Annotated in this window: 42 protein-coding genes (2 of these 42 only partly in view); 26 read left to right on the top strand and 16 right to left on the bottom strand. The window is 35.5% G+C overall.

Translation table 11 applies throughout. The features are described 5' to 3' along the window. From IEW94_RS08935 to IEW94_RS08920, 4 genes are all read right to left on the bottom strand, one after another. A protein-coding gene (locus IEW94_RS08935) for a TonB-dependent receptor (protein WP_188652131.1) crosses the window boundary here: on the bottom strand, positions 1 to 783 show its beginning. 2,001 nt of this gene lie to the left of the window's left edge; 783 of the gene's 2,784 nt are visible here — the first part of the coding sequence; the start codon lies at positions 781 to 783; its stop codon lies off the left edge, out of view. Positions 784 to 996: 213 nt separating this feature from the next. Then, on the bottom strand, positions 997 to 2,844 hold the full coding sequence (gene glmS / locus IEW94_RS08930; protein WP_188652129.1) for a glutamine--fructose-6-phosphate transaminase (isomerizing): 1,848 nt from the start codon (positions 2,842 to 2,844) through the stop codon (positions 997 to 999). 162 nt (positions 2,845 to 3,006) lie between these two features. Beyond that, positions 3,007 to 4,692 (bottom strand): BamH family beta-barrel-assembly machinery protein, encoded by a 1,686-nt coding sequence (gene bamH, locus IEW94_RS08925; protein ID WP_188652127.1) that lies wholly within the window; start codon positions 4,690 to 4,692, stop codon positions 3,007 to 3,009. Between the two features lie 24 nt (positions 4,693 to 4,716). Beyond that, the gene (locus IEW94_RS08920) at positions 4,717 to 5,526 is read right to left on the bottom strand and encodes a glycogen/starch synthase (RefSeq protein ID WP_188652125.1); all 810 of its coding nucleotides are present in this window, start codon (positions 5,524 to 5,526) and stop codon (positions 4,717 to 4,719) included. Between the two features lie 197 nt (positions 5,527 to 5,723). On the opposite strand from IEW94_RS08920, the gene panC reads away from it, so the two are divergent. The 10 genes from panC to IEW94_RS08865 all read left to right on the top strand — a co-directional run bounded on the left by panC (position 5,724) and on the right by IEW94_RS08865 (position 25,219). Next, positions 5,724 to 6,572, top strand: coding sequence for a pantoate--beta-alanine ligase (panC, locus tag IEW94_RS08915; protein WP_188652123.1), 849 nt, complete (start codon positions 5,724 to 5,726; stop codon positions 6,570 to 6,572). Between the two features lie 13 nt (positions 6,573 to 6,585). After that, a complete protein-coding gene (gene panD / locus IEW94_RS08910; RefSeq protein WP_188652121.1) occupies positions 6,586 to 6,936 on the top strand; it encodes an aspartate 1-decarboxylase in 351 nt (116 codons plus the stop codon). 4 nt (positions 6,937 to 6,940) lie between these two features. Then, positions 6,941 to 7,909 (top strand): lysylphosphatidylglycerol synthase transmembrane domain-containing protein, encoded by a 969-nt coding sequence (locus IEW94_RS08905; RefSeq protein WP_188652119.1) that lies wholly within the window; start codon positions 6,941 to 6,943, stop codon positions 7,907 to 7,909. Between the two features lie 87 nt (positions 7,910 to 7,996). Continuing rightward, positions 7,997 to 9,148 (top strand): alpha/beta hydrolase, encoded by a 1,152-nt coding sequence (locus IEW94_RS08900; RefSeq protein ID WP_188652117.1) that lies wholly within the window; start codon positions 7,997 to 7,999, stop codon positions 9,146 to 9,148. A 30-nt stretch (positions 9,149 to 9,178) separates the two neighbouring features. Next, positions 9,179 to 10,537, top strand: a complete 1,359-nt coding sequence (gene radA, locus IEW94_RS08895; protein WP_188652115.1) for a DNA repair protein RadA — start codon at positions 9,179 to 9,181, stop codon at positions 10,535 to 10,537. Between the two features lie 454 nt (positions 10,538 to 10,991). After that, positions 10,992 to 15,539, top strand: a complete 4,548-nt coding sequence (locus IEW94_RS08890) for a LamG domain-containing protein (protein WP_188652113.1) — start codon at positions 10,992 to 10,994, stop codon at positions 15,537 to 15,539. 292 nt (positions 15,540 to 15,831) lie between these two features. Further along, positions 15,832 to 20,361 (top strand): LamG domain-containing protein, encoded by a 4,530-nt coding sequence (locus tag IEW94_RS08885; RefSeq protein WP_188652111.1) that lies wholly within the window; start codon positions 15,832 to 15,834, stop codon positions 20,359 to 20,361. 117 nt (positions 20,362 to 20,478) lie between these two features. Continuing rightward, the gene (ileS, locus tag IEW94_RS08875) at positions 20,479 to 24,096 is read left to right on the top strand and encodes an isoleucine--tRNA ligase (protein ID WP_229669491.1); all 3,618 of its coding nucleotides are present in this window, start codon (positions 20,479 to 20,481) and stop codon (positions 24,094 to 24,096) included. 6 nt (positions 24,097 to 24,102) lie between these two features. Further along, the gene (locus IEW94_RS08870; RefSeq protein WP_188652109.1) at positions 24,103 to 24,483 is read left to right on the top strand and encodes a TraR/DksA family transcriptional regulator; all 381 of its coding nucleotides are present in this window, start codon (positions 24,103 to 24,105) and stop codon (positions 24,481 to 24,483) included. 109 nt (positions 24,484 to 24,592) lie between these two features. Continuing rightward, positions 24,593 to 25,219, top strand: a complete 627-nt coding sequence (locus IEW94_RS08865) for a lipoprotein signal peptidase (RefSeq protein WP_188652107.1) — start codon at positions 24,593 to 24,595, stop codon at positions 25,217 to 25,219. A 2-nt stretch (positions 25,220 to 25,221) separates the two neighbouring features. Here the strand turns inward: IEW94_RS08865 and IEW94_RS08860 are convergent, their stop codons facing one another. Genes IEW94_RS08860 through IEW94_RS08845 form a run of 4 tightly spaced genes read right to left on the bottom strand, consistent with a single transcriptional unit; the run spans position 25,222 to position 28,081 of the window. Further along, positions 25,222 to 25,785: a 5-formyltetrahydrofolate cyclo-ligase gene (locus IEW94_RS08860; protein ID WP_188652105.1), complete on the bottom strand. Its 564-nt coding sequence runs from the start codon at positions 25,783 to 25,785 to the stop codon at positions 25,222 to 25,224. Between the two features lie 5 nt (positions 25,786 to 25,790). Beyond that, a complete protein-coding gene (locus tag IEW94_RS08855) occupies positions 25,791 to 26,765 on the bottom strand; it encodes a succinylglutamate desuccinylase/aspartoacylase family protein (protein WP_188652103.1) in 975 nt (324 codons plus the stop codon). Between the two features lie 9 nt (positions 26,766 to 26,774). Beyond that, positions 26,775 to 27,647, bottom strand: a complete 873-nt coding sequence (gene rimK, locus IEW94_RS08850) for a 30S ribosomal protein S6--L-glutamate ligase (protein WP_188652101.1) — start codon at positions 27,645 to 27,647, stop codon at positions 26,775 to 26,777. Continuing rightward, positions 27,647 to 28,081 carry an ATP-dependent zinc protease family protein gene (locus IEW94_RS08845; protein WP_188652099.1) on the bottom strand — a complete coding sequence of 145 codons (435 nt, stop codon included), beginning with the start codon at positions 28,079 to 28,081 and terminating at the stop codon, positions 27,647 to 27,649. The genes rimK and IEW94_RS08845 overlap by 1 nt, the downstream gene beginning before the upstream one ends. A 108-nt stretch (positions 28,082 to 28,189) precedes the next feature. Between IEW94_RS08845 and uvrC the strand changes: the two genes are divergently transcribed. The 13 genes from uvrC (at position 28,190) to IEW94_RS08780 (ending at position 46,074) form a co-directional block, all read left to right on the top strand. After that, positions 28,190 to 29,983 carry an excinuclease ABC subunit UvrC gene (uvrC, locus tag IEW94_RS08840; RefSeq protein ID WP_188652097.1) on the top strand — a complete coding sequence of 598 codons (1,794 nt, stop codon included), beginning with the start codon at positions 28,190 to 28,192 and terminating at the stop codon, positions 29,981 to 29,983. Continuing rightward, positions 29,980 to 32,214: a patatin-like phospholipase family protein gene (locus tag IEW94_RS08835; protein ID WP_188652095.1), complete on the top strand. Its 2,235-nt coding sequence runs from the start codon at positions 29,980 to 29,982 to the stop codon at positions 32,212 to 32,214. Before uvrC ends, IEW94_RS08835 begins: the two co-directional genes overlap by 4 nt. 183 nt (positions 32,215 to 32,397) lie before the next feature. Beyond that, positions 32,398 to 33,444 (top strand): glycosyltransferase family 9 protein, encoded by a 1,047-nt coding sequence (locus IEW94_RS08830; protein ID WP_188652092.1) that lies wholly within the window; start codon positions 32,398 to 32,400, stop codon positions 33,442 to 33,444. A 181-nt stretch (positions 33,445 to 33,625) separates the two neighbouring features. After that, a complete protein-coding gene (locus IEW94_RS08825) occupies positions 33,626 to 34,783 on the top strand; it encodes a homogentisate 1,2-dioxygenase (RefSeq protein WP_188652090.1) in 1,158 nt (385 codons plus the stop codon). A 39-nt stretch (positions 34,784 to 34,822) separates the two neighbouring features. After that, positions 34,823 to 35,182, top strand: a complete 360-nt coding sequence (locus tag IEW94_RS08820; protein ID WP_188652088.1) for a four helix bundle protein — start codon at positions 34,823 to 34,825, stop codon at positions 35,180 to 35,182. Between the two features lie 44 nt (positions 35,183 to 35,226). Continuing rightward, entirely contained in the window at positions 35,227 to 36,387 is a 1,161-nt protein-coding gene (gene hppD / locus IEW94_RS08815; RefSeq protein ID WP_188652086.1) for a 4-hydroxyphenylpyruvate dioxygenase, read from the top strand. 152 nt (positions 36,388 to 36,539) lie between these two features. Next, positions 36,540 to 37,322 carry a DUF3108 domain-containing protein gene (locus IEW94_RS08810; protein WP_188652084.1) on the top strand — a complete coding sequence of 261 codons (783 nt, stop codon included), beginning with the start codon at positions 36,540 to 36,542 and terminating at the stop codon, positions 37,320 to 37,322. A gap of 6 nt (positions 37,323 to 37,328) precedes the next feature. Then, positions 37,329 to 38,246: a tryptophan 2,3-dioxygenase family protein gene (locus IEW94_RS08805; protein ID WP_188652082.1), complete on the top strand. Its 918-nt coding sequence runs from the start codon at positions 37,329 to 37,331 to the stop codon at positions 38,244 to 38,246. After that, the gene (locus IEW94_RS08800) at positions 38,204 to 39,523 is read left to right on the top strand and encodes a peptidoglycan DD-metalloendopeptidase family protein (protein WP_229669490.1); all 1,320 of its coding nucleotides are present in this window, start codon (positions 38,204 to 38,206) and stop codon (positions 39,521 to 39,523) included. The genes IEW94_RS08805 and IEW94_RS08800 overlap by 43 nt, the downstream gene beginning before the upstream one ends. Next, a complete protein-coding gene (gene pgi / locus IEW94_RS08795) occupies positions 39,523 to 41,142 on the top strand; it encodes a glucose-6-phosphate isomerase (RefSeq protein ID WP_188652080.1) in 1,620 nt (539 codons plus the stop codon). The genes IEW94_RS08800 and pgi overlap by 1 nt, the downstream gene beginning before the upstream one ends. Positions 41,143 to 41,322: 180 nt before the next feature. Further along, positions 41,323 to 43,869, top strand: a complete 2,547-nt coding sequence (locus IEW94_RS08790) for a TonB-dependent receptor (RefSeq protein ID WP_188652078.1) — start codon at positions 41,323 to 41,325, stop codon at positions 43,867 to 43,869. Between the two features lie 11 nt (positions 43,870 to 43,880). Continuing rightward, a complete protein-coding gene (locus tag IEW94_RS08785; RefSeq protein ID WP_188652076.1) occupies positions 43,881 to 45,521 on the top strand; it encodes a choice-of-anchor J domain-containing protein in 1,641 nt (546 codons plus the stop codon). Between the two features lie 112 nt (positions 45,522 to 45,633). Then, on the top strand, positions 45,634 to 46,074 hold the full coding sequence (locus tag IEW94_RS08780; RefSeq protein ID WP_188652074.1) for a hypothetical protein: 441 nt from the start codon (positions 45,634 to 45,636) through the stop codon (positions 46,072 to 46,074). Positions 46,075 to 46,123: 49 nt separating this feature from the next. Here the strand turns inward: IEW94_RS08780 and IEW94_RS08775 are convergent, their stop codons facing one another. Beyond that, positions 46,124 to 47,176, bottom strand: coding sequence for an endonuclease/exonuclease/phosphatase family protein (locus IEW94_RS08775; protein WP_188652072.1), 1,053 nt, complete (start codon positions 47,174 to 47,176; stop codon positions 46,124 to 46,126). 137 nt (positions 47,177 to 47,313) lie between these two features. On the opposite strand from IEW94_RS08775, the gene IEW94_RS08770 reads away from it, so the two are divergent. Both IEW94_RS08770 and IEW94_RS08765 read left to right on the top strand, forming a co-directional pair. Continuing rightward, a complete protein-coding gene (locus IEW94_RS08770) occupies positions 47,314 to 50,082 on the top strand; it encodes a carboxypeptidase regulatory-like domain-containing protein (protein WP_188652070.1) in 2,769 nt (922 codons plus the stop codon). Between the two features lie 76 nt (positions 50,083 to 50,158). Beyond that, complete coding sequence (locus IEW94_RS08765) at positions 50,159 to 51,505, top strand: DUF5689 domain-containing protein (RefSeq protein WP_188652068.1); 1,347 nt, start codon at positions 50,159 to 50,161, stop codon at positions 51,503 to 51,505. Between the two features lie 51 nt (positions 51,506 to 51,556). On the opposite strand, the gene IEW94_RS08760 is transcribed toward IEW94_RS08765, so the two are convergent. Beyond that, positions 51,557 to 52,531, bottom strand: a complete 975-nt coding sequence (locus tag IEW94_RS08760; protein WP_188652066.1) for an endonuclease/exonuclease/phosphatase family protein — start codon at positions 52,529 to 52,531, stop codon at positions 51,557 to 51,559. A 74-nt stretch (positions 52,532 to 52,605) separates the two neighbouring features. Between IEW94_RS08760 and hflX the strand changes: the two genes are divergently transcribed. Beyond that, a complete protein-coding gene (hflX, locus tag IEW94_RS08755) occupies positions 52,606 to 53,820 on the top strand; it encodes a GTPase HflX (protein WP_188652064.1) in 1,215 nt (404 codons plus the stop codon). A 51-nt stretch (positions 53,821 to 53,871) separates the two neighbouring features. On the opposite strand, the gene IEW94_RS08750 is transcribed toward hflX, so the two are convergent. From IEW94_RS08750 to IEW94_RS08725, 6 genes are all read right to left on the bottom strand, one after another. Next, positions 53,872 to 54,801, bottom strand: coding sequence for a DUF3078 domain-containing protein (locus IEW94_RS08750; protein WP_188652062.1), 930 nt, complete (start codon positions 54,799 to 54,801; stop codon positions 53,872 to 53,874). Between the two features lie 20 nt (positions 54,802 to 54,821). Then, complete coding sequence (locus IEW94_RS08745) at positions 54,822 to 55,331, bottom strand: DUF2480 family protein (RefSeq protein ID WP_188652060.1); 510 nt, start codon at positions 55,329 to 55,331, stop codon at positions 54,822 to 54,824. Between the two features lie 15 nt (positions 55,332 to 55,346). Continuing rightward, a complete protein-coding gene (locus IEW94_RS08740) occupies positions 55,347 to 55,673 on the bottom strand; it encodes a DUF59 domain-containing protein (RefSeq protein ID WP_188652058.1) in 327 nt (108 codons plus the stop codon). 69 nt (positions 55,674 to 55,742) lie between these two features. Beyond that, positions 55,743 to 56,165 (bottom strand): SufE family protein, encoded by a 423-nt coding sequence (locus IEW94_RS08735; protein WP_188652218.1) that lies wholly within the window; start codon positions 56,163 to 56,165, stop codon positions 55,743 to 55,745. Between the two features lie 38 nt (positions 56,166 to 56,203). Then, on the bottom strand, positions 56,204 to 56,620 hold the full coding sequence (locus IEW94_RS08730) for a hypothetical protein (protein WP_229669489.1): 417 nt from the start codon (positions 56,618 to 56,620) through the stop codon (positions 56,204 to 56,206). 89 nt (positions 56,621 to 56,709) lie between these two features. Then, on the bottom strand, positions 56,710 to 57,671 hold the 3' portion of the coding sequence (locus IEW94_RS08725; RefSeq protein WP_188652056.1) for a zinc metalloprotease. It continues 115 nt past the right edge of the window; 962 of the gene's 1,077 nt are visible here — the last part of the coding sequence; its start codon lies off the right edge, out of view; its stop codon occupies positions 56,710 to 56,712.

Genomic DNA, 57,671 nt, shown 5'->3' with positions numbered 1-57,671 from the left:
TCTTATTCCAAAGTCTGTATACGGATTGTCTCCAGCTGCTTTTTGGGATGTCATTCCTTGCTTATAATAAGCGCTTATACCTGCATGATCAAACGGATTTTTACTTCTCATGAACAAGATACCATTAAAGGCATTGGCACCGTATAGGGCAGAAGATGCTCCTGGCAGTAATTCAACACTTTGCACATCGGTTTCAATCATACCCACTAAATTTCCAATAGGGAAGTTCAAGGCCGGTGTAGAATTGTCCATACCATCTACCAATTGCATAAAACGGTTGTTTGCAAAGGTGGCGAAACCTCTGGTATTAACAGATTTAAAAGTCAAACTATTGGTGTTAACATCAACACCTTTAAGATTTTCCAGCCCGTCATAAAAATCAACAGAAGCTGTATTTTTGATTTCTTTAAGACCGATTCGTTCTACGGTAACAGGTGATTCAAAAATACGTTCTGGTGTTCTGGAAGCCGAAATAACAACTTCATCTAAAGAAGTTCCTTCTTTAAGAATAAAGTTAACAGTTTGATTGTTTGAAGTTATTTCTTGTGTTACCGTTTCAAAACCAACACTACTAGCTTGTAGTGAAAATGGCGGATTTAAATTAGTTTTAAGGCTAAAAGCTCCGTCAAAATCTGAGACAGTTCCAGTAGTAGTTCCAACAACTATAACATTGGCGCCTGGTATAGGTTGACCGCTATCATCAACAACAGATCCAGTAATTGTTGTTTGTGCATTTGCTAATCCACAAAAAAGCATTAATAAAATCGGGAAAATTGTTTTCATTTACGAGAATTAGTTTAGTTATTTTTGTGAGCAATATAAAAAATATTATAAGTTATAATTACATAAATGTAAAAAAAATTATGCGCGCATAGTAAATTTTAGCATAAAATTGCTTTTATATTTGCTGAATTGATAAAATAAGGAAGGTTTATTGTAAATATAGCATATTTGATCTATAGCACAAAATATATATTTTATAAGGTCAATTATAAGTTATTCAACAGTAACGGACTTAGCTAAGTTTCTTGGTTGATCAACATTTTTTCCTAGTAATACAGCTATGTGATAAGACAATAATTGTAATGGAATAGTTGTTAGTAAAGGGGATAGTGATTCCAGTGTTTCTGGGACTTCAATAACATGGTCTGCCAATTCCCTTACATCAACATCGCCTTCGGTTACAATTCCGATAATTTTTCCTTTTCTGGATTTAATCTCTTGAATGTTACTGACCACTTTTTCGTAGTGTCCTTTTTTGGTAGCAATGACTACTACAGGCATGTTTTCATCAATAAGAGCAATTGGGCCGTGTTTCATTTCTGCCGCAGGATAACCTTCTGCATGAATGTATGATATTTCTTTAAGCTTTAAAGCGCCTTCAAGTGCAACGGGGAAATTGTACCCTCTTCCTAAATACAGACAGTTTTTGGAGTCTTTGTAAATGTCTGCTATCATTTTAATGTGAGCATCAGATTCCAATGCTTTTTCCACTTTTTTTGGAATCATTTCAAACTCCAGTAAATGGTGACGGAAGTCTGAACTTGAAATAGTGCCTTTGGCTCTTGCTAGACGTAACGCAATAAGTGATAAAACCGTAATTTGAGTGGTAAATGCTTTGGTAGAAGCCACACCTATTTCTGGGCCAGCATGCGTATAAGCTCCCGTATGGGTTTCTCTGGCAATGGAAGAACCAACCACATTACAAACACCAAAAACAAAAGCACCTTTTGATTTTGCCAATTTAATGGCGGCAAGTGTATCTGCTGTTTCACCAGATTGCGAAATGGCTATTACAACATCTTTTTCAGTTATGATAGGATTCCTATATCTAAATTCTGAAGCGTATTCAACTTCAACTGGAATTCGTGCAAGGTCTTCAAAAATGTATTCAGCTACCAAACCGGCATGCCAAGATGTACCACAGGCTACAATAATGATGCGGTCTGCGGCGAGAAACTTTTTCATGTTATCTTCAACACTTGACATTTTGATAATGGCTTCCTCTCTATTGAGACGACCACGATAGGTGTCGGTAATGGCTTTAGGTTGTTCGTAAATTTCTTTTAGCATGAAATGTTCAAAACCTCCTTTTTCAATCTGGTCCAGATTCATTTGAAGCTTTTGAACATAAGGAGCAACTAAAGAGTCATCTTTTATTTTTCTAACCTTAATGTCTTTATGTAGGCGTATGATAGCCATTTCCTCATCTTCTAAATAAATGGCATTTTGGGTGTATTCAATAAACGGAGATGCATCACTGGCTATAAAAAACTCATTTTTTCCAACGCCAATGGCCAACGGGCTACCTAATCGTGCAATAACTATTTCTTTAGGTTGGGTTTTATCAAAAACAGCAATGGCGTAGGCACCAATAACTTGGTTTAACGCAATTTGAACAGCTTGTCCCAACTTGACATTTTCTTTCTTTTTTACATCTTCAATTAGGTTGACCAAAACTTCGGTATCTGTATCTGATTGAAACGTGTAGCCTCTGGAAATCAGCTCTTTTTTTAAAGAATCATAATTTTCAATAATACCATTATGAATAATGACCAGATTACCAGAATTTGAATAATGTGGATGGGAGTTGATATCATTAGGGACACCATGGGTTGCCCATCTTGTATGTCCAATTCCAATATGTCCGCTTTTGGAAGTATGAGAGTTAAACTTGTTTTCTAAGTCGGCAACTTTCCCTTTGGTTTTGCAAACGCCAAGGTTTGTGCCATCAAAAAGCGCAATACCGGCACTATCATAGCCTCTGTATTCTAAGCGTTTAAGTCCTTCAATGATGATTGGGTAAGCTTCTCGGGGTCCTATGTATCCAACAATTCCACACATAATTAATTTGATTTGGGTTTATAATAGCAGAGCAAATATTAAAAAATAAAAGCCAATATGCGACAATTATTATATGAAGTCATTAATTTATACGACGAACTTCATTTTCAACAGTATATAGATATAGAATTAAAAAGACTTTTTGAAAAATCACTTAAGCATCTAATTATTTGATTTTGTATCAGGTACGGTAGAAAATATTTCTAAAACCATTCTTTTGTCTTCTGCCACGTTTTGATTACTGCCATATAAAACAGTGCCTCTAGGAGTTAGCAAAGACATGGATGGTACACCGCTCACATCATCATAACTATCTAAAAGAGCTGAACCGGAAGTTTGGTTAACGTTTGTAGACAGAACAAGACCTATTTTGGTGTTGGTTGAATCTTTGAGTAAAATATTATTTAATTGTTCAGTAATACGTATCTTATATTTAGTAACGCCATTGTCATCGGTCATTCGCTGCCCTAAATGAATGTATCTTGAATTAAACGGATCTGTTGTATTGCCTGTTGGATCATAATCATAATCGGCCAAGGGGATATTATTTTTAATGTCATAAGCATACAACCTGTCATATTTATGATAATCATCTGTAGGTTCTGCCATGGTTTCATCTTCATGAACTACCAATTGAGCCTCATTGATAAGTCTTTTTAACACAAAGTCACCATTTTTAATAATGTAGTCACCGTTATCATCAACCGCTCTGTAGGTTTTTTTAAAAGCCTCTAAAGCTGGGATTTGTGTAGTAACTTCATTTTCATCTGTATAATCTACTAATCCAGTGAATAAATCAACAACAGCCATTGAACCAGTTCCCTTTAAATACAGTTTTTCATCACCAAGATTGGGGTCACCATTTTCTAAAGGTGTTGTAAAATCGTTTATAAAGGTGTTAAGTTTAATACCAGTAAAACTTAAGACATAACTACTTTGAACTCTTTCCCCATCAGTAATAGTAGAGTCGTAAGAGTAATTTATGGTTATGTTAGCGCCGCTAGCACCTAGGTTAAATAAAATCATGTTGCCATCATTACCAATAGGTTCTGCTTTAAAATATAAGCCTCTAAAATAATTGATGAAATTATTGGCATTACTTAGTTCAGTGCTCCCTACTTTATCTAAAATGGCAGATTTCCAAAAAGTAGTATCTAATTCAACTCTGAGGGCAGGAGCTAGACGTTCTGTAGTTTCCGTTCCATCAGAAGCTGTTTTTGTAATAACAATGGCGTCACTGCTTGGCACAAACGATGGATCGTAATAAAGTGTATCTGCAGATTTAAAATCATCAAAATTAATGGTTCCGTTTTCGGTTACTGCAAAATTATCCGTGTTATTGGCAGGATTATTTGCGTATGAATAATAGTTTTGGGCACTATTGGTTTCGGAATTTGGGTCAAAATCCCTTAAAAAATAGTTGTTTTGATAAATAGATAATTTAATAGGGGAATCTCCAAATAAAGAGTCTTTAATTGTATAGGTAGAATCTGTTATGGCTCTACTATAATATGGAATGTTTAATATGACCGATTCAATTTTTGGGTTATCACCAAAACTAGGATTAAATGATGACGGTATTACTTGTGCAACAATGCTAGCCTTGGTCTGTCCGTAAACAGGGTCATTGAAAACACCAAACAAGCTGGCTCCTAGATTATTGATTTTAACAGAATCAAGTTTCCTGTTATAAGATGTTATCGGGGCAAGTGTGTAATCGGTATTAAAATTTTTTGCAGCAATGACATCACTTTGAATCGTATTAAAATCTTTGTCACAACTTACAAACACTGCAAGAATTAAAGAAAAAACACAAGTAAATTTAAGGGCATTAAATATTTTTTTCATATCGTAATTTGTAAAGGACAGGGTTTAAACTAAAACGCTTGAATTCAAGAAACTTGTATAGGCTTCTCCAAATTCGTCTTTATGTTTAAATTCTAAAACAGGTTTTTCTGAGTCTTTTAAATAGGTTTCTAAATCTGTTGGGATATTTTCAGAACCAACTATCAATGCATCAGAATAGTTAATAGCAACTTTCATTAGGTTAATATATGATGGCTCTTCAAGTATGTTAATGGCACTTTCCTCAATACCGTCAAATTTAATTTTGTTATGCATGTCTTTGTTAAGAGTATTATCAAAATTCTGTCCATAAACGGATGTCACAATTTTACTGTCACTAAACAAAGGCTCGTCCTTGTAATATTCTTTTAAATAAAGCGGCAACAATGATGCCAGCCAACCATGAACATGAATAACATCTGGAGACCAATTTAATTTTTTCACGGTTTCAATAACGCCTTTGGCAAAAAAGATGGCTCTTTCATCATTATCCGGAAACAAATTTCCGTTTTCATCGGTTAGGGTTGCCTTTCTTTTAAAATATTCGTCATTGTCAATAAAATAAACCTGAATGCGTTCTTTTGGAATAGAGGCTACTTTAATAATAAGAGGCATGTCCAGATCATTTATCACCAAATTTATCCCTGATAACCTTATAACTTCGTGCAGTTGATGTCTTCTCTCATTAATATTTCCGTATCTAGGCATGAATATTCTTATTTGACCACCTTGTTGATTCACCAATCTTGGTGCTTCAAATGACATGGATGAAATTTCGGTCTCAGGTAAATAAGGTACTACTTCAGATGATACATATAATATCCTCTTATCTTTCATATGTTCGTTTTTGTTGCTTTTTTGATAGGTATATGTAACAGAAAATCATGATTTTTTGAAATAAAAAATCGTCTTTTACAAGTTGCATAAACTGTTCGCTTTTGAAAATTCAAAATAAAAAACACGCAAAAGTACAAAAATTTATGCAGATTGATTGTAAAATCTTAAGTTTGCACCCGTTAATTTTTTATTAAAAAATGCAGGTTTTTTCAGATACAGCGCAAATTAAAGAGGTTGTTGATGCCTTTAAAGCACAACAATTAACCATTGGGTTTGTGCCCACTATGGGTGCTTTGCACAAAGGTCATTTGGCTTTGGTTGAAAAAGCATTGGCAAACAATGACAAGGTTTTTGTGAGCGTGTTTGTAAATCCAACGCAGTTTAATAACACGGATGACCTTGACAAATACCCAAGGGACTTAGAAAACGATATGCACCTTTTGGAATCCATTTCTAAGGAGCTTTTAATATTTGCGCCTTCAGTAGATGCCATGTACCAAGGAAATACCGTGTCACAGCAGTTTGATTTTGATGGGCTTGAGCACGTAATGGAAGGGAAATTTAGAAAAGGGCATTTTGATGGTGTGGGAACGGTAGTAAAACGCTTGTTTGAAATTGTTAGACCAGACAACGCTTATTTTGGTGAAAAAGATTTTCAACAGTTGCAAATCATAAAAAAACTGGTTGACAAACACCATATCCCTGTCAACATAATTGGCTGTGAAATCCATAGGGAGTCTAGCGGTCTTGCTATGAGTTCGCGCAATTCAAGACTGACAGATAAACAAAAAAAAGCTGCCGCTTTTATCTACAAAACCTTAAAAACTGCCAAACAATATTTTGGCACAAAAAGTGCTAATGAAGTTACTAAATGGGTTACAAAGCAGTTTGAAAACCAAGAGCTTCTAGAGCTGGAATACTTCATAATTGCTGATGTTGAAACCTTAAAACAAATTAAACGAAAATCAAAAACCAAAACATATAGGGCGTTTATTGCGGTATATGTTGGCGAAATTAGACTTATAGACAATATCGCATTAAATTAATTATCTTTGCCACATGCAAGTTCAAGTTGTAAAATCTAAGATTCACAGAGTAAAATGCACAGGTGCAGACCTTAACTACATTGGTAGTATCACTATTGATGAGGATTTAATGGATGCTGCCAACATTATACAAGGCGAAAAGGTCCAAATTGTCAATAACGATAATGGCGAACGTTTGGACACTTATGTCATTCCTGGTCCACGCAATAGCGGTGAAATAACCCTCAATGGGGCTGCTGCCAGAAAAGTATCGGTTGGTGACACCTTAATATTGATAACCTATGCCTTTATGGATATTGAAGAGGCCAAAGTCTTTAAGCCGTCGTTGGTCTTTCCAGACGAAGCTACTAATTTGTTAAAATAACCCCTTGGCTTTAAATATAAAAAGAACGCTAAAGATTATACTCCCATTGTTACTGGGAGTTTTTTTGGCCTGGTATGCGCTTTCAAAAGTGTCTTTTGACGAGTTGTTGGTGTATATAAAAAAAGCTGATTATAAATATATAGTTCTAGGTGTTTGTTTGGGGTTGTTAAGCCATTTATCCAGAGCGTATCGTTGGCTGTTTATGCTGGAACCTATGGGTTACAAAGTTAAATTGGGAAACAGTATCATGGCTGTTTTTGCTACCTATTTAATAAATTACACCATTCCAAGAGCAGGAGAAGTAGCCAGGGCAACCATCTTAACAAATTATGAAAACGTCCCTTTTGAAAAAGGCTTTGGAACCATTGTCTCTGAACGTATTGCCGATTTGATTATGATTTTTGCAGTCATTTTATTGGCATTATGTCTGGAGTTTGACCTTATTTACAATTTTTTGATAACCAGGTTCAATCTTACAAAAATCGTTTTTCTTGCACTTATATTTGTGGTTCTAGCTATTTTACTTTTCATATATATTGCAAGAAGCCATTCAAAAATTGCTTTAAAAGTCAAAGCGTTTTGTAATGGTCTTATAGAAGGTGTGTTGAGTATTTTTAAAATGGAAAAAAAGTGGCCATTTATACTTCATACTTTATTCATTTGGGTCATGTATGTCCTGATGTTTTATGTAACGTCTTTTGCCGTTGAGGAAATACAAGGCATTTCTTTGGGAGCTATTTTATTTGGTTTTATTTCGGCGAGTTTAAGTATTGCTGCCACAAACGGAGGAATTGGGTCTTATCCTTTAACTATTTATGCGGCGTTTTCACTCTTTGGAATTGCAAAAGAACCAAGTTTGGCGTTTGGCTGGATCATTTGGTCATCACAAACCCTTATGATTATTATTTTAGGAGGTCTATCATTGATTTACCTACCTATTTACAACAGAAATAAAGCAAGTTTAAAAGTTTAAATCAAGTTTAAAGTTTTTAAAATACTTTGTTTTTAAACGTTCGCTTTATTTATTACCTTGCTCTCAACTAATTCTCAAGTCATACAAATGAAATCAATTCTTTACGTTTTATTGTTGGTATTAACCTTTAATGCTATTGAGGCTCAGGTTATTTATGAACCTTTTGAATCCAACAAGCTAGGTGAATCCCGCGAACTTAAAATTCAATTGCCAAGGGGTTATAGCAATGATACTGATAAAGTCTATCCATTATTCATTGTGCTTGATGGCGATTATTTATTTGAAGCCGTTGCCGGTAATGTAGATTATTATTCCTATTGGGAAGACATGCCGGAATCTGTTGTGGTTGGTATCAACCAAGTTGACAAACGTTATGATGATTGTATGTATTCTGAGCAAAATTCACTGCCTATAGAAAAAGGAGCCAATTTTTTTGAATTTATTGGTACTGAGCTTATTCCTTATATTCAAAATAAATATAGAATTGGGAACTTTAAAGCAGTTGTGGGTCATGGAGAAACTGCTAATTTTATTAATTATTATCTGTTGAAAGAACAGCCATTATTTCAGGCCTATATAGTGGTCAGTCCAGAGCTGGCTCCCCAAATGAGCACGTATGTTCCTGATAGGTTGACTAAGATTAAAAGCAGGCTATTTTATTATTTGGCAACCACGACCAACGATGTTCCTTCCATAAAAAAAGGAGTTGATGAATTAAATACAAGTTTGAAGGGAATTGATAATGACCAGGTATCTTACTATTTCGACAATTTTGATGGCCCTTCTTATTACTCGGTTCCGGCTCATGCAATTCCCAATGCGCTAGAAGATATTTTCTCTGTTTTTAGGCCCATTACCAAAGATGAATACAAAGAAAAAATACTTAAGTTGGAAACCTCTCCAGTAGCCTATCTTGAGGAAAAATACCAAACCATCCATGATTTATTTGGCATTGAAAAACAAATACTTATCAATGATTTTAAGGCTATTGAAGCTTGTATAGAAAAGAAGGAAGAATTTCAATATTTTGAGGATTTAGGAAAACTGGCCAGGAAGGAATACCCTAAAACACTTTTAGGAAATTATTACTTAGCACGTTTTTATGAAGAAACAGGAGAACCCAAAAAAGCCATGCGAACCTATCAATCAGGGTATTCATTTGAAGAGATAGGTGGTATAACCAAAGATTTGATGATGGAAAAAGCGGAGGCAATTAAAACAGATTTCGGATATAATTAAAAGTTTTCCGCATCTCTGTGGAAAGTGAAAATGGCTAAAGTAAAAACAACATTTTTCTGCCAGAATTGTGGCAGCCAGTATTCCAAATGGCAAGGCCAATGTACGGCTTGCAAAGAGTGGAACACCATTGTAGAAGAGGTCATTCAAAAGGTAGAAAAAAGCGATTGGAAATCGCCTACCTTATCTGTGAAACGTGTTTCAAAACCACTTCGTATTCAGGATATTGACACAAGCCAAGAGTCCAGATTGGATACTTTTGATGGGGAATTTAATCGTGTTTTGGGCGGAGGCATCGTACCCGGATCTATGATACTTTTGGGTGGCGAACCCGGTATTGGAAAAAGCACGTTGTTACTTCAAGTTGCTTTAAAATTGCCTTACAAAACCCTATATGTTTCTGGAGAAGAGAGTCAAAAACAGATAAAAATGCGAGCGGAGCGTATTTATCCGGGAGATACAAACTGTTATATCTTAACGGAAACAAAAACTCAAAATATTTTTAAGCAAATAGAGGATTTGGAACCCGATATCGTGGTTATTGATTCCATTCAAACCTTGCATAGTGATTATATTGAATCGTCTTCAGGAAGTATTTCCCAAATTAAGGAATGTACAACCGAGCTGATCAAATATGCAAAAGAAACAGCGACACCAGTCATTTTAATTGGGCACATAACCAAGGATGGTAATATAGCAGGGCCAAAGATTTTAGAGCATATGGTAGATACGGTTTTGCAATTTGAAGGTGACCGCAACCATGTGTTCAGGATTTTAAGAGCCAATAAAAACCGTTTTGGTTCCACAAATGAATTGGGCATTTATGAAATGCAAGGTTCCGGATTGCGAGAAGTGACCAATCCATCAGAGATTTTAATTTCTAAAAAAGATGAGGAATTATCCGGAAATGCAGTAGCGGCCACTTTAGAAGGCATGCGACCTTTAATGATAGAAGTGCAGGCTTTGGTAAGTACAGCCGTTTATGGCACACCGCAACGTTCTGCTACGGGTTTTAATGCCAAACGACTTAATATGCTTTTAGCTGTTCTGGAAAAGCGGGCAGGATTCCGTTTGGGCACTAAAGACGTGTTTTTAAATATTACGGGCGGCATTAATGTAGATGATCCTGCCATTGATTTGGCAGTGGTGGCATCCATTTTATCGTCCAATGAAGATGTGGCCTTACCAAAAGATTTTTGTTTTGCTGCAGAGGTTGGTTTGTCTGGAGAAATACGACCTGTACAACGTGTAGAGCAACGTATTCTTGAGGCAGAAAAACTAGGATTTTCCACTATTTTTGTATCTAAATACAACACCATTTCCTTAAAAAATACGGCTATTAAAGTTCAGCTTATTTCTAAAATTGAAGATTTAGTTGGCAGACTTATTTAATCAATTCTCAATAAACACATTTTTATTTTTAATAAGCAAAACGGTTCAATATGACACTTCGTCGTTAAAAAACTACTTTTAATCTGATTTTTTTTAGGTTTTGTCGATTTTTTGAATTAATATTGTAATTATTTTAAATAAATAGTAATCAACAAATTATGATTACATATTTAAAATAGTGATGTCATTAATCTATGTTTTATGCATTTCATGTTTTTAAAATTGCATTTAAATGGGTTTTTTTATTGTTTTATCGAAAAAACAACCATCTTATGTTGGTATGAAATTATTATGTTTTAATATTGTTATATTATTGATTTAAAGGCAAATAGTGTGTCTTTATAATTAAAAAGTTTACTTCCCTCAATTTTTTACAATCCATTTTACTACATAGTGTGTCTATTAGGTGCTTAAAAATTAATTAAGTAGTCCCAAACTATTAAAATTTAACCTAATGAGAAAAACTGTACTATTTAGAGCATGCTTTTTGTTCTTACTGTTTTATACTAATTTATCATTTGCCCAAGATAATGATGGTGATGGTATTGTTGATTCAGTAGATTTAGATGATGATAATGATGGCATTTTAGACAGCAATGAATTTGCTGGTGATACTGACGGTGATGGTATTTTGGATTATTTTGATTTAGATAGTGATAATGACGGATGTTATGATTCTATAGAATCTGGAGGTGTAGATGCCAATAATGATGGTATTTTGGATGGCACTGGTATTGATTCAAATGGAAAAGTTACTGGAGGTTCTGGAGGATATAATGGGTTAAATGGCGATGAGGTAATAGCTACTCGCGTAACAATATCGTCTACCCCAAGCGACAAGAGCGTAACTATTGGAGGTTCTACTTCGTTTAGTGTTAACGCTTCTGCTCGTAACACTACAAATTTCAATAGTGGAAATCCTGATTATTCTAATGGAAAATCCTCAAGCTCTAATAATAGAATTAATTACAAATGGTATTTGGGAGACCCAGCTTCAGGCGGAATTGCATTATCAAACGCTGGTGTTTATAGCGGGACTACTAATTCAACATTAAACATAAGTGATGTTACCGGTTTGGACGGTAATGAGTACTATGTGGTAATAACACATGATGATAATAAATGTATTTCAGAAGTCTATTCTGCAAAATTAACAGTTATAGACCCATGTGATGCAGTTGCTTCTGGAAATCCTGACTTTGATGGGGATGGCATTAGTGACATTTGTGATGAAGATGATGATAATGACGGTATTATTGATACGTATGAATGTTCCGCTATTATACAGTTTAATAATGCAGCTCCTTTAACAGCATCAAGTTTAAATGATGTTCAACCAGGAGAAAAAGTAATTTATTCCAATGCTATTTTATACCAAAACCAATATTATGATATAATACTTACCATTATTTCTAAAAATGGAAACTTTACAGTTGATTGCAATAATGAATTGAGAGTCGATACGTTTGATGCTAGTGCAGATGAGTATGTAACCTATTCTTTTGATTTGGTTAAAGCTGGTAGTGCAACACCGGCAAATCCTGCTGGTACACCAACAACGCTTTATGATTTGATTTTAGAGTCTAGGGATATTGATACTAGAAGCGGACGTGATTTTACTGAAATAGCTGGGTTTAATTCAACAACGGTAACATCGACCATAACGCCGTCTTTAAGTACAACCACAAATTTGGAACAGGCAGGTTTTGTAAATGGTGCAGCTCCGGCCAATTTTACTTTGTTTAGACTAGATCCAACAATTGCCACTCCAAATACTGACTGGGTTAATGAGCCTGATGATGGTGGCACCCAAGGGGATGACCCCGACTTTTATTTGTATATGGAGTTCGACAAGTTTTCACATGTTGATTTGTTATATGGAGCCACAGGAACCGATACCAATACCGGTACACGGTTGACCAATTTTGGCATTAGTTCTGTTTGTGATTCTGATAGAGATGGACTGTTAAATACTGTAGATATTGATAGTGACAATGATGGTATTCCTGACAATGTAGAAGCACAAACAACCTTAGGGTATATAGCACCAACAGGAACAGTAAACCCATTAACAGGTATTTATGATGTTTATGGAACAGGCCTTATCCCAGTTGATACTGATGGTGATAATAATGTTGACATGTATGATTTAGATTCTGATGATGATGGTTTGCCTGATATTGAAGAAAACGGAATGGCAAATCTTATCGTTACTTATACTGACAGTGATAATGATGGTTTAGACAATTTATTTGAAGGTTCAAACCTAAATGACCCAACAGATATTAATGATGAAATTGATGACCCAACTTCATCTATTTTACCCGATGTGGATAATGACTTATTCACAGGAGGCGACTTAGACTATCGTGATTATTTTGATGGTAATCCACCGCCCATATCCATGCTTGATTTTGATGGGGTAGATGATTACCTGTCAAATCCTTCACTGATTAATGGCCTTAATGATGTTACCATCATGGCATGGGTAAAGTCTGATTCTGGAAATGCAATTGACATGAATATTGCAGGAGAAGATATCGCTCTTAGGTTGTGGTTACAAAATGGTAACAGGCCTACATTTAGTATAAAAACGGCTGGCAATTCGCAACAATCAGCAGGTGGTTGCAGTTGTACCACAATTCCTTTTAACGAATGGCATCATTTGACAGGGACTTTTTCAAGCAGTACAGGAATCATCAAACTTTATATTGATGGAGCACTTGCGGACACCTATGACACAGGGGTTACAGGAGCTTCCATAGCAGTAAGTTCAGATACAAATGACACATTTGAAATAGGACGATTTTCAAACGAATCGACAGACGGACAATATTTCAAGGGAGATATTGATGAAGTACGGGTTTTTGATACAGCTCTTACAGCAGACCAAATTCAGCAAATGGTATATCAGGAAATTGAAAATAATTCAGGAAATGTTGCAGGTACCATAGCACCAAAAGATGTTGAGGATTTGTCTACATCCAATGCAGTGCCATGGTCAAATTTATTGGCTTATTATCCCATGACAAATATTGTGAATAGTACCATAGAAGATTATTCAAGCAATGGTCATACAATGCGGTTACATAACATTACTACCGTTGAAGAGCAAACAGCGCCCATGCCCTATGTAGCATCCAATGCAGGAGCTTGGACATCACAATCAACTTGGTTGCACGGGGATGTATGGGATATTGAAAACACCTCTAACAATAAGGACTGGAGCATCGTTAAAATCTCAAATGATGTTACGGCCAATCATACCATAAAAACAGTTGGATTAATTGTTGATTCAGATAAAACATTTACCATAAACAGTGATAATCTTATTCAAAACTCATGGTATCTTGAATTAAACGGAACCATTGATCTTCTGGGTGATTCGCAATTGATACAAACTGAAAATAGTGATTTGGTGACTTCTGCCAATGGTAAAATTTTAAGACGCCAAGAAGGAAATGCCAGTTCATATTGGTATAACTATTGGGCTTCTCCAGTTGGTGCTAAAGCAGCGACGACATTAAGTGATAATAATGCATCAACAAATAATGCGAACAATACAGACTTTAGAATTGAAATGCTAGAAGATGGTACTGGTTTTCCGGTTCAGTTTACTTCGGCTTATTCTCAAGCTGGTTATGTAAGCTCGTATTGGTTATATACGTTTATAAACGGAGTAACCTATTGGGATTGGGCATCTATATCGCCAACAACCAACATAGCCCCAGGAGTTGGGTACACACAAAAAGGAATGGACAATCCCGTGCCTCAGCAAGAGTATATTTTTGAAGGAAAACCAAACAATGGAACAATTTTAATTAATGCAACTGATGTTGGAGGTCCAGGTTCAGTAGAATCCGTATCAAAAACGCAGTATTTATTGGGAAATCCTTATCCATCGGCATTAGATATTAATAAATTTATTGATGACAATGCGGGCGTTATTAGTGGTACTTTGCAACTTTGGCAACAATGGGCAGGATCATCACATAACCTGCGTGATTACGAAGGAGGCTATGCCCAAGTAAACAAGCTAGGGTCATGTAGAGCTTATCAATTTGTTGGGTTTTATGGAGCAACCAACGGATCTCAAGATGGCACAAAAACCCCAACAAGATACCTTCCTGTGGGACAAGGTTTTATGGCTGATGTTGTGGCCGATGGTACCATTAAGTTCAATAACGGCCAGCGTGTTTATGTAAAAGAAGCAGATGCTGATGGCAACTATAGCAATGGATCAGTGTTCTTTAAATCAAGCAACACAAAATCTAAAGGGCAAAGTTCATCATCCCAAAAACAAACTGATAGTATTCAAAAAATACGTTTGGAATTCAATTCTGTTGTAGGTCCCAAAACCAGACGGGAATTGCTTTTAGGATTTAGTGACTTTACAACAGATGGTTATGATTATGGCTACGAAGCCGAATGTGACGAAAACAACAACAATGACTTAAACCTGAATTTTGAAGGGAAAAACATGAACATGGAAGCCTATGGCCCCATTACAGATGATAAGGTTATTCCTTTAAACTTTAAATCATCAGGTAATAATTCCTTTGAACTTAAGATTTCAGAAACAGAAAACATTGATAGTAATCAAAAAATATACTTAAAGGATAATCTAACGGATGAGTATTTTGATTTAACACAAAATCAAGCATATAGATTTGATTCAGCCCAAGGTAAGTTCAACAATAGGTTTGAGATTGTATTTCAATCAAAAGAACAAACATTGAGTGTAGAAGAGTCTGCCACGTCTGAAAATTTTGTTTTCTACCAACATAATACACATAAATTATTTGCCAAAAAACTAGAATCTGCTGTAAAAAGATTTTCTTTGGTAAGTATTTCGGGGCAGTCTGTTTTAGAACTGAACGATGTATCACAAGAAACCTTTAATAGTGGTTTACAAGTTCCAAATATTTCATCAGGAACCTATATTGCCTGGTTTAGAACAGACTCAAATCAAGTTTTTACTAAAAAAATAATTGTGAATTAGAGTACAATAAATATTAAAAAATCCAAAGCCAAAACAATTGTTTTGGCTTTTTTGTATCAAACTCAATATCTTTCTAACACGCTTTTAATCGAATTTTTTTATCATTTCGTCGAAGAAAAATCGTTTTTTCTTTGTCTACCTCGTAGGAAAAGTTTAATTTTGCATTATTAATTAACAGGTTTTTTTCTGTTAATTAATAAACTTCCCTCAAGTTATAATCCATTTTACTAAATGGTGTTAGGTAGTTCTTCTTATGTGTTAATTAAATGGTCCTAAATAAGAAACTTAACCTATGAAACCAAATTATTACAATATCAGCTATTTGTTACTTATAATGGTTGTTGTTGAATTTTTGACATCAAATCATCTTCAAGCTCAGTATTGTACACCAAACAACATTAACAACTATTGGAATTTTTATATCTCAAATGTCACGTTAGGAAGCATTGATAATTCTAGTTCTGGTACTACGGGTAATTACAAGTATTATTCATCAGTAGCGGCAACAGATATCACTGTTGGCGAAACAATTAATGGTTCTGTAGACATAACACTTGATGGTTGGAATAGGAGAACAAACACCGTTGTTGTTTGGATGAATTTTAACACAAACGAGGATAATGACTTTGAGGATAGTGGAGAACGTTTTTTGTTTACTTTTAAGGATGATAATTCTGTAAGCGGAAACAAAACAGTAAATGTGCCAATTAGTATTGCTGTCCCTTCCACGGCACAATTAGGTTCTTCAAGAATGCGCGTCGGTCTCATTACAGATAGTAGTGGTTTCACGCCCTGCGATTATAATTGGAAATCTGGAGAGGTTGAAGATTACAACATCAATTTTAAATCGAATGTTTCTAGTCAAGACACAGATGGTGATGGCGTTACTGATGATGTAGATTTAGACAATGATAATGATGGTATTTTAGACTCACAAGAGAACAATATACTAAGTTACGGTGGTTTTGAAAACGTTCCTGTGCTAAACAATGGTAATAATCAAGCTGGACAGGGTGTTAATGCAACAACCATTTTACCTTGGATCTTAATCCCCGGTGGGTTAGGGTCTGGTGGGACACCAAATGTTGTTCAAGTTGATGGCGATGTCTATAATTATGGAAATGGAGGGCCTCCATTTGATGCTGACCTTAATACAAATACTGTTGGATTTAAACAGCACTATTTTGATATTAATGGGAACGCAGATGTATACCAATCATTTAAAATTACCTCAACAACCAATATAACGTATTCGGGGTATTTTTCACCTAGAGATAATAATAATTCGGCAACTGCTAAAATTGCTATTTATTCAGGTATAGGAAATGATCACACTGGAGCTACTCTGGTGACTGATACTGGAACAATAGCCATACCAATTCAAAATGGATCGTCTAAAGCAACACCTTGGACCTTGGTTCAGGGAACGGTTACGCTAAGCCCAGGAACCTATTCATATGTAGTAACCATGTCCAACTATGGGAATTTTGATGAAGGATCTGTAAAAGTAACCGATTCAAATTTAGATACCGATGGTGATGGTATTGCAAATATATATGATCTAGATAGTGACAACGATGGTATTTTTGATGCTGAGGAAGCAGGTCATGGACAAAGCAATACAAACGGTGTAGTCAGTAATGTTGTTGGTACAGATGGTATTCCAGATGTTGTTCAAGATTCACCCAATTCAGGTACTATTAATTATGTTGTAGCCGAGAGTTTAAATGATTCTGATTATATTTTGAATTTTTTGGATATAGATAGTGATGGTGACGGAATACCTGATAACGTAGAAGCACAACCAACCATTGGATATGTCCCACCAAGTAATGTAAGTACCAGCATAACTGACTCCAATAATAACGGAGTAGATGATGCATACGAATCTGCAATGGGAGGAACGGATATAAGCCAGTTGATTGATACTGATGGTGATGGTATAAAGGATTATTTGGATACTGACTCTGATAATGATGGTGTACTGGATATAGAAGAAAACGGACAAGCAAACACAACAACCAATATAGATGTTGATTGTGATGGTCTTGATGACAATCTAGATGCCATTACAAATTATCTTGATGTAAATGATGAAGTGTCAACAGGAGATATAAATGATCTCATCAATACATTTGGTGATGCTAATGGTGATGCAGATTCTGCAGGAGATTTAGATTACAGAGATGATTTTAATTCCAACCCAAGACCATCTGATGGGATGTTGTATTTTAATGGAGTAGATGATTACTTGTCAAGAAATTCAATTATTGATGGACTTAATGACGTTACTATCATGGCCTGGGTAAAGTCAGATTCAGGTAATTCTACAAACATGACTATTGCGGCGGAAGATGTTGCCTGTAAATTGTGGTTAAAAGATGGTGATATCCCAACATTTACCATACGAACAAAAGATTCTGAAAAATCAGCAGGTGGTTGTAAAAGTTGTAATGCCATTAATTTTGATGAATGGCACCATCTTGCTGGAAGTTACTCCAGTTCAACAGGTATCATAAAACTTTACATTGATGGCGCCTTGGTAAAAACAAAAAACATTGGGAAAAAGGGAAATCCAATAACTACATCAAATAATGCCAATGGAACCTTTGAAATAGGACGATTTTCAAATACGTTGACCGATGGAGAATACTTTAAGGGAAATATTGATGAAGTTAGAATATTTGATACCTCATTAACTGATAGTCAAATACAACAAATGGTGTACCAGGAAATTGAAAACAACTCAGGAAACATACAAGGCGTTACCATACAGAAAGATATAGAAGATATATCTTCAAAAAATAAGTTGCAATGGACAGATTTGCTGGCGTACTATCCAATGACCTACATTCACAGTGGATCAATTTCTGACCATTCAGGTAACGGGCATACAATGAACATCCATAACATTAAGGATGTTCAGGAGCAAACGGCTCCTTTGCCCTATAAAACAATTTCAGACGGTAATTGGTCAAGCCAATCAACATGGTTGCATGGCGATGTTTGGGACATTGGAGATGTGGCAAACCTTAAAGATTGGTGCATCGTGAAAATTTCCAATGATATCACAGTAAATAATTCCATTATAACCAATGGATTAATTATAGATTCAGACCGTACACTAACTGTCCAAGGAGACAATCTTGTTGAAAATTCTTGGTATTTTGAGTTAAACGGCACCTTAGACCTTCAAGGAGATTCGCAATTAATACAAACGTCAACCAGTGATTTGGTAACATCGGCAACAGGTAAAATTTTAAGACGTCAAGAAGGTGTGTCCAGCTCATATTGGTATAACTATTGGTGCTCTCCAGTAGGAGCCGCTGCTGCAACAACCTTAATGGATAATAATGCAGCAACAAATAATTCCAATAATACAGATTTCAGATTAGAACTACTTAAAGATGGTACAGATTTTCCTGTACAGTTTACCACAGCGTATTCTCAAGCTGGCTACATAAGCACCTATTGGTTGTATACATATATGAATGGTGTAACGTATTGGGATTGGGCAAAATTAACTCCTAAATCTAACATTAAGCCGGGCGTTGGCTACACCCAAAAGGGGTCAGGTAATGGAGGAACCGAAGAACAATATATATTTGAAGGGAAACCCAATAATGGTACCATATTAGTTGATGTATTGGACAAAGGAGGCCCAGGTTCAGTGGTTTCGGTTTCAGCAACCACTAGTTTATTAGGAAACCCTTACCCGTCGGCACTGGATATTTATAAATTTATTGATGACAACAAAGGCGTTATTAAAGGGGATTTGCAATTATGGCAACAATGGGCAGGGAGTTCCCATAACTTAAAAGATTATGAAGGAGGCTATGCACAAGTTAATAAACTGGGTGGTGTTAGGGCCTATCAATTTGTTGGTCTTAATGGGGCAAAAGGGTCCCAAAACGGAACAAAAACACCAACACGGTACTTGCCCGTTGGTCAAGGCTTTATAGTAGAGGTTGTCAAAGATGGAACCATAGAGTTTAATAATGATCAAAGAGTTTTTATAAAAGAAGCAGACTTTGTAGAGGGCAACTATAATAACGGATCAGCATTTTTTAAATCAAGCAATACAAAGTCAAAAGAAGCAGCCACTACTTCAAATGAAGTAATAGCCAACGAAATTCAAAAAATCCGTTTGGATTTTAGTTCTGTTGAAGGCCCTAAAGCACACCGTGAATTACTATTAGGCTTTAGTGACATTACTTCAGATGATTATGATTACGGGTATGATGCCGAATGTGGAGAAGTAAATAATAATGATTTAAACCTTAATCTTGATGGAAAAAACATGAACATTCAAGCGTATGGACCCATTACAGATGATAAAGTTATTCCATTAAACTTTAAGTCGTCAGGAAATAACACGTTTGAACTTAAAATGTCTGATATTGTGGGGATTGATAGTAGTCAAGAAATTTATTTAAAGGACAACATGACAGGTGAATATTTTGATTTAAAACAAAATCAAGCATATAGATTTACTTCAGAAGCTGGAAAATTTAATAAAAGATTTGAAATTGTTTTTCAATCTGAAGCAACAACGCTTGGTGTTGAAGAGGCTAAGGCTACTGAAAACTTTGTTTATTATCAAAACAACACACATTCATTATTTGTCAAGAAGTTAAATGGTTCAGTCACTAGGTTTTCGCTAATAAACATTGCGGGGCAGTCTGTTTTAGACCTCAATGACGTGTCTCAAGAAACATTAAATAACGGACTTAAAATACCGAATGTGCAATCAGGAACCTATATTGCCTGGTTTAGAACAGACACAAATCAAGTTTTTACTAAAAAAATAATTGTGAATTAATCATTAAACAATAAAAACTAAAAAGCCAAAACAATTGTTTTGGCTTTTTTTTTGTTTTAAGATTATCCATTTAAGGATAATTCCTTAATTTCGCACCTCGATTAGAAATTGGATATAATGAACGCGAAATTTCCTGAATATAAAGGACTTGACTTACCAAAAGTTGCAGAAGAAATCCTCAACTATTGGCAAGATAATAACGTATTTGAAAAAAGTGTTTCCACTAGAGAAAGCCATAAATCTTATGTGTTTTTTGAGGGGCCACCTTCTGCTAATGGTCTTCCAGGAATTCACCATGTTATGGCTCGTGCGATTAAAGATATTTTCTGTCGTTATAAAACCCAAAAAGGGTATCAAGTTAAGCGTAAAGCTGGTTGGGATACCCATGGATTGCCCATAGAGTTAGGTGTTGAAAAAGAACTGGGCATCACTAAAGAAGACATTGGTAAAACCATTTCGGTGGAGGATTATAACGCTGCCTGCAGAAAAGCCGTGATGCGTTATACCGATATCTGGAACGACCTGACCGAGAAGATGGGCTATTGGGTAGATATGGATGACCCATATATTACCTATGAACCTAAGTACATGGAAAGTGTTTGGTGGTTGCTCAAACAAATTTATGATAAGAATTTGTTGTACAAAGGATATACCATCCAACCCTATTCACCAAAAGCAGGAACGGGTTTAAGTTCGCATGAGTTGAACCAACCTGGAACGTATCAGGATGTTACCGACACTACCGTGGTGGCACAGTTTAAGGCCAAACCAGAATCGCTTCCAAGTTTTTTACAAAATGAAGGCGATATTCACTTTTTAGCTTGGACGACCACACCTTGGACCTTGCCAAGTAACACGGCTTTAACCGTTGGTCCAAAAATTGAGTATGTGTTGGTTGAAACCTATAACCAATATACGTTTGAACCCATAAAAGTGGTATTAGCTAAAAAGTTAGTTAACTATCAGTTTTCAGGAAAGTATTTTGAAGTTCTGAACGAAACTGACTTTAGTAAGTTTAATAATATTGTTAAAGAGGAAGAAGGACTAGATGCTAAAGAAAGACTTTCATTAATTCTTAGTAGAGAAATTACTCAATCTGATTGGGATAATATTTGGCAAATTTTTGTTAATAAAAAGAAATTATCTGATTTAGAAAAGCTAAGCATATTAATAGAATTAGGCTACGATTTTGATGAAAAGCATATAAAATCAATAAATAATTCTGATGTTCAAAAAGTAAGCGGAAAAATCCCTTTCCGTGTTATTGCCGAATGTAATGGTTCAGATTTAGTCGGCATTACATACGAACAATTATTACCCTATGCCTTGCCATACAACAATCCCGAACATGCTTTTAGAGTGATTTCCGGGGATTTTGTAACCACAGAAGATGGTACCGGAATTGTACACACAGCTCCGACTTTTGGTGCCGATGATGCTTTGGTAGCGAAACAAGCTGTTCCTGAAGTGCCGCCTATGTTGGTAAAGGACGAAAACGGCAACTTAGTTCCTTTGGTCAATTTACAAGGTAAGTTCAGACCAGAAATGGGTGAATATGCCGGTAAGTATGTCAAGAACGAATATTACAATGATGGCGAAGCACCTGAGCGTTCGGTTGATGTTGAATTGGCCATCAAACTAAAAGAAGAAAACAAAGCCTTTAAGGTTGAAAAATATAAACACAGCTATCCAAACTGTTGGCGAACCGATAAACCTATTTTATATTATCCATTGGATTCTTGGTTCATAAAAGTGACCGATGTAAAGGACCGGATGTTTGAGTTGAATGAAACCATTAACTGGAAACCAAAAGCAACAGGAACGGGTCGTTTTGGAAACTGGTTGGCCAATGCCAACGATTGGAACTTATCGCGGTCTCGTTACTGGGGTATTCCATTACCAATTTGGAGAACCGAAGACGGTAAAGAAGAAATCTGCATTGGTTCGGTTGAAGAGCTGAAAAGTGAAATGCAAAAGGCCGTTTTGGCAGGTGTGCTTTCAAAAGATATTTTTGAGGATTTTGAAGTCGGCAATAATTCCGAAGAGAACTATGCCAAAATCGATTTGCATAAAAACATCGTTGACGAGATTGTATTGGTTTCTCCATCAGGAAAACCCATGAAACGCGAAAGCGATTTGATTGATGTGTGGTTTGATTCGGGTTCTATGCCGTATGCACAATGGCATTATCCGTTTGAGAATAAAGAAAAAATAGATGGACATAAATCCTATCCAGCAGATTTTATAGCTGAAGGAGTGGACCAAACACGAGGCTGGTTCTATACGCTTCATGCTATTGCAACCATGGTATTTGATTCGGTAGCCTATAAAAATGTGGTGTCCAATGGATTGGTACTGGATAAAAACGGACAAAAAATGTCCAAGAGACTTGGTAATGCGGTTGATCCGTTTGAAACGTTGTCAACCTATGGAGCCGATGCTACGCGTTGGTACATGATCAGCAATGCCAACCCTTGGGACAATTTAAAGTTTGATTTAGAAGGAATTGAAGAAGTGAAACGTAAGTTCTTTGGAACATTGTATAATACCTATTCGTTTTTTGCACTGTATTCAAATCTTGATGAATTCAAATATACAGAAACAGATATTCCATTACAAGAGCGACCTGAGATTGACCGTTGGATTTTATCTGAATTACATACCTTGATTAAAAAGGTAGATGAATTTTATGCTGATTATGAACCCACAAAAGCGGCACGGGTTATTTCAGACTTTACACAAGACTATTTAAGTAACTGGTATGTGCGTTTAAGCAGAAGACGTTTCTGGAAAGGGGATTACCAACAAGATAAAATTTCGGCATACCAAACACTTTATACGTGTATGGCCACCATAGCAAAGTTAGGAGCACCTATTGCGCCATTCTTTATGGATAGGTTGTATATGGATTTGAATACTGTAACCGGCAAAGAATCTTTTGAAAGTGTTCATTTAGCTGATTTCCCTGTTTTTGATGCGTCTTATGTCGATAAATCCCTGGAGCGTAAAATGGAGAGCGCACAAACAATATCATCATTGGTACTCTCGTTAAGAGCTAAGGAGAAGATCAAGGTGCGCCAACCGCTTCAAAAAATCATGATACCCATTACCAGCAAACAGCAAAAAGAAGAAATTCTAGCGGTATCCAATTTGATAAAACACGAAGTCAACGTCAAGGATATTGAACTGCTGGAAGATGCCTCTGATATTCTTGTCAAGCAAATAAAACCCAATTTTAAAACCTTGGGACCACGTTTTGGAAAAGACATGAAAGCCATTGCCAATGCAGTAATTAACTTTAATGCAGAAGATATTAACAAAATAGAACAAAGTGGGCATTTGGACATTGATATTAATGGAAAAAATATAACTTTAGCCCTCGATGATGTAGAAATTACATCACAAGACATTGAAGGATGGTTAGTTGCAAATGAAGGGTCTTTAACAGTAGCGCTTGATGTTACCATTACCGATGATTTGCGTAAAGAAGGAATTGCTCGCGAGTTAGTAAACAGAATTCAAAATTTACGAAAAGATTCAGGTTTTGAAGTAACCGATAGAATTGATGTGGCTCTTCAAAAAGACGATAAGATTATTAAGGCTGTAGAAACAAACATGTCGTATATTAAAGCAGAGACACTGACCGAAGAACTTGAAATTATGGATCACTTAAACAATGGTATTGATATTGTATTTGATGATGTAAATACAAAATTGTTTATTAAAAAACATTAAAAAATTATGAGCACAGATACGGTAAGATATTCAGATAAGGATTTGGCTGAATTCAAAGAGTTAATCAAAGAAAAAATTCAAAAGGCACAACACGATTTAGAGCTTATTAAAAGTGCGTATATGAACGACCACAACAATGGTACCGAAGATACGTCACCAACATTCAAGGCCTTTGATGAAGGTAGTGAGGTTATGAGTAAAGAATCCAATTCGCAATTAGCGATTAGACAGGAAAAGTTTATCCGTGATTTAAAAAATGCCTTGATTCGTATAGAGAACAAAACCTATGGTGTATGTCGTGTTACAGGAAAACTGATTAACAAAGAACGATTAAAGTTGGTTCCTCATGCCACCTTGAGTATTGAAGCAAAAAATATGCAACAATAAACGCTTGAAAAAACTATATTTGAAACGTCTCAAAACACTGGGACGTTTTTTGTTTTATTAATCTTGCACCCTTACAAAGTCTAAAGGTCTTTTGTGAAATATTACCACTATGTCGCTTAAAAAATCCATTTTAATAATCATCCTGATTTTACTTGTTGACCAAATTAGCAAGTTCTACATAAAAACACATTTTGCTCTAGGAGATGAGTTTAGAGTTTTTCATTGGTTTCGTATTTATTTTGTTGAAAATGATGGCATGGCTTGGGGCACAAAAATCAGTGATTTTTTATCATTTGTGTCAGACAGAGCTGCTAAAATAGCGCTGACCGTATTTAGGATTGTGGCCATTTTTGGTATTGGTTATTGGTTGTATGATGCTACCAAAAAGAAAAGCCCTATGATATTTTTAATAGCCATTGCGCTTATTTTTGCAGGCGCTCTTGGTAATATTATAGATTCTGTGTTTTATGGCTTGTTGTTTAATGACAGTCACGGACAAATAGCAACGTTTTTACCAAGTACAGGGGGTTACGACGGATTACTACACGGAAAAGTGGTTGATATGCTGTATTTCCCTATTTGGAAAGGCTATTTGCCAGAGTGGCTGCCCGTTTTTGGTGGTAAGTTTTTTACCTTTTTTGAACCCGTTTTTAATGTAGCCGATATGTCCATAAGCACCGGGTTTATCATGCTATTGGTATTTAATAAAAAGGCGTTTCCTAAAAAAGAAGAGTAGTCTTAAAATCTATAAATGGTCTTGGGTGTTACACAATAGTTTAAAGTAACATCGTCTTTATGAATATCTGTAATGGAATCCTCAACTTCAAAAAAGGATAATCCAACAGTAATGATTTCAGGGGTGCATTTTGAAAGAAACCGATCGTAAAACCCTTTCCCATAACCAACTCGATTGCCATGATTGTCAAAAGCTAAAAGCGGGACAAAAACAACCTCAAGTTTGTTGGAAGGTATTTCAATACCATCAATAGGTTCTGGAATATGGTAACTGTTTTTTTTAATGACGGTATTGTCGGTTAACAGATAATTTGTCATTGTTCCTGACTTAAAATCACTTTTTGAAACGACGATGTTTTTGTCTTTGCCCGATAAGATATTCAAAATATAATCCGTATTGACTTCCTTTTTCTCTTCAATAGATAAAAACAGATGGTAATAGGTATATTCCCAAATAGGAAGCTTAAGCAATTGATTAGCAATGGCGATACTTAAATTATCCACTTGATTGCTTGACAAACCCTCACGAAGGATTTTATATTTTTTTCGCAATTCGGCTTTAGTCAAAACGATTAGCTTTTTAATTTTGTGGTAATGTGGAACAGCGCATCACCTTGATATACCAGCGAGGCTTCATTAAGATTGATGATGTAGCCATCAATGGATGATTTCACATTATAATGCACTTTTCCGTAAGGATCGGTTATTTGGCCAATAACATCATCAATCCTAACTTTAGAATTCATGGTAACTCGCGCTTTAAACATCCCCGAATGTTTTGCCCTAACCCATTTACTGTCTTCAACAAATACCGTGGGCGTTTTTGGCGGACTTGTTTTTTTATTCACGTTCAACATATCAAAATGGTTCAAAATGCGTTTAGCCCCTTTAAGGCCAATTTTTGAGATGGTATCATCAACAAAAAATGACTTTCCACCTTCAAACAATAAAATGGGTTTACCAAGTTGCTGGCACGCATTTCTAAAGGATTTGCCTATGTTGTTGGAGTACAGCGTAAAAGGTGCTCCAAATATTGAAGCTAACTCATCTAGCTGTGGATCATCTTTTATTATTCTTATTTGAGCGGCATTAAATCGGCTAGCACCACCCGTATGAAAGTCAACAATTAAATCCACATCGGGAATAATTTCTGTCATCAATCTGTGGGCCACACGGCTGGCCAAAGAGCCATTGGCAGAGCCCGGGAACACACGGTTTAAATCCCGTCCATCAGGAAAACTTCTGGAGCTGTTTAAAAATCCAAACACATTAAGGATGGGCATGCAAATAATGGTGCCCCGTTTGGGTCTGTTTATTTTTTTTGCAATAAGTTGGCGAACAATGTCAACACCGTTTATTTCATCCCCATGAATACCAGCTGTAAACAATATGGTAGGCCCAAGTTTTTTAGAGCGTTCTATAATTACAGGAACTTCAATAATGGTTGCCGTGTGTAGTTTGGCAATGTTAAAATTGATTTCTTTCGAGGCTCCTAAAGGGATTTCATGACCTAAAATTGAAATAACACGTTTGTAATTTTTAGCCATAATTGCAGATTATACGTTTCGCTCTATGTAACGAATAATGGATTTTGCAATATCTTTTTTTGTGGCCAACTCAATACCTTCCAAACCGGGAGATGAGTTCACCTCTAAAATCAAAGGGCCTCGTGCTGATTGAAGCATATCAACACCACAAATGCCTAAACCAAGGGCTTTAGCAGCTTTAAGAGCAGCGTTTTCTTCTTCATCGGACAATTGGATAATTGTAGCACTGCCACCTCGGTGTAAATTAGATCGGAACTCACCAACTTTTCCTTGACGTTTCATGGCACCCACCACGTTACCATCGACTACAAACGCCCTGATATCGGCTCCTTTTGATTCCTTAATGAATTCTTGAACAATGACTCGGGCTTGCAACCCATTAAAAGCTTCTAAAACCGATTCGGCCGCATTATTGGTTTCTGCCAATACAACACCCAAACCTTGTGTGCCTTCCAACAATTTAATCACTAAAGGAGCGCCGCCCACATAATTGATGATTTCAGCAACATCTTTGGTATAGTTTGAAAACACGGTTTTGGGCATGCCCAAACCAGCACGCGATAACACTTGTAAACTCCTTAGTTTATCACGTGATCGAACCAAAGCTTGTGATTCAACCGTTGAAAACACTTTCATCATTTCAAATTGTCGCACTACAGCCGTTCCATAAAAGGTGACACTGGCTCCAATTCTGGGGATGATGGCATCAATGTTTTCAATGTGTTTTCCTTTGTATAAAATGGCCGGATTCTTTTTTTCAATAATAATCTCGCACTTTAAAGGGTCAATAATCTCAACATGGTGTTTGCGCTGTACAGCAGCTTCAACGAGTCTTTGGGTAGAATATAGATGAGGATTTCTTGATAATATTACAATATTCATTAGCTATTGTTTTGTTCTTTAGTTTTAAAAGATAAGTTTTTTAAATTGACATCCACAACAAACTTTTTGTTTAAAAAGCGCCGCCCAATCAAAATGGGATATTTCATGTCATCTCTGGTGCTTAAGGTCAAGTTTATTTTGTATTTTTTATTGAAAATCAACATGGTGGTCTTTACCTTATACCGTTGTTGTACTATGCCATTACTACTTTTAACCTTAGCAATATCATAGGTTTTAAAAATAATTTCTTTACCGTTATAAAGTGGATGGCCTTTGTCATAAAAAGTACATTTTAGCACACCATCCTCGACATGTACCTTGTGGCAATGTATGGAAGAGGTGTAAGCACCTGTGTCAATTTTTACATCAATATCAAATAAACCAAGCAGGGGAAAATCAGCTTTATCTATTCTACCAATAACTTTTTTAGGCATTGTTAAATTTAAAATAGTCATGCAAGGTAACAAAAAAATGAATGTTAAATTAAACTCAAAAAGCGGATAACATTGAAATGTTTTTGGATATGTGTTATCTTTGGATGTATGAGTCAGCCTACTTTGGAAATCCAACTACAAACGCTACCTAATCAGCCAGGGGTGTATCAGTATTTTGATGCAGAAGGTACTATTATTTATGTTGGAAAGGCCAAAAATTTAAAGAAAAGGGTGTCATCTTATTTTACAAAAACACATGATAATGGCAAGACCCGTGTTTTGGTAAAAAAAATAGCAACCATAAAACATATTGTAGTTGACACTGAGACTGATGCACTGCTTTTAGAAAACAACCTAATCAAAAAATATAAACCCCGCTATAATGTCATGTTAAAAGACGACAAATCCTACCCATGGATTTGTATTAAAAATGAAAGGTTCCCTAGGGTGTTCTCAACACGACGGGTTATAAAAGATGGTAGTGAATATTTTGGCCCTTATACCAGTATGAAAACCGTTTCAACTTTAATGGACTTGATAAAAGGGCTCTACCAATTGCGGAATTGTAATTATGATTTGTCTGAAGAAAAAATTAAAAATGGGAAATATTCGGTGTGTTTGGAGTACCATTTAGGGAATTGTAAAGGCCCATGCGAAGGTTATGAAACTGAAGACGAATACAATGAAAACATCCTGGCCATCAAAGAGATTTTAAAAGGGAACTTTAAAGATTCGTTGACACAGTTTAAGCAGCAGATGAAACAATATGCTGAAGAGATGCATTTTGAAGAGGCTCAAAAAATAAAGGAAAAAATTGAAGTCCTTGAAAATTACCAATCAAAATCAACCATTGTCAATCCAAAAATCAGTAATGTAGATGTGTTTTCCATAGTGAGTGACGAAAGCTATGGCTATGTCAATTTTTTGCAATTATCATATGGCTCCATCATTCGGTCACATACCTTGGAAATAAAAAAGAAATTGGACGAATCTGATAAAGAATTGTTAGAGTTGGCCATTACAGAGATTAGGCAACGGTTCCATTCAAAATCAAAAGAGATTTATGTGCCGTTTCAAGTTGATTTGGGCGAAGACATCAAAGTATCGGTTCCAAAATTAGGCGATAAAAAACACATTTTGGATTTATCGCTTCGCAATGCAAAATATTACAGAATGGAACAGCTCAAACAGATAAAAATCATAGATCCTGATAGACATGTTAACAGGATTATGGCGCAAATGAAAGCAGACTTGCGTTTAAAGGTTGAGCCCAGACATATAGAGTGTTTTGATAATTCCAACATTCAAGGAACCAACCCTGTGGCGGCTTGTGTGGTATTTAAGAACGGGAAACCTAGCAAGAAGGATTACCGACATTTTAACATAAAAACCGTTGAAGGGCCAAATGATTTTGCATCGATGGAAGAAGTTGTTTACAGGCGCTACAAACGGTTGTTGGATGAAAACCAATCCTTACCTCAATTAATTATTATTGATGGTGGTAAAGGACAATTATCGTCAGCTTTAAAAGCTTTGGACGACTTACAGTTGCGAGGTAAAATAGCCATTATAGGAATTGCTAAACGTTTAGAAGAATTATTCTATCCAAATGATCCAATTCCCTTATATTTAGATAAGAAAAGTGAAACCCTTAAAATCATCCAACAATTGCGAAATGAGGCGCATCGATTTGGAATAGAACACCATAGAAATAAGCGGAGTAAAAGTGCTTTAAATACAGAATTGGAAACCATTCCGGGCATAGGAGAAAAGACCGTAGTAGAATTGTTAAAACAATTTAAATCTGCAAAACGCGTGGCTCATGCTAAATTGGATGAATTGGAATTGATTGTAGGGAATTCTAGAGCTGAAAAAATATATAACTATTACCATAATAAATGAAACACAGCTTACTTATATTATTATTCTTTATTTATTTCATTGGGTTTTCTCAAGAGCTTGATAAAGATGATATTAAAGTAGGTCTTGTGCTTAGTGGTGGTGGTGCCAAAGGGTTGGCGCATATAGGCGTTTTAAAAGTCATTGATGAATTAGGTATTCGTGTGGATTATGTTGCAGGCACCAGCATGGGGGCTATCATTGGGTCGTTGTACGCCTCTGGTTACACAGGTAATCAAATAGATTCTATTTTCAAGGCAGCCAATTTTGATGACCTTATAAACGACAATTTACCTAGGGCGGCCAAAACATTTTACGAACGGGAAAATTCTGAAAAATATGCAGTGACATTACCGTTTGATCATTACAAGATTAAATTACCGTCAGCGCTTTCAAGAGGCCAAAATGCTTTTGGGTTAATGTCAAAATTAACTTTGCCGGTCAATAGTATTGAGAATTTCAAGGACCTTCCTATTCCGTTTTTTTGCATTGCAACCGATGTAGAGACTGGTCAACAAGTTATTTTGGATAAAGGAAATTTGGCGCAATCGGTCATGGCCAGTGGGGCGCTTCCCTCATTGTACCAACCCGTTGTTATTAATGATCAGGTTTTGGTTGATGGCGGTGTTGTTAATAATTATCCAATTGATGAACTCAAAGCAAAAGGCGTTGATGTTATCATTGGTGTTGATGTGCAGGATACATTGGCAACAAGGGATGAATTAAACTCTGCTCCTGAGATTTTACTTCAAATCAATAATTACAGAACCATCAGGGATATGAAAGTGAAGTCTAAAAAAACAGACATTTATATAAAACCAGATGTAGGTGATTATACGCTTGTTTCTTTTAGTGAAGGCCAAAAACTTGTTCAGCTGGGTGGCTTAGCTGCATTAAAGCATAGTGAAGCCTTACACCAAATTGCAATGCACCAATCAAAAGAAAACAGAAAAAAGATACATATAAAGCCTATTGATAGTATCAAGATCAATTCTATTTCCATTAAAGGGAACACAAATTATACAAGGGCTTATGTTTTGGGAAAACTAAAACTAAAGAATAACCAAAAGATAAGTTACAATGATTTTAATAAAGGCATCAACAACTTGGTGGCCACAAATAACTTTGACAGCTTTTTATACGAATTAAAGCCTACCCAATATGATGATGGTTACAATTTAAACGCTGAAGTAAAAGAAAGTTCAAAAACCACCTTTTTAAAAGCGGGAGTCCATTATGATAAGTTGTACAAAAGTTCTGCGTTATTAAACATCACAAAAAAGCGATGGCTCATGAAAAATGACGTGGCTTCATTAGACCTTATTCTTGGTGATAATATTCGGTATAATTTGGAATATTATATTGACAACGGTTTTTATTGGAGTGTTGGTTTTAAATCAAGGTACAATGAGTTTAACAAAAACATCTTGGCTCAATCAATTTTAACACCTGAACAATTAACTGCAATGAACGTCAATAAACTAGATGTCACATTAAAAGATTTTACCAATCAGTTTTATTTGCAAACACTCTTTAGAAAAGACTTTTCCCTAACTCTGGGAGCCGAGCAAAAGTATTTGAAAATTACTTCGGAAACCATTCTTACAAACACAAATAATGAAGAGACCACGTTTGAAAAAAGTAATTATTACAGTTTGTTTGGAAAGCTAAAATTTGACACCTACGATAATTTTCATTTCCCCACAGAAGGGTTTTTGTTTGACGGCGATTTTCACATGTACCTTTACTCGTCTGATTATAACAAGAATTTTTCTCCGTTTTCCATTGCTAAAGCCACTATTGGTTATACCCAAAGCTTATCTAAAAAGGTCTCGGCAAATTTAACGGCACAAGGCGGTTTTAAAATTGGGGAAAGCGCTGGTGGACCCTATCTCAATTTTGCGTTAGGAGGATATGGTAATCATTTGATCAATAATTTAATCCCTTTTTATGGCTATGATTTTATTTCACTGGCGGCCAATAGTTTTGTAAAATCAACATTGACTGTGGATTATGAAATTTTCAAAAAAAACCACCTTAATATAGCCGGCAACATAGCCAACGTAGAAGACAATCTTTTTGAAACAGGAAACTGGTTTTCTGCACCAACTTATACGGGATATGCGCTGGGATATTCTTTAGAAACCTTTATTGGCCCTATAGAAGCAAAGTATTCATGGTCTCCAGAAACAAAACAAGGTTTTTGGTTTTTTAATGTTGGATTTTGGTTTTAATAGTTAGTTGTAATATGTGATTCACATGTTAGGCTAAAAACCCATAATAAAGTACTTTTGCAAAATTAATCTTTATGGAACAGAGCAACTAATGAAACATTCATTGCTAACCTTAAAACCACACTTCGGAATGACAATTTGGATGCCGCATCTGACCATTAAAAATCAAATAAATAGTAACAGATGAAAGTCTCAAAACGAATCAATATGTTAAGGATGCGAATCATGCATCGCTTAACAAAAAACATCGGGAATTCAAACAAAAAAATTAGTTTAAAGCCAGGTGAAAAACCAACTATTAAGCGTGTTTTAATTTCACGTCCCAATCACAGGTTAGGTAATCAATTGTTATTGACACCACTGGTTCAAGAAGTTACAAACACCTTTCCAGGTTGTAAAATTGATTTGTTTGTTAAAGGAGGTGTTGCCAATTTGGTATTTCAAAATTACGAACAAGTTGAAAACATCATACAGCTTCCAAGAAAACCATTCAACGAGCTTATAAAATATATAGGATGTTGGTTTAAGTTAAAAAAGCACACCTATGATTTGGTTATTAATGGTGATAAAAATTCGTCTTCCGGAAGGCTGTCTACACAATTGGTTAATGCCCCGTTTAAAGTGTTTGGTGAAACGGATAATAATTTGGAATCTAAATTTGATGATTATGACCACATAGCAAAATATCCCGTGTATCATTTAAGGGACTATTTAAAAACCTTAGGCTTTCCAGAAAACAAAACGCCTATTGCAACACTAAACATTAAACTGAGCGCTGATGAAATCAGTGCCGGTAAAGCCATTTTAAAAGGTGTTGTAAAAAACGACAAACCAACCATTTGTATTTACACAAATGCAACAGGAGATAAGATTTATGATGAAGATTGGTGGGCTATTCTTTATGAGCGTTTAAAAACTGATTTTCCAAATTATAACATCATGGAGTTACTGCCCATTGAGAACATTTCAAAAATTAATTTTAAGGCACCAACATTTTACAGCAAAGATGTACGTGAGATGTGTGGTCTTTTGGCCAACACAGCCGTTTTTATAGCGCCTGATAATGGGGTTATGCATTTGGCAAGTGCGTCGCAAATTCCAGTCGTTGGGTTTTTTAAGGTTACCAAACTTGAAAAATATCAGCCGTATGGCAATAATAGCATAGCATTTAATACCAATGAGACAAATCTTAATGATTGGTTAAAAGGCATTCACAATATCTTGGATTAATATTTTTTTACGATATTTGGAGTGTATGACACTCTTTTGGCAAGGCTTATTACAATATCTACACTATCTCATCAAGAGAAATCCTGAATGAGCATGCTTTTAGTATAATTTTACGTATCTTTTTAAGGTTTAAGGGTTTACGCTTTTAAACTTTGATTATTAATCTTAAAATTTAAAAGAAATGCCATTGTATCATAAATTAGGAAAGATTCCCCCCAAGCGGCACACACAGTTCAGAAAGCCAGATGGCAGTCTGTACTCTGAACAATTGTTCGGTACCATTGGCTTTGACGGTATGTCAACCAATAGTTACCACGAACAGCGCCCCACTCAAGTCAAGGAAATCAAAAAACAATACAGTGTGGTGCCAAAGATTGCTAAGGCCAATAATATACAGTCGTATCGGTTTAGAGGGTTTCAAATACAACCAGAGAACGATTATTTAGAAAGCAGAAAAACGGTTTTGACCAATAGTGACTGCTCTATTATCTTGGCCGCTCCAAAACAATCTGTGAAAGATTATTTTTATAAAAATACCGATGCTGACGAATTGATTTTCATTCACAAAGGCTCCGGAAAACTACGGACGCATTTAGGAAATATCGATTTTAAATATGGAGATTACCTATTAGTTCCAAGGGGCATTATTCATAAAATAGATTTTGATACAGAAGACAATAGGCTCTTTATTGTAGAATCACACAGACCTATTTACACGCCAAAAAAGTATAGAAATTGGTTTGGTCAATTGTTGGAGCATGCACCATATTGCGAACGCGATATTCGCAGACCAGAAGAACTGGAAACCTATAATGAAACAGGTGATTTCTTAATAAAAGTAAAAAAGCAAGGAGACATCATTGAAATGGTGTATGCCTCCCATCCGTTTGATGTGGTTGGGTATGATGGCTTTAACTATCCTTATGCATTCTCAATTCATGATTTTGAACCCATCACAGGCCGCATCCATCAACCGCCACCGGTCCACCAAACTTTTGAGACCGATGCCTTTGTGGTGTGCAGTTTTGTACCAAGGCTGTATGATTACCATCCGCAATCCATTCCAGCCCCCTATAATCACAGTAATATTGATAGTGACGAGGTGCTCTATTATGTAGATGGTGATTTTATGAGTAGAAATGATATTGATGCGGGTCACATATCGCTACATCCGGCAGGCATTCCACACGGGCCTCATCCCGGAGCGACTGAACGAAGTATTGGTAAAACAAAGACCGACGAGTTAGCAGTAATGGTTGACACCTTTAAACCGCTTATGGTCACCGAGGAGGCCATGAAAATAGCCGATGGGGATTATTATAAATCATGGTTGGAATAAAAAAAGCGAAAAGAGAGGCAAGAAAAGAGAAAACAGAAAATGGGTATTAGGAAAAGACATAATTACAAGAATTTGAAGATATGGCAGTTAGGCATTGAAATTGTAGATGATGTTTTTAGCCTAATGAAAGATTTTCCATTAGATGAAAAATTTGGCTTACATTCTCAAATTAGTAGAAGCTCAGTGTCTATACCCAGTAATATTGCCGAAGGTTCATCAAGAACAGATAAATCTTTTTCTCATTTTATAGATATTTCCCTTGGCTCATCATTCGAACTTGAGACACAATTAATAGTAGCTTTCAAACGCAATTATATTACACAAGAACAATTAACAAAGATTGAAGAAAAAATAGAAGAGTTTCAAAAAATGACAATGGGTTTTCAAAACAAACTCTAAAGTCTTTTGTCTCTGTTCTATCTTCTCTATTCAAAATTAAAAAAATGAGTAAACAAGTAAAATCAGTAGACTACGGTTTAGAAAAAATATTTGAAGGGGCACAGGACTTTCTGCCGCTTTTAGGCACCGATTATGTAGAATTCTATGTTGGCAATGCCAAACAGGCGGCTCATTATTATAAAACAGCCTTTGGGTTTCAATCCTATGCATACAAAGGTTTGGAGACTGGCTCAAAAGACTCGGTGAGTTATGTTTTAAAACAAGATAAAATCAGATTAGTACTCACCTCGCCACTAAATAGCAAATCACCAATTAACAATCATATTGTCAAACATGGCGACGGAGTAAAAGTCATAGCGCTTTGGGTAGAAGATGCCAGAAAGGCTTTTGAAGATACCACAAGCCGGGGCGCAAAACCCTATATGGAACCTGTTCTAGAGACCGATGAATTTGGTGAAGTGGTAAGATCGGGCATTTATACGTATGGTGAAACCGTTCACATATTTGTAGAACGAAAAAATTATCAAGGTGTCTTTTTACCGGGTTTCAAGAAATGGGAATCTGACTATAACCCATCACCGGTAGGACTTAAATTTATTGACCACATGGTTGGCAATGTAGGTTGGGGGCAAATGAACAACTGGGTAAAATGGTACGAGGATGTGATGGGCTTTGAAAATTTCTTGTCCTTTGATGACAAACAGATCCATACCGAGTATTCAGCATTAATGAGCAAAGTGATGAGCAATGGTAACGGACGGATTAAATTCCCAATAAATGAACCTGCCAAAGGCAAAAAACGCTCTCAAATTGAAGAATATCTTGATTTTTATGAAGGCGAAGGTGTTCAGCATATTGCTGTTGCAACAGATGATATTATTAAAACCGTAAGCCAACTAAAAGCCAGAGGCGTTGAGTTTTTACCACCGCCGCCACAAGCATACTATGATGATATTCCGAGACGGCTTGGAGAACATAAAAACATGATGCATGAAGACATGCGTGAACTTCAAAAGCTATCCATAATGGTCGATGCCGATGAAGAAGGCTATTTACTGCAAATTTTTACAAAACCTGTTGAAGACAGGCCAACCCTATTTTTTGAAATCATCCAACGTATGGGAGCCAAAGGTTTTGGTGCAGGAAATTTTAAAGCACTGTTTGAATCTATTGAACGTGAACAGGCAAACAGAGGCACACTTTAAGCAAAACAAATTCCTCATAATCAATAAACTCTATCATTTTATTTTGATGGAGTTTTTTTGTTTTAATACTTTTGGAACAATAATTGTAAAAATCTATTCTATACATAATAAAATAAATGTATTAAAGTTTACATTATATTTACCCCAAACAAATGAAGAGAAAACTACTTATAATACTATCAGTAATCACCATGCAAATGGCATTGTCACAAAATGATGCTTCATTTGGAGATGGTGAATGGTTTAAATTCAGGATGAGCTATAGTGGATTTTTAAAAGCAGGTAATGCCACACTATCGGTCAAAGAAACCAAATTGAATAACAAAGATGTTTTCCATGTGGTTGGAAAAGGTTGGACAACCGGGATGATCAAATGGTTTTTTAAAGTGAAAGATAGGTATGAAAGCTACTTTGATATAGAAACCCTCTTGCCTTACAAATTCATAAGAAATATAGATGAAGGCGGCTATACAAAAGACATTGAAATAGATTTTGACCACAATGAAAACAAAGCCTATGTCAATGATAAAAAAAACAATGTCAAAACGGTATATGCTACTACACCAAATATTCAAGACATGGTGTCAACCTATTACTATTTGCGTAATTCAATTAACCCAAGCGACCTAAAAAAGGGCGATGAGATAAGAACCGATATGTTTTTTGATAAAGAAAACTATGGTTTTAAACTAAAATATTTGGGAGAAGAAACCATTAGCACTGACTTTGGAAACATAGAATGTTTAAAATTCAGGCCCTATGTTATGGCAGGCCGTGTTTTTAAAGAGGAAGAAAGTTTAACGCTATGGGTTTCAAAAGACAAAAATAAATTACCTTTGCGCATCAGGGCAGATTTGGCCGTGGGATCTTTAAGGGCTGACCTTGAAGCTTTTAAAGGCTTGAAGCATTCTTTCAAAATACTTGTTGATAACTAAAAAAGCTTGGAAACAAAAATAATCGATCAACTAAACGATAAATATAAAAAGCTTGAGCAGGATCTGAATGTTCACTTAGAAGGATTGTTGCACAGCAAGCCCATTAATTATTGGGACTATATTCAAACCGATGCGCTTTTAAATCTTCAATTGCCACGAACTGCATTGCCAGATGAAATGGTGTTTATCATGTACCATCAAATCAATGAATTATTGTTTAAAATGATTCTTGGTGAAATAGAACAGGTGGCAAAAAACGATGCGGTAGATGCTGCTACATTTTCATCTAAATTAATGCGGATTAGCCGTTATTTTGATATGTTGACCTCTTCTTTCAGTATCATGAAAGATGGTATGGATGTAGAACAGTATAATAAATTCAGGACTACATTAACACCAGCAAGTGGTTTTCAAAGCGCACAATACAGAAAAATAGAGTTTGCCTCAACAGAACTTATTAATTTAATTGATAAACGATTTAGAGATACCATAGATAGAAATTCATCCTATGAAAATGCATTTGAGCATTTATATTGGCAAGCAGCCGGAAAAGATTATAAAACCGGCAAAAAAAGTTACACATTAACAGTTTTTGAAGACAAATACAAAGATGAATTTATTAGATTTACCAAATTTTATAACACACACAATTTGTGGACAAAATTCAAAGGATTGCCACAAAAGGAAAAAGACAATAAACAGTTAATAAAAGCCATGCGCCATTATGATTATACCGTTAATATAAAATGGGTTATGGCACATTATAACACAGCAAATCATTATTTAAACATAGGCGGTAAGACTGCCGAAGCAACAGGAGGAAGTGAATGGGTAAAGTATATGCATCCAAAATATCAAAAAAGAATATTTTTTCCAGAATTATGGACAAAACAAGAATTAGAAGAATGGGGAGCCGAAGTTTAATACTATTTTTATTGGCAATATCGATTTTTTCATGTAAAGAGAAAGTAGAGCAAAATTTAGAAAAAGAGCAAGAGGATTTGGCTGTTGTTGAGCCAGAAGAAGTGTATGAATTTGGATTTAATTTAAATGATTTTGTTGTTAAACGTGATACAATAAGACGAGGTGATACCTTCGGAGACATTTTAGAACGCAATAAAATAGGATACCCTAAGATTTTTAATATTGTTCAAAAAGCCAAAGATACTTTTGATATTGCAAGAGGATTACGAGTAGGAAAACCATATACATTACTTTGTTCAAAGGATTCTTTACAACAGCCACAATGTTTTATTTATCAGCCTAATCTTGAGGAGTATGTGGTGATTAATTTTCAAGATTCCATTCACGCCTACATAAAAAGAAAACCCATAACTTACATTGAAAAATCTGCCACAGGCATCATTGAAACCAATATTTCTGAAGCTTTGGATGACCAAGGGCTTAGCTTAAGACTGGCCTACAAAATGGCAGATGAAATTTATGCCTGGACCATAGATTTCAATAGGCTTCAAAAAGGGGATAAATTTAAAGTTTTGTACACCGACAAGTATATAGATGACACTATTTATGCCGGTGTTCATGATGTAAAGGCAGCTTACTTTTTACACAATAACGAACCGTTTTATGCTTTTGAGTTTGAAACCGATAGCGTAAAACACATACGGGATTATTTTAGTGACGAAGCAAAAAACCTACGTCGTGCCTTTTTAAAAGCACCGGTTCAATTTAGCAGAATATCATCCAGATATAATTTAAAAAGGCGTATAGCCTATTATGGTAATAAAATAAGACCTCACAAGGGCACTGATTTTGCAGCACCAATAGGAACACCCATTATGGCTACGGCCAATGGAACCGTAACAAAATCCAGTTATACAAGTGGTAATGGTAATTATGTGAAAATAAGACATAATGCGACTTATGAAACGCAATATCTTCACATGTTAAAAAGAAAAGTTAAAGTTGGTCAGTTTGTAAAACAAGGTGACATTATTGGCTGGGTAGGTATGACAGGTCATACAGCAGGCCCACACGTGTGTTATCGTTTTTGGAAAAATGGCAGACAGGTAGATCCACTAAGGGAAAAGCTGCCAGAGGCCGAACCTATTTCTGAAAACCTTAAAAACAAGTATTTTGATTTTATAAAACCCATAAAAGCAAAACTGGATAGCATTCCTTTTAAAAAAGTAAAACCAAAGTTACCAATGGAAAATAATTTAATCTCTCAAGCAAAATAATGGCATTCCCAAATATAAATCCAACAACAACTAAATCTTGGAAACAACTACAAGAACATTTTGAGATCATTCAAGATGTTCACATGAAAGAATTATTTACCAAGGATAAAAATCGTGCTGATAATTTCACCATCAAATGGGATGATTTTTATGTAGATTATTCAAAAAACAGAATCACTGAAGAGACTCTAAAATATTTATTACAACTGGCAGATCAGGTCAAGCTTAGGGACGCTATTGACAGTCAGTTTTCGGGCGAGATTATTAACCAAACCGAAGGAAGAGCCGTATTGCACACCGCATTGAGAGCGCCAAAAAACTATAAGTGTATGGTTGATGGCGTTAATGTGATGCCAGAAGTATATCAAGTAAAACAAAAGATTGAAACATTTACCAATCAGGTTGTAAACGGCGAACGAAAAGGATTTACAGGAAAACCATTTACTGATGTTGTGAATATTGGTATTGGAGGTTCAGACCTTGGCCCAGTGATGGTTGTTGAAGCTTTGCAGTTTTACAAAAACCATTTAACCACTCATTTTGTGAGCAATGTTGATGGTGACCATGTTAATGAAGTCATTAAAAAATTAGACCCAGAAACCACACTTTTTGTGGTGGTTTCAAAAACATTTACTACTCAAGAAACACTGTCTAATGCCAACACCATCAAAGACTGGTTTTTAAAATCGGCTCCTCAAGATGCCATTGCTAAACATTTTGTGGCAGTATCAACCAATATTGAAACCGTTCAGAATTTTGGAATTGATGCAAGCAATATATTCCCTATGTGGGATTGGGTAGGTGGCCGGTTTTCACTTTGGAGTGCTGTTGGATTATCCATTAGTTTAGCCGTTGGTTATAATAATTTTGATAGTTTGCTTCAAGGAGCACATAAAATGGATGCCCATTTTAAAACTGAAGATTTTAAAGATAATATCCCTGTTATTTTAGCGCTTATAAGTGTATGGTATAACAACTTTTTTAAAGCAGAAAGCGAAGCGATTATTCCCTACTCTCAATACCTAAACCAGTTCGCTACCTATTTGCAGCAGGGAATTATGGAAAGCAATGGAAAAAGCGTGGATAGAAATGGAAACCCTGTTGATTATCAAACGGGTACCATTATTTGGGGAGAGCCTGGTACCAATTCACAACATGCCTTTTTTCAATTGATACATCAAGGAACCAAACTCATTCCAGCTGATTTTATTGGGTTTACTAAATCCTTGCATGGTAACCAAGACCACCAAGACAAGTTAATTTCAAACTTTTTAGCACAAACAGAGGCGCTTTTAAATGGTAAAACAGAGGAAGAAGTAAAAGCAGAAGGAGCAAACGCCAAGTTAATACCTTTTAAGGTATTTGCAGGTAACAAACCAACGAATACTATTTTTATCAACAAATTGACACCTGAAAGTTTAGGTAAACTCATCGCCATGTATGAACATAAAATATTTGTACAAGGTGTTATTTGGAATATTTTCAGCTATGATCAGTTTGGAGTTGAGTTAGGTAAACAATTAGCAAGCAAAATTTTAAAGGAATTTAACAATACAGCCGTTGAAAAGCATGATTCTTCCACTGCTAATTTGTTAAATTATTACAGAAACTTGCAATAACCACACTTATTTTCTTAAAAAACAAACAAATCTACAATCTGAACAACCCTATTTTTCAGATAATTAGCACGCACACAATTGTTAACAATTGTTAACATATTCATAATATTGGAAATAATATTATGCTTAAATTTGTGCTGACTAATTTCAAATAATAATTAATTTTTCTATTTAAAGATTATGAAAAAAACTACTCAATTTTTATTGTTGGCTGTAGCATTTGTTTTTTCTACAGTTGCAATGGCACAAAGCACGGTATCGGGTACAATCATGGATGCCGACATGAATGCGCCTTTGCCTGGTGCAACTGTTATTGAAAAGGGGACATCAAACGGGACAAGTACCGATTTTGATGGAAATTTCACGTTGACAACAAAAAGTTCTTCAGGTGAAATTGTTATTTCTTATGTAGGGTACACTACACAAACAATTTCCTTTTCTGGGGACAAAGACTTTGGAACCATCAATTTGGCATCAAGTGAAGTGGGACTGCAAGAAGTTCAAATCATTGCTTCAGTAGCAGTTGATAGAAAGACACCCGTTGCTGTTTCAACAGTAAAGGCCGCGGATATTGAACTAAAACTGGGAACACAGGAATTTCCAGAGATTTTAAAATCTACACCAGGTGTTTACGCAACTAAACAAGGAGGTGCTTATGGCGACGGTAGAATTAGTTTACGTGGGTTTGATTCAGAAAACGTAGCGGTGATGATTAATGGTGTTCCCGTAAACGATATGGAGAACGGAAAAGTATATTGGAGTAACTGGGCTGGTTTAGGTGATGTAACCAGTTCAATGCAAGTACAAAGAGGTCTAGGAGCTTCTAAAGTAGCAGTGCCTTCAATAGGAGGAACAATCAATATTTTAACAAAAACCACTGATGCTGAACAAGGCGGAAACATATCCATGGGAGGTGGTAATGATGGTTATTTTAAATATGGAGCAACTGTTTCTACAGGATTAATGGATAATGGTTTTGCAGCAACGGTTTCTGCAGCAAGAATTTCAGGAGATGGATATGTTGAAGGAACTCAATTTAGTGGAGTCAATTATTTTATGAACTTATCCAAAGAGATAAATGATCAACATAGATTATCGTTTACAATTTTTGGAGCAAAACAAACTCATGGTCAACATTATAATAGAAGAACTATAGCGGAAACCAAAGCTACTGAAGCTGGTCCTCAAAGATTTAACCCTGACTGGGGTTATTACAATGGACAAGTTGAATATATATCTTATAACTTCTATCATAAACCACAAATGTCTTTAAACCATTATTGGACAATCAATGACAATACCTCATTGTCAACATCTATATATGCTTCTTTTGGTAGCGGCGGTGGTCGTCGTGATGATGGTGATAAACTAGGAAGTAGTGATTACAGATTGGGCGGTAGTGACCAACCAATAGATTTTGACAAAGTAGCTGAAGAAAACGCAGCAAGAGGCTCATTAGGATCATCAGATATTTTGTATGATTCACATAACTCACATCAATGGTATGGCATTTTAAGTACATTTAAAACTGATTTTAATGATAAACTTACCTTTTTAGCAGGTTTGGATGCAAGATATTATATTGGTTCTCACTGGTATCAAGTTAAAGATTTATTGGGAGGAGAGTTTTATATAAATCCTAATAGTTCTGATAACAATTATAATGCAGCTTTAAAAGTAGGAGATAGATTTAGTAAAGATTATGATGGAAAAAATGTTAATGCAGGACTTTTTGCACAAGCTGAATATCAAGTAAATGATCAAATTTCAACATTTATAGCTACATCGCTGTCAAATACTCAATATAGTACTCAAGACTATATAAAATATGCACCAACGGATCCTAAAAGGAAATCTGAAAAAGCAAATTTTGTTGGGTATAGTATCAAAGGAGGGGCTAACTATAATTTAGACGGCACTAACAATGTGTTTGTAAATATTGGATATTTTTCAAAAGCGCCCTTTTTGACTGGTAATGTGTTTTTGAGCGATAGGTCAACTGAAGTTAACAAAAACGCTCTTAATGAAGATGTGTTTAGTGTTGAAGTAGGTTATGGCTATAGAAGCGCAAAACTCTCAGGAAACTTGAATGTTTATAGAACATCTTGGTTAAATAAATCGTTGTCAGGTTCTAGAAGTGATGGTAGTGGTAACAGGTTTTATTATAATGTGCCAGGTTTAGATGCATTACACCAAGGGGTAGAATTAGATTTTAAATACAGACCTGATGAAAAACTTTCACTTACAGGAATGTTATCATTAGGTGATTGGACTTGGGATAGTAATGCTACTGGCTATGTACGTGATGAGGCTGGTAATTTGATAGGAGACCCTGTAGAAGTATTTGCAAAAGGCTTAAAAGTAACCGATGCTGCACAAACCACATTTGCTTTAGGAGCTAGTTACAAATTCCTTGATAAAACTACACTTTATCTGGATTATAACTATGCTTCTGATTTATATGCTTTTTATAGTATTACAAGTATAACCAGTGAAGGCGCTCAAGATTCTTGGAAGGTGCCAGCATATGGGTTATTTGATCTTGGTTTAAACCATGGGTTTAAAATTGGTGATTTTGACACCACAATTACAGGAAGAATAAATAATGTATTAAATACATTATATATTTCTGATGCAAACAATGGTAGTTCAAATACATATGAAGATGCTTCTGTATATTATGGGGCGGGACGGACATTTAGTCTTGGTGTAAAACTTAATTTTTAAAAAAATTGAACATGAAAAGAATAATTTATTTAACAATAATTCTAGGAACAATCTTGGTAGGTTGTAATCCTTTAGATGATATTAATAAGAAACTTGATTCACAGGATCAAGGTGTTGTAGGAACTGCTGAATATACCTTAACAAGTGATGATTATGATGAATTAGGGTTGACTTACGGAAGCTTTAATTCTGAAGATGATGCAAAAGCAATGCTGCCAGATTTTTTAACTGGTATGTATCCATATTTTGGCAATGGGTCATCAGTATTAGTTGGGTATAATTTATACATTGGAAATGCTGAAGGTGTTAGTGATTATACAGGAGCAGATGTTTATGCATTAACTAATGATGATTATGCCGCCACAGGGAGTGATGCATTTGGATTCTATCCAAATGTAGATGCGACAACAAAAATTCCAGATGTTTTGATGGCTAATATTGCAAGTCCAACAGAAGGTCAAATAGTATTGGCAAGTTACAAACAATATACTGAAACTCCAGTAGTTGGTTTGGCTAATGTTGTTGCCTATAATTTTGCTGGTAGTTTAGAAGGTTGGTCCGTTAAGGAGGAAGCTGGAAATTTTGATGTTTGGACTTCACAATCAGGTTACGTCCAAGGTAATGCCTATGGAAGTGCAGAGGATAATATTGAATGGTTGGTTTCACCTTCAATTAATCTATCTGGAATTAACAATCTCAAATTTCAAATAGCTCACGCCATTAAATATGCTTCAGATCCTTCGTTGCTTAAAATATTGGTGTCAACAGATTACACAGGAGACGTTTCATTGGCTACATGGGATGAGATTACCTTGGCTACTCCTCCAGGAGTAGATGATTATAATGCCCTCTCCGAAGACTATGATTTTTCTGCTTATGATGGGCAAACTATTAATGTGGCATTTAAATATCAGTCATTGGGGTCAGATGTTGGACGATGGAGAATTTCAAGCATGGCTATTAAAACACTTGGAGTAACTGGCCCAACAGACTCAAAAGGAGAATACTTTATGTACAATGGAACATCATGGGAGGCCGTTGATGGGGTTTATTATTTGAGTGCTTCCGATTATAATTCAATGGGAGAAGCTTCTGGACAACCAGGACGATATGATAACTTTAGTAGTTCTATTCCAGCCGATGATTATATCACCAAGTTTTTAAGCACAACAAACCCATATACATATGGGCAAAACGATGATCAAGTTATTGTAATATACAAATATTATTCTAGCTCTGCTAATGCAACACAAACAAGGGGCAACTTATATACAGTCGTTGATGGTATGTGGACACCACATACATCTACAATAGCTACTACATTACAGTTTGGTGTAGAAAATGGAGTGTTTGTGCCAGATAATACCATTAGATATACAGTGACAAGTGGTGACTATGAATATATGGCCACTGCATTAGAAGGAGATTCAAATGTTACTGGAGGTTTGGCTACTTTGAGCAATTATCATGATTATGATTCTTCTTGGAGCCAAGATGATATTAACTATTCCTTAGGTGTTTTATTAGACCATATTGATCCAAACGCAGCAGAAGGGCAAAAATATTTGGTGTCTTATCTTGTTTATGCTGGAGGTATAGCAGAATTTTCTGTTAAACTAATTAAGGAAAATGGTAAATGGGTTGCTTTATAAGCTATAACTAACAATCTATATTTAATCAAAAACCCGCATAATCAATTATGCGGGTTTTTTTATTTTCAAAATCATTACATTTGCTTTTATAACATAATTTAATTTTTAAAACATGTATAATACTGTAAAAATAATACATTCCTACTGGGCTTATTTAGTCTTATTGGTTTTGATCATAGCATCAGTAAATGCTTTGGTTAAATGGTTTTCTGGAAAAGAATATGAAGCTAGGGATTTTAGAATCTCGCTTTTTACCTTAATAGTGTCGCACATTCAATTGCTTATTGGTTTACTGCTTTATTTTGTATCCCCTAGATTAAGTCTTTTTAGTGAATTGGGAATGGGAGGTGTTATGAAAGACTCTATAAACCGTTTGTATTTGGTTGAGCACCCTTTAATCAATATCATAGCAGTAGCGCTCATAACCATAGGCTATTCTAAACATAAAAAAAAGCTTACATCACCAGCGAAGCTAAAAATAATAGCCATTTTTTATACATTGGCATTACTGTTATTTTTATCTAGGATACCTTGGGCGGTTTGGCCTCATTGAATAAAAAAAGCGACCCATATGGGTCGCTTTTTTTATTCATTTGTATACATCAATCCACTTCTTTGATTACATACATGTATACAGGAAAGTGGTCACTATAGCCATCGGTAAAACCACCATAGCCCCAACTTCTGTATGGATAGCCTTTATATTGACCATCTTTTTGGGTTAAATAGTTTTTATTAAAAATGCCCGCTTTATAAAATCTATAGGATGAAAAATCTTTGTCTAACAAAGGTTTGGTTATCATGATTTGGTCAAATAAACTCCAGGCATCTCTGTAGGCGGTTGTACCAATACCGTTTCTAAAGAAATTTTCAAACGGGTTATAGATTTCTTTAAATTTTACTTTGTCTTTATCTTTTTCAGTTTTTAAGACATCTTTTATGCTTGCATTGGTAGGGTCATCATTCAAATCGCCCATAATAAAAACTTTGGCATACGGATCAATAATTTGAAGCGAGTCCACTAGATGTTTAGTCAATTTGGCAGCAGCAATACGCCTGGGCCTACTTCTGGCTTCACCGCCACTTCTTGATGGCCAGTGGTTTACAATAATATGTATGGGATCGCCATCTAAATTGCCACTCACCAATAGTTGATCTCTGGTATAGACACGTTTTCTAGTTTCATCATCATAAATTTTCAATTCATGACTACTGGTTGAAGTAGGTGTAAAAAATTGTTTTTGGTACAAAAGAGCCACATCAATTCCGCGGGCATCAGGTGACGGATAGTGCACAATGCCATAATTTTTATCTAGTAGTTGTGGGTCATTTATCAAATCTTCCAAAACCTCTCTGTTTTCAACTTCTGAAACGCCAATAGCCACCGGGGAATTATGCGTATCATCAAATCCAATATCAGCTATCACATGTGCCATATTATGGATTTTCCTTTTGTAGATTTCAGAACGATTGGCCTTTAGTTCCATCATGGGGCTCGCTTCATCAAATTTGGTCGGGTCATTTATGGTATCAAACAAGTTTTCCAAATTATAAAAAGCTATAGTGTGTATTTTAAAGGTTTTTTTTGTCTGTGAAGTTACATGAGTCAACGAGCATAAAAGCAAGACGGTAATAAGATGTTTAAATGTTTTCATTAAAAAAAAGTTACATGAGTATTATTTTGTTTACAAAACGTATTCCAAAAGTAGATATTTATTATAAATAACGTAAATTTGTAGGAGTTAAATACAGATTATTTAACTAAATTTTTTCTTATAAATTAAATTCAAATATGAAAAAAAAGTTACTTATTTTTTTATTCGGAATTTTTTCAATTGTCACAACCTACGCACAGCAAACCCTTATCAAAGGGAGTGTAAAGGATGCCGTTTCTTTTGAACCAATTCCAGATGTTACTATTACCATTGAAAACACCAATCAATCTACCAAAACAAATGCGTTGGGTGAGTTTGAGTTTTCTGGTAAAGTCCCTTTTGGGGAACAAGTTTTAAAGGTTTTTAAGGACGGATATACTGCCAAAAGATATCCTATTGTTGTCAATGAAGGTCAGACCGTTAATATTACCGATATGACTTTGGAGTTTGATAACTCAAGTTCTAATGAACTGTTTACCATTACTTTATCTGATGATGAACTGAATGATGACACCAGCGGAGCTGATAACATTTCAGGACTGTTATCATCGTCTTTAGATGTTTTTCAAAGAACAGCAGCTTTTGAGTTTAGCTCATCTTTCTTTAAAGTTAGAGGACTGGATTCTGACAACGGATCTGTTTTGATAAATGGTATTGACATGAACAAACAATATAACGGACGACCACAATGGAGTGATTGGGGCGGTTTAAATGATGTCTTGCGAAACCAAGAATTATCTTCTGGTTTACAGCCTTCAAGTTATACGTTTGGAGGGGTCTTAGGTACCACTAATATTAACGTGAGAGCGTCTCAATATAGAAGCGGCGGTAGAGTCACGTATTCATCTTCAAACAGAAGTTATACCAACCGGTTATTGGCCAGCTATGCCACTGGGCTGATGAAAGACGGGTGGTCCATGGCTTTCATGTTGGGAAGACGTTGGGGAAATGAAGGGTTTCAAGATGCAACGCTATATGATGCCAATTCGTTTTTTGCATCCATTGAGAAAAAACTGGGCAAAAAGCACAGTATCAACTTTACATCCATCTATACACCAAACAGACGTGGTAAATCATCTCCAAACACTCAGGAAGTATATGATTTAAAGGGGATAAAATATAATGAATATTGGGGTTGGCAAGATGGCGAAAAACGAAATTCCCGTATTAAGGAAGTTGAAGAGCCTATTATTATGTTAAACCATTATTGGGATATTTCGGATAACACAAAATTGAATACCAATGTGGCCTATCAATTTGGAAAAATAGGTAATAGCCGACTCGATTACAACGGTCAAAGATTAAATAGCGATGGCATTCCTGTTGGAGGTGGTTCCAACCCTAGTCCGTCATATTATCAAAAGCTACCTAGTTATTGGACCACACCTACTGCTGGGCCCAATTATGAGCAAGCATATTTAAATGAGCAACAGTTTTTAAATGATGGCCAGATAGATTGGAACAGTATGTACCAAACCAATCTAGACAATGTTGACAACTATTCAACATACATATTGTATGAAGATAGAACAGATGACAAGCAGTTTACCGCTAATTCCATATTGACGTCTTATTTAAATGACCATGTCACTTTGAATGCGTCTGTTAATTACCAGAAGTTAAAATCATCAAACTTTGCTGAAATTATTGATTTACTTGGTGGTAGAGGCTATTTAAATGTGGATTCATTTGACGGATTTCAATTTGATGAACAAAACCCAAACCAAATAGTTGGAGAAGGTGATAAATTCAGGTACAATTACAATTTGTTCTCAGACATTGTATCAGGATTTGCTCAAGGGCAATTCAAGTACAACAAAATTGATTTTTATGTCTCTGCAAGTGCCACAAATACACAATATCAAAGAGAAGGACTATACCAAAATGGAGCGTATCCAGACAATTCCTTAGGTAAAGGAGACAAATTATCATTTACTGGGATTGGTCTAAAAGGTGGATTTACGTATAAATTTACCGGAAGCCATTTATTTGATGTAAATGCTGGCTATATAACTAGAGCGCCATCTATACAAAATACGTTTTCTAATTCTAGAGAAAACCAAAATATTGTTAGTGGTATTTCCGAAGAAAAAATAAGTACCGTTGATGCTAGTTATATTTACCGGTCACCCATTGTTAAAGCCAAATTAACAGGATACTATTCTAAAATCCAAGATGCCAATGAAATCTCGTTTTATTATGCAGATGGTGTTGGAGGAGACAACACAGCATTTGTTCAAGAAATTTTGCAAGGCATCGATAAAAAGCAAATTGGTTTGGAAGCAGGTATAGAGGCTCAAGTGACACCAACCATAAAATTAAAAGGTGTAGCATCCATAGGCCAGTTTACCTATGACAACAATCCGAATTTGTATTTAACATCTTCAGATTTTGAAACAGGAAGACAAGATTTTGGTAAAGCAAGCTTAAAAGATTATAAAATAGCAGGCGGCCCACAAAAGGCATATTCAGTTGGGTTTGAATACAGAGACCCTGATTATTGGTGGATTGGTGCCACAGCAAACTTTTTTGATGACACCTATATAGACATTAGCCCATTAACAAGAACCAAGAATTTCTATCAAGATTCTGATGGGTTGCCATTTAATGACTACGATCCTGAATTAGCAAGACAACTGTTAAAACAGGAAAAATTTGATAGTTATATGTGCGTTAACCTGATTGGTGGAAAATCTTGGAGAATTGACAATACCTATATTGGCTTTTTTGCCAGTATCAACAACTTACTTGATAAAGAGTATAAAACAGGTGGTTTTGAACAAGGTAGAAATGCCAACTACAGACAATTACGTGATGATACCAGTAATGATACACCCGTATTTGGTTCAAAATATTGGTATGGTAGAGGAACCACTTATTTTATGAATGTCTATTTTAGATTTTAAGAAAAAAATTATGAAAAAAATTATATCACAACTTATGAAATGCCAAGCATTCACTAACTCAATAAATAACAAGAACATGAGTAAAACGAATACATTTTTGCCATTAACACTAGTTTTAATAGCTATGCTATCGCTATCATCTTGTGTACATGATGATGATTATAAAATCCCTAGTGTTGAAATAACAGAACCTAATATAACAGCCAATACAACAATAAATATTGTAAAAGATATGTATGCTGGTAGTTTAGTGGATTTTGATGAAGCCAGTAATGGTGGAGAATTAATTATGGAAGGTTACGTAGTCTCCAATGATGAAGCCGGTAATTTTTACAAAGTACTGATCATTCAAGATGCACCAGAAAACCCAACAGCCGCTATCCAATTGGATGTTGATGTAACGTCTTTGTATTCAAAATACAAACCAGGAAGAAAAGTGTATGTTAAATTGAACGGTCTTGGTATGGATGAAATGAATGGTGTTTTGCATATTGGTAGCATAAATGGCTCATCAATTGAGCGTATTTCTTCGGTAAACTATGAAGATTATATTATTCGCTCTTCTGAAGTGGCAACCTTAGTACCTAAAGTAATTACACCTAGCCAATATAACGATAGCTATATCAATATGTTGGTTCAAATAGATGATATGCAATTACGAAGTGAAGAACTTGGTAAACCTTATGCTAATGCCGCCGACACCTATACCGTGAACAGATACCTTAAAAATTGTGTGGATGATTCCCAAACCATTTTAAGAAACAGTGGCTTTGCATCATTTAAAGGGCAAGAATTTCCACAAGGACGCGGCTCCATAGTAGCTGTTTTCAGTAAATACAATTCAGATTATCAATTATTTATTAGAGATACAGATGACGTGATGTTTGATAATGACCGTTGCGATCCGTTGTTTGAAGAAACATTCAGTGCCGCTGTTGATAACACCAATCTTGATTTACCAGGATGGATAAATTTTGCTACTGCTGGTACCGTAACATGGTCTGAACAAGTTTATAGTGGTAATGGTTATGCGGAATTTAACCCATACAATTCTAAAGATGTTTCCAATATTGGATGGTTGATAACTCCAGGTATCGATTTAGATGCCCAAGATGGAGAAATTTTAACCTTCCAAACAGAACATGCTTACCCAGATTCTGGCCATGATCCATTAGCCGTTTTAATCTCAACAGATTTTGATGGAACAACTGCTGGTATTTCTACTGCAACTTGGACGCCTTTAACTTTTGATGTGAGTTATAAAGTGGATTATGGAACGTGGTTTAATTTTACCAACTCTGGTGAGATAGACTTATCAAGTTATACAGGAACAGCCTATATTGCTTTTAGATATACAGGAAGCGATACGGCTAATCAAAACATGACATTACATGTTGATAATGTTAAGGTGTATGTGCCTTAATTTATTAAATGATTAAAAAAAAGACCTCTATTTAGAGGTCTTTTTTTTGCTTTATAGATTCTTTTTTAACGTAGCATATACCGGAAAATGATCACTATAACCACCTTTGTATTTCTTGCCAACATAGGTTCTAAAAGGTTTCCCTTTGTATTTACCATTAAAGAGTTTTAAAAAATCATCATCAAAAATGTTTGCTTGTTCAAAACTGAATGTGTTGGGAACTGATTTAAAAAAGGTTTTGGTAAAAATAATTTGATCAAATAAGTTCCATTTAAAATTGTGAGATGTTGAACCTCTGCTATAGGAAAGCAATGTTTCCATAGGATTGAATAAATCCTGGGTTTTTACTAAATGTGTAATACTGTTGTTTGTAGGATCATCATTAAAATCACCAATCACAATAATTTTAGCTTGTTCGTTTTGGGTCTTTAATCTATCAATAATTTCAATGACTTTGTTGGAGGCTGCCATTCGTTTGTTTTCCGTTTCATTTTCGCCTTCACGCCTAGATGACCAATGGTTGACAATGATATTAATTTCCTCATCTTCAAGCAATCCGGTTACCAATAAAATGTCTCTCGTGTAATCAGGGCTTCCGTCATCATCTACCAAATGAATTGAAAACGTTTCAGAATGGGTCACTTTAAAATAAGTCGTGTCATATAATAATGCCACATCAATACCACGCTCATCCAAAGAATCATAATGCACAAAACCATAATTAAATTCATGTAAGTGATGTGATTCTACAAGATCTTTTAAAACTGTATCATTTTCCACTTCTGCCAATCCAATAAGAGTAGGGTGCTTATCGGTTTCATTTCGCCCAATATTCGATATGGTGTAACCTAATTTTCTAAGCTTGTTTTCATAGCGTTTGTGGGTCCATTTTTTTACTGATGTAGGTAAAAAATCGTTATCATTGGTTTCAGGGTCATCTCTAATATCAAACAGGTTTTCAAGATTGTAAAATGCTATGGTATGACGGTGGTGTGTATCTGAAGTGTTCTTTGAAATGCTGGTCATAACTTAAAATTATGGATAAAAATATAAAAATTAAAATCATTACAATTGCGTAACTTTGTGCATTAACTAATTTTATGATAGAAAGAAAAGATATAACCTTAGAAAAGGCTGTATTGGTTGGGATTGTAACTAAAGATCAAGACGAAGCCAAATCTAAAGAGTATTTGGATGAACTTGAATTCTTAACGTATACAGCTGGTGGCGATGTTGTGAAGCGGTTTACTCAAAAAATGGACATGCCAAATCCTAAAACTTTTATAGGAACTGGTAAAATTGAAGATGTCCGTCAATTTATTGAAGAACACGATATAGGAACGGCTATTTTTGATGATGAACTCTCAGCGGCACAAGAACGGAACATCAGTAAAATACTCAATTGCAAAGTCCTTGATAGAACCAATTTAATCCTTGATATTTTTGCGCAACGGGCACAAACCAGCTATGCCAGAACCCAAGTAGAATTGGCTCAATGCGAGTATTTGTTACCTAGACTTAGAGGAATGTGGACACACCTTGAACGCCAAAAAGGAGGTATTGGTATGCGTGGTCCTGGTGAAACTGAGATTGAGACGGATAGACGTATTGTACGCGATAAAATAGCACTTTTAAAAGAGCGTATTAAAACCATTGACAAGCAAATGTCGGTGCAACGCGGCAATCGTGGAGCCATGGCACGTGTGGCACTTGTGGGTTATACCAATGTGGGTAAATCTACCTTAATGAACGTAATTAGTAAAAGTGAGGTATTTGCAGAAAACAAATTATTTGCTACCCTTGATACCACTGTTAGAAAAGTGGTTATTAAAAACCTGCCTTTTTTGTTGTCTGATACGGTTGGTTTTATTAGAAAGTTACCTACGCAATTGGTTGAAAGTTTTAAAAGTACCTTGGATGAAGTAAGAGAAGCCGATTTATTGCTGCACATTGTAGATATTTCACATCCTAATTTTGAGGAGCACATCGAATCGGTCAATAAGATTTTAGGTGAAATTAAAAGTTCTGATAAGTCTACTATTATGGTATTCAATAAAATTGATGCGTATCATCCGGAGCCTTTAGACCATGATGACTTAGAAACAGAACGCACCAAAAGACATTATTCACTAGACGAATGGAAGCGAACCTGGATGGGTAAGGTTGGTGATAACGCCTTGTTCATTTCGGCCTTGAATAAAGATAATTTAGAAGATTTTAAAAAGCGAGTCTACGAAGAAGTTCGGCAAATACATATCACGCGATTTCCATATAATCATTTTCTCTATCCAGATTATGATGAAAATCAAGAATAAAAAAAGAGCTTCAAAATTTGAAGCTCTTTTTTTATTCCAATCAGTAAAGAATTAAAATTTATAGCTTAAACCTATGGTGTAATAGGTTTGTAATTTGTTGTCAACAGTATCAAAAGTTTCGGCTGTATTTCCTAAGGTATTTATTGAATAGTTTAATGCTTCTTGTTTGTTGCTTCTTAATCCAAAATCAAACCCAACACCAATCATTTTCCACAAGGTATATCCAAATGAGTTGTTCCAGGTCCAGTTTGAATAATCAGAACTTTTATAGCTTTGGAACATGGACAAGTTGGTTTTAAAGTTAATCGCACCTATTTGTCTGGAATAATCAGCTAGTATTTTTGTTCCAAAAGATGATTCAAAAACAGTATCTCCTTTGCTAAATACAAAGTTGTAGTCAAACGGATGAATCACAACAACTAAATCCTTAATAGGTGTCCATGTAGCACCAATACCAAGGTCTAAATAGCCTGGATCATTAAAGTTGTTCAATAGCGTAGTTCTATATTCCATTAAACCTGAGGCAGCCAGTGTTTTTGTAATATTCCTTCCGTATAGAGATGAAATATTAAATACATCTGTTGTAGGATTAAAACTAGAATCATCATTAGGATCGTCTTTGTTATCTAATTTTACCCAGTTTAGATTGGTTGTTAGTGCATTTCTCCAAAAGAATTTTTCCTGAATTAAGTTGGCGTGCCCATTAAAGGTAAATCCAATATTTCCTGAGGAATTGTTTGGCTTTCCTTGCGAATACCAGTTACTGAAGTTTGATAAACTTCCGCCAATGGTTCCAAAGGCACCAACTCGCCAGCCAGGCATTGCATCAATTTGACTTTGAATGGCATCAACCCTTGTTTTGATAGCGGCTATAGAATCTTCCTTGACTTTTTTATCGGCCTTTAGCTCATCTAGAGTTTGTGAAAAGCTGAACGATATACTGAACAGTATAGCCGTGGTTAAAAGTAATTTCTTGTTCATGTTTAAGGATATTTGATTTTTTATGACTTGTTTTTGTATAAAGGTACAGAAGAACAGGCTTCGCCATACATAATGGATTTAACAATTGGTTTCAATTTATTGGCAAGCATGATGTAGGCATTTTGGGGCACAGGTTTTTTTGAACAACCTTTTATTATAATGGGTTTGTCTTTAAATTCAGAAACATCCAAGTTTTGTAACACATCTTGGTAAATAGCTGTTTCAAGTTGCTCAAGGTTGCCGATAATTGTTTTTTTTGTGAACGGTTCTAAATGAATACTAACCAGTATAAAAGCCCATGCCGGAATAATAGCATCACTACTACAGGTCAAAGCAACGTATGTATCTTGATATTGAGACCAATCAAATTGTTTGGCCTGCTCTCTAAAATCTTTTTCACGCAGCACAAACCCTTCAAACAACCAATCTTTTATGTCAAAAACAATACGTGCACCTTTGGGGTAATAATCCTCAAGATTGATAGTGACCAAGTTGCTGTTCGCTACGCGATTTATAATTTCATCTGGCATTTATAAAAAGAAGAATTACAACATGCCTAGTTCCAGCTTGGCTTCCTCACTCATCAAATCATGTGACCAAGGTGGGTCAAAAGTAATTTCTACTTCTGCACTTTTAACAGCGTCAAGTGATTTGATTTTTTCTTCAACTTCTAAAGGAAGTGTTTCTGCAACAGGGCAGTTGGGTGTTGTTAAGGTCATTAAGATTTTTACATCATAATCTTCATTCACAAAGACATCATAAATCAGTCCTAATTCATAAATGTCTACTGGAATTTCAGGATCATAAATCGTTTTTAAAACGCCTACTATTTTTTCTCCTAATTCTGTGGTATCTATAGTTGTATTGCTCATGTTTTTTAAAGTTTATTTGTTAATTTGAGAGTTGCTTAGAAAGTTAAATCCAAACAACAAACAATTAAACTAGTTTAACTGTGTTTGGTATGCAATGGCATACATTTTTAACTGCTTAATCATGCTTACCAAACCATTGGCTCGCGTTGGTGATAAATGCTCTTTTAAACCAATTTTCTCAATAAAGTCTGTGTCAGCATCAATAATGTCTTTAGGACTTTGGTTTGAAAACACCCGTATCAATATGGCAATAATGCCTTTGGTAATGATGGCATCACTATCGGCTGTGAAAACAATTTTGTCGTCTTTCATTTCGGCATGGACCCAAACTTTACTTTGGCAACCTTTTATAATATTGCTTTCGGTTTTGTATTGGTCGTCAATTAATGGCAATTCCTTTCCAAGATCAATCATGTATTGATAGCGTTCTTCCCAATCTTCAAACATTGAAAATTCGTCTATAATGTCGTTTTGAATATCTTTAATAGTCACAATCATAATTTTATACAAAAATACAATAAGAATTGTTGCTATTCAATATTTTTGGCAATTGATAAGATTTCTTTAACAAGAGATTCTATTTCTTTTGGTGGATGACCATGATCAAAACTTGTGGTTTCGTAAGTTTTCCCGTCATAATTTATTTTTAGATTGGCAATGGCAGCACCATCATAAAACCGAGCTTCTGTTGGCGCTTTTAGCTTTGAAATATTTTCAACATCAACGGTTTTTAGCAAATCGATTATATTTTGCCAGTCTGATTGATTGCAGGGTTTAACCGTGGGCTTTGTATTTCTTTTATCAACAACCGAAATTGTTTTGTTATTAATGACAATATGATTATACACGCCTCTGGAATGGGCTGTATACTCTACGGAAATAGTGTCTTGGTCAACTTGGTTCCCAACACAACCTTTATCAAGAATGGTCAGGGAAATGAGTAGCATTATTATTTTCATTTTAATTCATCGTTTATTTTAATAATACAAAAAAGACGCCAAAGTTGGCGCCTTTTTAACTGATAATTATAAAATTTTTAGTTTCCTGCCATAGCAGCTCTTGCACCGCCAGAAGCAAAAATAGCTCGCATTCTGTTACGTTGTCCATCAGTAAACATATACATACAGCCGTCATCAGTGTAATCCATGTAGTTCATGGTCATATCTGTAGAACTACAATGTACTGTTGGGTAAGGAGGGCAGCCGTAATTTGATCTATCTGAACTTGGTGTGTCGGTTACAAAATCATCCTGTCTGCATCTGCCATCACCCCAAATATGTCTTAAATTTAAGTAATGGCCAATCTCGTGGGTTGCAGTTCGTCCTAAATTATATGGAGCTGATGAACCACCAGGCAAACTTGAGTATAATATCACAACACCATCAGTTGAAAGTTTGCCTCCAGGAAATTGAGCATAACCCAAAATACCGCCACCAATATTACAAACCCAAATATTTAAATGAGTTTCTGGCGTAATAGGAGGATAAGCAGCTTTCACTGCGTCATTTGTTCCCCAAGATGATGTATTGTCATTATGTCTAAAAGTGCCAGCTAAAGAAAAATGAATATCTGTTATTGTGGCATCGTTGATAAAGTTAGTAGCACCAGATGGCAATAAATTGGTATTTGTGCTGTTGAAATCAGAGTTTAGTACACTTATTTGATCTGATATTTGTTTATCTGTGACATCGTTGGAATTAGGCAATACAACATGTATATAAACTGGAATATCAATAGCTCCCAATCCATCATTTATAGGTAATACATCAACATCGGCTTCACCTCCAGAGCCAGATCCGCCTCCGCCTGGTTTGCCTTTTCCATTGTTGCTTTTTTGTGAAATAAATTTTCTTGTTTGGTACTCAATGTCATACATTTTTCGTTCTAAACCTGGATTTTCTTTGAGTTGTCTGTTTAAAACATCCATTGTGTAGCAGGTTTTAAAGGGCTCTTTGGAGTTGGCTGTTTTAGAACTTACATCATCAGCATGATCAGTGT

The organism is Yeosuana aromativorans (assembly GCF_014646655.1).
GTDB lineage: Bacteria > Bacteroidota > Bacteroidia > Flavobacteriales > Flavobacteriaceae > Yeosuana > Yeosuana aromativorans.
The sequence above is the reverse complement of the archived record's forward strand: the minus strand, read 5'-3'. Positions and strand labels throughout refer to the sequence as shown.

What these genes read in the sequence shown, in the direction of transcription:
- glmS (WP_188652129.1), bottom strand. Translation starts at nt 2,844, where the DNA reads ATGTGTGGAATTGTTGGATACATAGGACCCCGAGAAGCTTACCCAATC.
- bamH (WP_188652127.1), bottom strand. Translation starts at nt 4,692, where the DNA reads ATGAAAAAAATATTTAATGCCCTTAAATTTACTTGTGTTTTTTCTTTA.
- IEW94_RS08920 (WP_188652125.1), bottom strand. Translation starts at nt 5,526, where the DNA reads ATGAAAGATAAGAGGATATTATATGTATCATCTGAAGTAGTACCTTAT.
- panC (WP_188652123.1), top strand. Translation starts at nt 5,724, where the DNA reads ATGCAGGTTTTTTCAGATACAGCGCAAATTAAAGAGGTTGTTGATGCC.
- panD (WP_188652121.1), top strand. Translation starts at nt 6,586, where the DNA reads ATGCAAGTTCAAGTTGTAAAATCTAAGATTCACAGAGTAAAATGCACA.
- IEW94_RS08900 (WP_188652117.1), top strand. Translation starts at nt 7,997, where the DNA reads ATGAAATCAATTCTTTACGTTTTATTGTTGGTATTAACCTTTAATGCT.
- radA (WP_188652115.1), top strand. Translation starts at nt 9,179, where the DNA reads ATGGCTAAAGTAAAAACAACATTTTTCTGCCAGAATTGTGGCAGCCAG.
- IEW94_RS08890 (WP_188652113.1), top strand. Translation starts at nt 10,992, where the DNA reads ATGAGAAAAACTGTACTATTTAGAGCATGCTTTTTGTTCTTACTGTTT.
- IEW94_RS08885 (WP_188652111.1), top strand. Translation starts at nt 15,832, where the DNA reads ATGAAACCAAATTATTACAATATCAGCTATTTGTTACTTATAATGGTT.
- ileS (WP_229669491.1), top strand. Translation starts at nt 20,479, where the DNA reads ATGAACGCGAAATTTCCTGAATATAAAGGACTTGACTTACCAAAAGTT.
- IEW94_RS08870 (WP_188652109.1), top strand. Translation starts at nt 24,103, where the DNA reads ATGAGCACAGATACGGTAAGATATTCAGATAAGGATTTGGCTGAATTC.
- IEW94_RS08865 (WP_188652107.1), top strand. Translation starts at nt 24,593, where the DNA reads ATGTCGCTTAAAAAATCCATTTTAATAATCATCCTGATTTTACTTGTT.
- IEW94_RS08855 (WP_188652103.1), bottom strand. Translation starts at nt 26,765, where the DNA reads ATGGCTAAAAATTACAAACGTGTTATTTCAATTTTAGGTCATGAAATC.
- rimK (WP_188652101.1), bottom strand. Translation starts at nt 27,647, where the DNA reads ATGAATATTGTAATATTATCAAGAAATCCTCATCTATATTCTACCCAA.
- IEW94_RS08845 (WP_188652099.1), bottom strand. Translation starts at nt 28,081, where the DNA reads ATGCCTAAAAAAGTTATTGGTAGAATAGATAAAGCTGATTTTCCCCTG.
- uvrC (WP_188652097.1), top strand. Translation starts at nt 28,190, where the DNA reads ATGAGTCAGCCTACTTTGGAAATCCAACTACAAACGCTACCTAATCAG.
- IEW94_RS08835 (WP_188652095.1), top strand. Translation starts at nt 29,980, where the DNA reads ATGAAACACAGCTTACTTATATTATTATTCTTTATTTATTTCATTGGG.
- IEW94_RS08830 (WP_188652092.1), top strand. Translation starts at nt 32,398, where the DNA reads ATGAAAGTCTCAAAACGAATCAATATGTTAAGGATGCGAATCATGCAT.
- IEW94_RS08825 (WP_188652090.1), top strand. Translation starts at nt 33,626, where the DNA reads ATGCCATTGTATCATAAATTAGGAAAGATTCCCCCCAAGCGGCACACA.
- IEW94_RS08820 (WP_188652088.1), top strand. Translation starts at nt 34,823, where the DNA reads ATGGGTATTAGGAAAAGACATAATTACAAGAATTTGAAGATATGGCAG.
- hppD (WP_188652086.1), top strand. Translation starts at nt 35,227, where the DNA reads ATGAGTAAACAAGTAAAATCAGTAGACTACGGTTTAGAAAAAATATTT.
- IEW94_RS08810 (WP_188652084.1), top strand. Translation starts at nt 36,540, where the DNA reads ATGAAGAGAAAACTACTTATAATACTATCAGTAATCACCATGCAAATG.
- IEW94_RS08800 (WP_229669490.1), top strand. Translation starts at nt 38,204, where the DNA reads ATGGACAAAACAAGAATTAGAAGAATGGGGAGCCGAAGTTTAATACTA.
- pgi (WP_188652080.1), top strand. Translation starts at nt 39,523, where the DNA reads ATGGCATTCCCAAATATAAATCCAACAACAACTAAATCTTGGAAACAA.
- IEW94_RS08790 (WP_188652078.1), top strand. Translation starts at nt 41,323, where the DNA reads ATGAAAAAAACTACTCAATTTTTATTGTTGGCTGTAGCATTTGTTTTT.
- IEW94_RS08785 (WP_188652076.1), top strand. Translation starts at nt 43,881, where the DNA reads ATGAAAAGAATAATTTATTTAACAATAATTCTAGGAACAATCTTGGTA.
- IEW94_RS08780 (WP_188652074.1), top strand. Translation starts at nt 45,634, where the DNA reads ATGTATAATACTGTAAAAATAATACATTCCTACTGGGCTTATTTAGTC.
- IEW94_RS08775 (WP_188652072.1), bottom strand. Translation starts at nt 47,176, where the DNA reads ATGAAAACATTTAAACATCTTATTACCGTCTTGCTTTTATGCTCGTTG.
- IEW94_RS08770 (WP_188652070.1), top strand. Translation starts at nt 47,314, where the DNA reads ATGAAAAAAAAGTTACTTATTTTTTTATTCGGAATTTTTTCAATTGTC.
- IEW94_RS08765 (WP_188652068.1), top strand. Translation starts at nt 50,159, where the DNA reads ATGAGTAAAACGAATACATTTTTGCCATTAACACTAGTTTTAATAGCT.
- IEW94_RS08760 (WP_188652066.1), bottom strand. Translation starts at nt 52,531, where the DNA reads ATGACCAGCATTTCAAAGAACACTTCAGATACACACCACCGTCATACC.
- hflX (WP_188652064.1), top strand. Translation starts at nt 52,606, where the DNA reads ATGATAGAAAGAAAAGATATAACCTTAGAAAAGGCTGTATTGGTTGGG.
- IEW94_RS08750 (WP_188652062.1), bottom strand. Translation starts at nt 54,801, where the DNA reads ATGAACAAGAAATTACTTTTAACCACGGCTATACTGTTCAGTATATCG.
- IEW94_RS08745 (WP_188652060.1), bottom strand. Translation starts at nt 55,331, where the DNA reads ATGCCAGATGAAATTATAAATCGCGTAGCGAACAGCAACTTGGTCACT.
- IEW94_RS08740 (WP_188652058.1), bottom strand. Translation starts at nt 55,673, where the DNA reads ATGAGCAATACAACTATAGATACCACAGAATTAGGAGAAAAAATAGTA.
- IEW94_RS08730 (WP_229669489.1), bottom strand. Translation starts at nt 56,620, where the DNA reads ATGCTACTCATTTCCCTGACCATTCTTGATAAAGGTTGTGTTGGGAAC.